Raw genomic sequence first — 57671 nt, forward strand, 5'->3', positions numbered from 1 at the left:
ATGGTGGTTATGTTATTGATGGTTTTTCTGGTGACTTTCGGGCTGTCGCGATTGCACAGCATCAACCAGCAGCTAGAACAGGTTGTTAATGAATATAATGTAAAAGCTGAACTGGCTTATAAAATGCAATTCATTGCCCGCGAAAGAATTATTTTGCTGCAGTCGATCGTTGCTACTGAAGATGTGTTTGATCGTGACATATTGATTCAGCGTTTCTATGCATTATCCCCGCGTTTTATGACGGTATTCAATGAAGAAGTCAATCAGGGGCTGGTTGGCAAGGAAAAGCTATTGGTAGAACAGCAGCGTAAGTTCATGGCGATTGCCACGTCGATACAGGACCAGGTGCTGCAATTGGTATTGGACGGCAAAAACAGTGACGCAGTCAATTTGCTGATAGATCAGGCTGTTCCCGCTCAGGACAAAACCTTGGGCGTGCTGGCACAGCTTATTGATTTGCAGTTTGATCGGACACACAGTGCTGCAGAGGTAGCCAGGCAGAATTATCAGCGTGCCGTTTACTCTATGGTGGTTAGTGGCATCGTTGCCTTCTTATTGAGTCTGCTGATTGCGTACTTTGTTAATCGGCGCATGTCCGGGCTGGTAGGTAATCTGAGGTTAAAAGAGCAGGAGGCGCGTGTCCTGCTGGATAATATTCCTGATCTGGTGTGGTTGAAAAACAGTCACTCACGTTATGTTTGGGCTAACCAAAAGTTCGAACAGGCTGCTGCATTGATGCCAGAACAGGTGGTTGGCTTACTGGATGATGATATATGGTTCGAGAGCGGAGCAGTCTGTCAAAATGATGATCGGCAAGCAATTGAAACTCGTTGCACTGTTCATCATGAAAAAACCTTGACAAATCGTTCAGGAGTATCTCGGCAATATGTCACTTCGCGCACGGCAATTTTTGATGAGACCGGGCAATGTACGGGCGTGCTTGGCGTCGCCCATGATGTGACTGAGCGCAACCGGATGGCTGAACAGATTCAGGCCGCGAACATTGAGTTGCAGTTCCAGAAAACGGCACTTGATCAGCACGCTATTGTCAGTATTGCGGATGTCAATGGTGTTATTACCTACGTCAATGACAAGTTCTGCGAAATCAGCAAATATGGGCGTGATGAGTTGCTGGGGCTGAACCATCGGGTGCTGAAGTCGGGTTGCCATCAACCGGAGTTTTATGCGGCGATGTGGAAAACTATCGCCAGTGGCAAGGTGTGGGAGGGCGAGGTTTGCAATTTGGCAAAAGATGGCAGTCTCTATTGGGTCAAGACAACGATAGTGCCTTTTGTGGATGCCAATGGTTTGCCGCAGCGTTATATCTCGATACGCACAGATATCACCCCGGCTAAAAGTGCAGAATTGTTATTGCAACGCAGCCATGAAGAGCTTGAGCAAATAGTCTACGAACGCACGCATGAGCTTGTGGTGGCTAAGCAAGCTCTGGAAGCTGATATTGAAGCTCGTCGGCAGATCGAAGATGCCTTAAATCAATTCAAAGCAACCCTTGATCAGACTCATGATTCCGTATTCATGTTTGCGCCGGATACGCTGCGATTTATTTATGTGAATCGGGGGGCAGCGAGTCAGGTTGGTTATTCTATTGAGGCGCTTTTGCAAATGACGCCGCTCGACCTTAAGTCCGAATTTACGCCAGAGGATTTTCGGGAAATTCTGCAGCCTTTGCTGTCTGGGCAGCAAAGCGCCATCACTTTTGAGACTACGCATCGGCACAAGGATGGCCACGAAATCCCGGTCGAGGTGTTACTGCAATATATTCATCCCAGCGGTGGAGAGGCCCGTTTTATCGCTGTAGTGCGTGATATTGCCGAGCGCAAACGGACAGAGGGTGAGTTGATCAGGCGTTATGAAGAAGTGGCCGCCCTTAATAGCCAGCTTCAGGAAACCCAAAGTCAGTTGCTGCAATCGGAAAAAATGGCTTCTATTGGTCAATTAGCGGCAGGTGTGGCGCATGAAATTAATAATCCTATTGGTTATGTGCATTCCAATCTAGGCACTTTGGAAAAGTATGTGAAGGATCTGTTTGGCATGGTTGAAGTGTACGAACACGCGGAGCCCATGATCGCCGATGTCGGGATATTGGCAGGGTTGCAGACTGCCAAGAAAAATTTTGATCTGGAGTTTTTGAAGGAGGATGTGTCTGCATTAATGAGTGAGTCCAGGGATGGTATAACCCGGGTCAAGAAGATTGTGCAGGATCTGAAAGATTTCTCCCATGTGGATACCGCAGAAGAGTGGCACTGGGCTGATTTGATAAAAGGAATAGATAGCACCTTGAATATCGTCAATAACGAGATCAAATACAAGGCGCAAGTTGTGAAAGAATATCAGGAGATACCTGATGTGGAGTGCCTTTCTTCACAGCTGAATCAGGTGTTCATGAATCTGCTTGTCAATGCGGTACATGCTATTGAGGAACGGGGTACTATCACGATACGGACGGGGCGGCAGGGTGATGATGAAGTATGGGTAGAAATTGCTGATACAGGTAAAGGCATTGCTCCTGAAAATCTTAAAAAAATATTCGACCCGTTTTTCACCACTAAACCGATAGGTAAGGGCACAGGTTTGGGTTTGTCGCTTTCCTATGGCATTATTCATAAACACCATGGCCGAATTGAAGTGCAAAGCGAAGTAGACAGAGGAACGACGTTTAGAGTATGTTTGCCAGTCAGGCATGTGCCATCAGAAGTGCAGGTGGATGCTTAACCGGTTCGCTGGATGTTGTTTATATTTCATTGGTATGTTGCTAAACAGGAGTCAGATTTTTATGCCGAACATGCCTGGTGATAATCCATTGATCATGACGATTGACGCAATCAGTGATTTCCATCAGGCGGTGCCCCTGCCGCCGGATGCAGATGAAGCGGCAATAGTGCTGGTGGAAAGCATTAACCGGTTGCTTGAACGCCTTGCTGCCAGGTTTGATGTGAGTAATCAGGAGGCGAATAGTCTGGCAGCAGGCAGTATCCGCATGGTGGTGATGGCGGATGTTCAGGAGCGTTTGAGTCAGGCTGACAAGCTGGTAAAAACATCAAGTGATATCAAGCGGTTTTTCGAGGATGTGCTGGTTGATTTGCAGGATGCTACAGGGGCACGTGTGGGGATTTATGTGTCGCTTGACGGAGCGGGTGTCCCGAGAAGCTTGGTAAGTCCGGGAGCAAATGAAGCGCTGTTAACTGAACTGAAACAATCGAGTGTGTTCCACGATATCTTGCGCGCTGCCTGTGCTGGCACCGGTGTCGTTAGTAACCAGGGGACGAGCGGCAGTATGCCAGCTATTCTGGCTAATCCTATGCTGGTAGCGCCGGTTTTCATACGCGGTAAGGCAGTTGGCGTATTCGTTATGCTGGGCAGGGAGGGGGAAGGTGTTTTTTCTCGCGATGACCTGACTATGCTTGAGCAATTGTTGCCCGATGTGACCCGCGTGCTGGAAAGGCTGGATCTGTTAAGAGCGCTGGAACAGAGTAACCGCTCATTGCATGCAGAACAATTGAAGCAGCAGGTGTTGATAGAGCAACTGGAAGCAGCGCAGAGTCAATTGATGCAGTCGGAGAAAATGGCGTCAGTCGGTCAGCTTGCGGCGGGTGTCGCGCATGAGATTAATAATCCTATCGGCTTTGTCTACTCCAATCTGGGGACGCTGGAAAAATATCTGGAAAATTTGTTTGAAATTGTTGATAACTATGAGTTAGCTGAAAGCGCAATTACTGATGGGGACGTACTGGCGCGTTTGCAGTTGGCCAAACAGAAACTCGATTTGCCGTTTTTAAAGGAAGACCTGCCCGCCTTGATGGGTGAATCAAAAGACGGTATCACCCGCGTTAAAAAAATAGTGCAGGACCTGAAAGACTTTTCCCATGTTGATGTGACTGAGGAGTGGGAGCTGGCAGACTTGCAGAGAGGCATCGATACTACGCTCAATATTGTCAGTAACGAGATTAAATATAAGGCGGAAGTGATCAAGGAGTATGGCAATATTCCAGAAGTGAAATGCCTGTCTTCGCAGCTTAATCAGGTATTTATGAATTTGCTGGTCAATGCGGCTCATGCTATTGAAGAGCGTGGCACGATTACTATTCGAACCGGGCAACAGGGGCAAGAGGTATGGGTCGAAGTAAGCGATACCGGAAAAGGGATCGCTCCGGAAAATCTGAAACGGATATTTGATCCTTTTTTCACTACCAAGCCGATAGGAAAAGGGACCGGGTTGGGGCTGTCAATGGCGTATGGAATTATGAAGAAACACCATGGCAGGATAGAAGTGCAAAGTGAAGTTGGTAAAGGCACGACATTCAGAGTGAGTTTGCCTGTTGAACAGTGATCCTCTCCAGGAGCATGGGTGTATCGTGTAGCAGCCAAATTGGGCGTGGGTGTTTTTGTGGAGGGTGTTGTTACCCCTGTAGGCTGAGCGTTGAATTATGGATGAAAAAATGAACGAAATGCAATCCGCAGCACTGCCGCAAGCCAAACCGGAAGAAATCATAACCCTGTTGTTTGTGGATGATGAGGCTAACATTCTTTCCGCCTTGAAACGGTTATTTCGACCATTCGGATACCGGATATTTACTGCCGAAGGTGGTGCTGCAGGACTGGAGATCATGGCGCGTGAAACCGTAGATCTGGTGATATCCGATATGCGTATGCCTGAAATGAATGGGGCGGAATTTCTTGAAAAAGTCAGGGACGGCTGGCCGGATACGGTACGGATACTATTGACCGGTTATGCTGAAATCGGTGCAACTATTGATGCCATTAATAAAGGGCGGATATATCGGTATATCTCCAAGCCCTGGGAAGATAATGATATTACCCTGACGGTGAGGCAGGCGTTGGAAACCAAGCTGCTTGAGCGGGAAAAAACCCGTCTGGAAGCGCTGACGCTCAAGCAGAATGAAGAATTAAAAAATCTCAATGCAACATTGGAAGACCGGGTCAAGGCGCGCACTGAAGAAGTCCGTCAGACTATGGGTTTTCTCGAAGTTTCGCATGAGAAGTTAAAAAAGAGTTTCATTACTTCTATCCGTGTATTCTCCAATTTGATTGAAATGCGTGAAGGCCGAATGGCCGGGCACTCGCGACGGGTTGCCGATCTTGCCAGGACGCTGGCCCAGCGTCTGGGTATGAAGGACGCTGAAGTGCAGGATGTTTTTTTAGCGGCGTTGTTGCACGATGTGGGCAAAATTGGATTGCCGGATCGTTTAATGGAGAAATCTTTTTCCAGCCTGACCAGTGAGGAGAGGACGGAAGTTGTAAAGCATCCAGCCAAGGGGGAAGCAGCGCTGATGGCGTTGGAACAGTTGCATGGTGCGGCGAAGTTTATTCGTGGGCACCATGAGCGGTTTGACGGCTTGGGGTATCCGGATAAATTGGCGGGGTTGGCTATTCCTCTAGGCGCCCGGATTCTTGCGGTTGCTAATGACTATGATGCGGTGCAGCTTGGTACCATAGTGAATAAGCGTTTGAATCAAAATGAAGCGCTGGCATATATTCAGGAAGGGCGCGGTAATCGTTATGATCCGACTGTGGTTGATGCGTTTCTTGGCAAGATGGCAAAACCCGTAGCTGAATCGGCAGAAACCAGGCCCGAAATCATGTTGAGCTCGGGGCAGCTGCAAGCAGGTATGAAGTTGTCCAGAGATATGATGGGTAATAACGGTAATTTGCTGCTCTCCAAGGATTATGTTCTGGATGCGCAGTTGATCGGTCAAATCAAGAATTTCGAGCGGCTTGAAAACCAATTATTTACGATTTGGATTTACGCAAAAAAAGGGGATTGATGTGAACCGTATCATGCTCGTGGATGATGAAAAAAACATATTAAACGCGTTACGTCGCGTATTGATGGGTGGTGTTGAAATAGAGGGCGAGTCAGTTGAGTTATCGGTTGAGATATTTGATTCGCCATCGGATGCATTGCGGCGAGCAGAAGTGGCTGCTTTTGATCTGGTGATTTCAGATTATCGTATGCCGGAAATGGGAGGCGTCGAATTTCTCAAGGCCTTCAGGAAAATCCAGCCCAATGCTGCCCGCATGGTGTTGAGTGGCTATGCTGATTTTGCGGGCTTAATGGAGGCTATCAATGAAGCTGAAATTTACCGTTTTATCAGCAAACCGTGGAACGACTATGATTTGAAGTTTGCTATTTCGCAGGCGCTTTCATTTAGAAAGCTGCTCATGGAAAATCAGCGGCTGGCGGATATTGTACGTATGCAGCAGGGGCAGTTATCCAAGCAGGAATTGGCATTGCGACGACTTGAAGAGGAGAGTCCCGGTATTACCAAAGTGAATTGGGGAGCGGATGGTTCGGTCATTATTGATGAAAATGATGTGTAGCGGTTTTGCCAGCGCTGTTGGTAACGTTCTGTATTTACGGGCTTAAATCTGCAGTGTGTGTCGTGCTTGATTTTGTGCTGACATTTGCGCTTGACAGGCGGGTTTTAGCTGGTACAATTCGGGCCTTCGACAAGACGCGCAGCGCTTAACAAGGCTAGTGGGTATGTGTGGAAATTAAACCAAATCAATTGGTTAGTGAGTTTGCTAACTGGTTAATAACTTGGGTCAGCAGATGCATAAAGTTGGCGTAATCATGATTTGGATCGGATTGCTGATGAGCATATTCGGTTTGATTTTTGGTTTTATTGATTTGGTTAAATATGGTGAGGCCAGTATCTGGATCGCTATTATTCCTGCAGGTTTTGCAGGTTTGTTGACTGGAGTTACCATTACCCAGTTTTCAAAGAAGTAAAAAGCTGTTATAATGCGCAGCTTGAGTTTTACCTCTGTCCCCATCGTCTAGAGGCCTAGGACACCGCCCTTTCACGGCGATAACACGAGTTCGAATCTCGTTGGGGACGCCAATCTTACGGGTTGCAGCGATGCAACCCGTTTATTTTCTAACCGTCAGGTTAGATTCAGGAGTGGTAGTTCAGTTGGTTAGAATACCGGCCTGTCACGCCGGGGGTCGCGGGTTCGAGTCCCGTCCACTCCGCCAACATACATGCATAATATTGCCAAATTATTAAATTTGGCAATATTCATGGCTAAGTAGCAAATATCTCACCCCTTCGTAATACCTTTCCTTTTAAATAGACTATATCCCGCGCTTGGCATTCGTACGTTTATTTTCTGCATTGCTCGCCTGCTGAATTGATTTTTGGATATACCCTGTTGCATAATTTTTGTTTACGTATATAATGCGAATCATTCTCAATTGCAAAATCAAACAGATTAGTGATGACATATCAAACTACACATGCGACAAGCAATACTGAAGTTCCTCATGTACGGCTGAATGATGGATCGCCTATACCCAGTGAGCGGTTATTCAGTAAGGGTGATGAGGTGTTAATTACACACAATGGCGAGCAATATCGTTTGCGCCGTACGCGCAATGGCAAATTGATATTGACGAAATGATTTGAGCTTTACAGATAGCCAGCCAGCTCATGTTTGAGCAAGCCAGCCAATAAATAACTTGACTACTTGATAGGGGCTGGATGATGTCGAAATTGAATAAAGTGATGATGTTGGGAACGGTGTTTATGGCAACTGCAGGCACGGCGCAAGCTGATGAAGCACTGTTCGGTTATCTGAGAGGTGCGGAAACCTTGCCTAAAGGTGCGAACGAGGTGGTACAGCATTTGACCCGACGCTGGGATAAAGGGATGGGTGAATACACTGCGTATGACAGCAAAACAGAATTGGAGCATGGTTTCACAGATCGTTTTACCGGTGCAGCCTATCTTCTTGGACAGGCTGTGAAATCGCAGGGTTTGCAGATTGATGGCTATATCCCGGCAGACATTAATACGGGTATGCAGTTATCGGGCGTTGAGTTGTCAGCCAAATATAACTTCCTCAGCCCGGCGAAAGATGATTTCGGTTTGGCTGCTTATGTGTCCGGTGCGTATAAACGACTGGATAGGACTTCCGGGCAGAAGAAGGATGCCTATCAGGTTGAAGCGTGGTTGCTGGCACAAAAAAACTTTCTCGATGATCAGCTGGTTTGGGTAGGTAACGTGGGGCTGGAGTCAACATACGCAGTACGCTTGCCGATAGCCGGGGCGAACTTGACGGAGGAGCAGTGGCCGACTACGCCAGAAATGGAGATAGGCATATTGGCGGGTACAGGGCTTTCCTATCGTGTCGCGCCAAACTGGTTTGTGGGCGCGGAGATGATGTATGACTCTGAATACGAAACCCAGGTAGGCCGCGAACGATGGTCAGTGCAGGCCGGCCCTAACGTGCATTATGGCGCGAAAGACTGGTGGTTTACCGCGACCTGGTTGCCGCAACTGGCGGGTGGCGGATTCGAGACTTATCCTGGGCAAACGGATACGAGTTTGCATTTGATAGAAAAAACCAAGCAGGAATTTCGGGTGAAAGTTGGATTCAATTTTTAAGGAATAGACATGAGCAATTATGACCGCTGGTTAATGGTGCCTGCATTGATTATCCCTGCTGTTGCTTCCGCGCCGGCATATGCAGTGCAGTACATGAATGTGGAACAGGCGCAGAAAGTGCTGTTTCCGGCTGCGGAAGGGTTTGAAGCCCGCACCATACAATTGACTGCTGAGCAGAAAAGCGCGATTGAGGCCAGCTCGGGTGTGCGCGTCCGGGTTGCTGAAATCAAAGCCTGGCGTGCGATCCAGGGCGGTAAGCCGAGCGGCTGGTTTTTGCTGGATGAGGTCTATGGCAAGCATGAGTTTATAACTTACGCCGTGGCGCTGGGTATGGATGGCGCGGTCAAGGGGGTAGAGATACTTGATTACCGTGAAACTCATGGCAGCGAAGTGAATAATGCGAAATGGCGTGCTCAGTTTACCGGCAAGAAAGCGGGCGATACCTTGAAGCTGGATGAGGATATCAAGAATATCAGTGGCGCGACGCTGTCGTGCAAGCATCTTACGGACGGCGTCAAGCGGCTGTTGGCGACTTACGCGACGGTACTTAAATGACTTTAGCCGGCAGCCAGCACTCAGCATCACCCGAGCTCGTGGAGTGCGTACGCGCACGCCCATTACTCGGCACGTTCGTAGAAATAGCTGCGCATGGTGAGAATGCCGATGCTGTGCAAATGGCTATTTCGGCTGCGTTTGCCGAGGTTGAGCGGGTGCATCAATTGATGAGTTACCAGTTGGCGGACTCGGATATTTCCCGTATCAATCGGGATGGCTTTGTAAGTCCGGTTGCCGTGGCGCCAGCCACATGGGCGGTGCTGGCAGCAGCGGAAAAATTCTCTGCTGCAAGTGATGGGTTGTTTGATATTACTGTGGCGCCAACATTGACCAAACTGGGATTTTTGCCACGTCACGCGGGATTTCCCCGTATTTCCGGACAGGGTAACTGGCAGCATGTGGCTTTGCTGCCGGATCATCAGGTTCAGCTTAAGCGCCGGTTACGCATAGATGTTTCCGGTATTGCTAAAGGTTATGCCGTGGATAGGGCAATCGCCGTGTTGCAGGCTGCGGGCATGGCCAGTGGTCGGGTTAATGCGGGTGGTGATTTGCGGGTGTTTGGCGAGCATGCGCAAATTGTCCATGTGCGTCATCCTGCCGTGCCTGAACAGATGCTGCCTATTGTTGAGCTGAAACAAGGTGCTGCAGCAACTTCGGCTGGCTACTACACTCAGCGCCGCTATCAGGGGCGCATGGTTACACCCTTGATTAATCCTCATACACGCAGCGCAGCCGGTGTGCAGCGTAGCGTTACCGTATTGGCGAATGACTGTATGACGGCGGATGCATTAACCAAGGTCGTTCATGCTGACCCTGAGCGCGCAGTGGCATTGCTGGGGCAGTTCGAGGCTCGCGCGGTGATGCTGGTGCCGGATGTTGCAACGGGCGGCTGTCGGGTATTTGATACCTCACGTCTTAATCCTGCCAGCTGGCAAACTCGGGTCATATCATGAAATATCAGCATTTACCGCTCCCTATACGCTTTGCCAAACCGCATAAATATGCCTTGTATGCTGTCGTTACGCTGCTTTGGCTATCGGGTCTGGCCTGGCTGGGTTTCCATTATTACCTGCGTGTGGCGGGTGATTTCGGTGATGCGCCTAATCCATTGGAAATCTGGTGGTTGCGCTTGCATGGCCTGATGGGATTTGCAGTACTGGTTGCTATCGGTTCGGTGCTGCCTATCCATGCCCGCCGGGCCTGGCATCTAAAAAAGAATCGCCTGACCGGTTTCGCCATGGAAGCGCTATTTCTGTGGCTGGCACTGACGGGGTATGCGCTGTATTACTTCAGCAGCGATGACAACGAAGCCTGGTTGCCGCTGCTGCACTGGATCGTTGGCCTGTTGCTGCCGCTGATGCTGATCGTGCACATCTGGCGGGGCCGGCGCCGCGCTGTCACTGTATTTAATCCGGTGGCACACACATCAGAGACGCCTTAAGCGCCAATAATGGCAACAAATGCCCCGTCTCACCCAATTTTTATAGATCAAGGGAAATTCCATGCAAGCCAATAAATTTAAACTCAGTGTGCTGACTGCACTGTTAACACTGTCTTTTAATGCGCATGCAGATGCGACGACAGCAACGCTGGAGCAAAAGCTGGAGCAGTTGCAGCAGGAAATGCAGGCATTGAAACAGCAGTTGGCTGAAGAGAAGGCTGCGCGCATGCAGCAAGTCGATACTGCTGTTAAGGCGGCGGTGGCTGACGCTGTGCCTGAAACCAGCAACGATACGAGTATCGGCGGCTATGGCGAAGTGGCTTATAGCAATTATAAAGACGGCTCGGTCAAGGATCAGATTGATCTTAATCGTTTTGTGCTGTTTTTTGGGCATCGTTTCAATGATCGTTTGCGCATGTATTCCGAATTCGAGATTGAGCACGCTATTGCCAGCGCAGGTGATAAGGGTGAAGCGGAGATTGAGCAGGCTTACATCGAATACAACCTGCTGCCCAAGGTTAATTTACGTGCCGGCTTGATGTTGATGCCGCTGGGTATCCTGAATGAAACCCACGAGCCACCCACCTATTACGGCGTATTCCGAAATGAAGTGGAAACGCGCATCATCCCTACGACCTGGCGCGAGGCAGGGCTAGGGCTGCAGGGCAAGTTGCTGGATAGTTCACTGGAATATAACGCGGGTATTTCCAGTGGTTTTGATGCCACTAAATATGCGGGTAATGCGGCGTATGGCATCAAGGACATGCATGGCGAAGCCAGTCAGGCAGCGGCAAATAATCTGGCGCTGTATGCCGGACTGAATTATCGTCAGCCAGGCTGGCTGCTGGGCGGTGGCGTGTTTACCGGCAACACTGCGCAGAATGGCGTGAGTGATATAACCAGTCCGGCTTTGCAAGGTAAAAATGCGCGATTGACGTTGTGGGATATTCACGGCAAATACAGCGTAGGCAATCTGGAGATGCAGGCCCTGTATGCGCGCGGTACTCTTGGTGATACCCAAGCCATTAATGATGCGGCTGTTATTGTGCCTGGTGATGGTAAAGATGCCGCGCCAAAGTCTTTTTACGGCTGGTATGGCCAACTGGCTTACCACGTATGGCGCAAAGACGAGATGCGGCTGACACCGTTTGTGCGTTATGAGCGATTTAACACTCAGGCTAGTGTTGATGCTGGATATACGGCCAATCCATTGAACGATGAGACAGTGACAACGCTGGGCGCCAATTTCAATCTCAGTCGTGAAGTGGTATTCAAGGCAGACTGGCAGAACTATAAAACGGATCCGTTGAAAGACCGCTTCAACCTTGGGGTGGGCTGGATGTTTTAGGCTTGATAACAGGCGCGTTTGTTCTTATTGGCGCGCCTGATTAAAGCTGTTGCTGTTGATTATATTTGTGTTTACTATACGCGAAGGTTTGTAAGATAAACTTTTACAGTGGGAGTGGACATGAACCGTATCCAGCAATTCAGCCTGATCAGTAGTCTTGTTGTCGCAATGCTGGCCTCACCGGCCTATGCGCAATGGAAGCTTGATAATAATGCTTCCAATTTGAACTTTATCAGCGTCAAGAAAGCCAATATCGCTGAAGTGCATCAATTCCAGAAGCTCAGCGGAGAAGTCAGCGATGCGGGGAATATTCATCTGGTGATCGATTTGTCCAGCGTGGAAACACAGATTCCGATTCGCAATGAACGGGTCAAGACCATGCTGTTTGAAATCGCGCAATTCCCAGTTGCCGAGTTTGACGGTCAAGTCGATTTAAGCAAAGTAAGCGCGCTCAAAGTCGGTGATTATCTGGATATGGCGGTGAATGGCAAGCTTGCCATGCATGGTAAAACGCAGGATGCCAAAGCGACATTGCGTATGGTTAGACTTAAGCATGACCGCTTGCAGGTGGTGACCAAATCGCCAATTATCATTAATGCGGATCAGTATGATCTGGCTGCCGGGATCGACAAGTTGCGGGAAATTGCAGGATTGTCCGAGATTTCTCTGGCTGTACCGGTCAACTTTACCCTGGTATTTCAGCATTAATGACAGGCTGGCAACTGCGGCAGTGCGGTTGCCAGTTTTTATCCTCTGCCGCAGCATGCAATTCCTGGCTTGGCAATATTTATCCTGCTTGGCGTTGGTGGTAAAAAATACTGGAAAATCAGTAAGATTTGTGCCTACATACGTTGCGAATATGCTCAGGTAGACTCTGCAGTTAATTCAAGTCAGATAATAAAAAGAGTCAAGCTGTCATTATGGGTATATCTCGGGAGTTTCGTTACTTAATTGCATTGTTGGCGTGTTCTGGCGCGCAATCTGTATGGGCAACCGATGTTCCCAGCGAACTGGATTATCTGCAAGAATTTCCTGTGGTGCTGAGTGCGTCACGCCTGTCGCAGCCGCTGAATGAAGCGCCGAATGCCATGACAGTGATCGACCGGGCGATGATCAAGGCGTCCGGTTTCCGCACCATACCGGATCTGTTCAGGTTGGTGCCCGGTATGTACGTCAGTGCGTTTACTGGTACCTCGCCGATAGTCTCTTATCACGGCACTACCGATGACTCGGCACGGCGTATGCAGGTGCAGGTGGATGGCCGTTCGGTATTCATGCCGCCGATAGGTGCTGTCGCCTGGGAGGACTTGCCTCTGCAGATTGATGACATCGAGCGGATTGAAGTCATACGTGGCCCCGCTGCTGCTTCATATGGTGGAAACTCCACGCAAGGTGTAATCAATATCATCACGCGTGATGCCGGTGCATTTGAAGGATTCAAAGCCAGTGTTACCAGAGGCAATGGCGGTATTGCCGATGCAAACGTCAGCATGGGTAAGCGTGGTGCCAATCTTGACTATCGTATGAGTGTCGGGTATCGCAGCGATCACGGTTATGATGCCAATCAGTACGATATCAATAACGATAGCCACAAGACGCGCATGTTCAATCTGCGTAGCAACTACCACCCTAATGGCGTGGATAGCTTTGATTTTCAGCTGGGTTATACCGAAGGTCCGCGAGGCGATGGTACTAACAATGGCAGCCCGAATACGCCGCACGATAAGCACAATCATGAAAATTTTGCGCAACTCACATGGTTGCGCAGCCTGGCGGGCGGGGATGAGCTGAAATTACAGTACTACCATATCTATCAGGATGTGCTGAATACGCTGGAACCGGCTGTCCCGCTCAGTGACAGCTACACCAATACGCGAGACGATCTGGAGCTGCAGCATACTATCCATACCTCGCTCACCAACCGGCTGGTGTGGGGGGCTTCGGTGCGTCGCGACTGGACGTTGGCACCCAGCCGGTTTCTTACTGAGCAGACCGTCAACTCGGCTACCCTGTTTGCGCATGATGAGTGGCGCATGACACCTAAATGGCTGCTGAATACCGGCGCTCTGCTGGAGAACAGCGGCCTTGGTCAGACCAATCTGTCGCCGCGCGTTGCATTGATTTATAAGCTGACAGCTAAACAGACATTTCGCATTGGTATCTCCAAAGCCTACCGTAACCCTTCAGTGTATGAAGAACGCGCCAACTATCATTTTCCACCGCCTGTCGATTACACTTTTTATCTGGCGCAGGGCGGGTTACGGCCGGAAAGGATTTTGTCGCGGGAAATCGGCTATCTGGGTGAGTTCCCGAAATATGGCACATCCGTGGATATCCGTGTTTATAAGGATCAGCTGCGTGACATTATTTACGAAACTGACCTCGAACCCAAAAATTTCGTGAATTTGTTCGATGCCGAACATCATGGTGTGGAAGTGACTACCAAGCATCAGTGGGGCGATCATAATCTGCTGACGTTCAACTATACGTTCCAGTTGATGAGCAGTGAGGTAAAATTACCCTATGCAAGTGCTTACAGCGGTACTATGCCTAAACATATGATTAGCGCGTTATATTCTAAAACATTTTCTAATGACGTCGCTCTTAGCCTCGGGTACTACCAGCAGGGCGCTATGTTGCCAATAGATCGCGGACCGAATGATCTGCAGGCCTTTACCCGGCGTGTGGATGTGAGGGTCGCCAAGCAATTCAAGCTGGATAATGCCGGTAACCGAGGTGAAGTCGCACTGGTTGTGCAGCATTTGTCGGGCACCCCTTATACGGATTACGTTGTTCAGAATCAATTCAACCGTCGTGTTTTCCTTACTGCCTCAGTTCAATATTAATCGCATGCGCGTATGGCGGAACGCGCTGCTGGCGTGCTTATGCCTGCTGCAATTCATGCCTGTGTCTGCGCTTGCAGAGAATCTGCGCGTATTGCTGGTGCTGAGTGATAACACCGCGCCGTACCAGTCTTTTTCCCGAACATTTTCCCAAAGCCTGCCTGCTGCGCTGCATGTGTCGGTGCTGGAACATGCGGAAGATTTTGCTGTCGGTACGCCGCAATCAGATTTGATCGTTACGGTAGGGACCAAAGCCACAGTGTGGGTGGCTGCAAAAACCAGCACGCCGATTCTGGCAACCATGCTACCCAGAAACAGTTACGAGGAGTTGCTCAGCAAGCACCGCCGGGCTAAAGGCATGTCGGCGATCTATCTGGATCAGCCCTGGGATCGTCAGGCGGATTTTCTGCATGCGGTGCTGCCAGATCGCAGCCGGATCGGTTTGCTGTATTCCCAAGGCACACATCTCGACCTGTCCGGATTGAGTAAGGAAATATCGCGGAATGGCAGCGTGTTGAATTTGCAGTTGCTGAATGCACCTGATGCCTTGTTTTCCAGTCTGGAAGCTTTGCTGGATAACAATGATGTGCTGTTTGCCATACCTGATAGTGTCATCTACAGCAGTAATAATATCCGCAATATTTTGCTTACTACATACCGGCATGGCGTGCCATTAATCGGGCTGTCTCAATCCTATGTCAATGCGGGCGCGCTGTGCGCGATTTTCTCGACACCGGAGCAGATTGCCACGCAAACCAGTGCGGCGGTTCTGACATTTGCCCAGACTCACCAGTTACCTGACGCGCAATATCCATCGTCGTTCACGATAGCCGTCAATCAGGAAGTAGCGCGAACTTTATCTGTACCGTTGCAGTCACCCGAGACGCTGCGCGCACAGATGGATAACGCAAAAAGGAAGATGCGATGATGCGCACGAGATATGGAATTCGCAAATACGTCGCCTGGCTGACGCTGGCGCCGTTGCTGATCATGGCAATCAGCATGGAGGTTTTTTTCCTGCAAGATCGTTTCAAGGACCTGAATCGGGATTTGCTGGTGCGCGGCAATCTGATTGCCCATCAGCTTGCTTCCAGCAGTGAATACGGGGTGTATTCCAATAACCAGTTATTCCTTAAAAATATTGCGCAGGGTGTGCTGATGCAGGCTGACGTGAGCGGCGTCATTATCCAAAATGCAGCAGGCGTACCCTTGGTTGAAGTGCATAACGTTACCGGGGGTAAGGAGCGTGATGCAGCGTTGCCGGAAAGAGGAGATGCAAACGAGATAGTACTGCCTTCGGCTGCAAGCGTGACGAAAATGAGTGCGCTGGTGAATTCGCAGTCACCCATTCATAACAGTAGCGACAGTCTGCTGATCTATCAGCCGATTAATTCGACTCAGGTTGCGCTTGACGAGCTTGAAGCCCGGCCTGCGGTAACCCAGCTGGGCGCCGTCATCGTTAAAATGGGCTGGGCACATACGCAGAAGTTGAAACAGCGTTTGTTGCTAGTCACGGTGTTGCCGACATTGTTGTTTCTGGTGATCACTTTCTATGCGGTTTATCGCGGCAGTCGTCGCATAACGTATCCGATAGGCAAGTTGAGTGATGCAGTGCATGCGATTGGCTCGGGTAATCTGGGTACGCGGGTTGTGGTCAGCAGCGATATCAGTGAATTGCATACCCTGGCGCAGGGCATTAATGATATGGCGGCACAATTGCAGCATGAGCGCGGGATATTGCAGCAGCGTATTGATGAAGCTACGCTGCAATTGCGCACCTTGGCGTTCTACGACACGCTGACCAAGCTACCAAACCGGCGCATGCTGGAAGATCGTCTGGCGCAGGCGATATCTGCCAGCAGTCGTACTGGGCGTTTTGGTGCGTTGATGTTCCTGGATCTGGATAATTTCAAGCCACTCAATGATAAATACGGGCATGCTGTTGGCGATTTATTACTGGTCGAAGCCGCGCAGCGTATCAGTAATTGCATGCGGGCGATGGACACGGTGGCCCGTTTCGGCGGTGATGAGTTCGTGGTGATGATCAGTGAGCTGGATGTGGATAAAACGGAATCCATCAAGCAGGTCGGAATCATCGCAGAAAAGATCCGCATGGCTTTAGGTGAAGCGTATGTGCTGCGCTACCAGACCGAAGGCAAAGCGGAGGCCGTCATCGAGCATCATTGCACATCCAGTATCGGCGTTGCGCTGTTCTTAAATGACGAGACCGGGCAGAACGATATACTTACCCGGGCAGACTTGGCCATGTATCAGGCAAAAGCTGAGGGCCGAAATCGTATTAGCTTTTATCAGGCACCGACTTAAGCAGTCGTTATTAACGGAGTCTGCTTCGTACCCGAGAAAGCGTCTTTCTCGTAGTCCAACAGTTTTTCTTCCAACCAGGCTTTTGGTAACGCCGGAGCATCAACCTGAATAACAGGGCCTTGATGTCGATGGTTGCTGCACGCGCCGCCTAACTGCCAGTTCTTGGCCTATCCCCGATTCACCGAGTAATACGACTGCAGCAGGGTAAAGGCACTACCCACTCAATCAGACCTGTATTTTGTTAAATGCTGCAAAACGGGCAACAAGTCTGCTGTTTGTGCTGGATTTAAGTGGGCAGGATTCACCTCATGGTCATAGGGGCGAGTATAGTGGTGAGACTTCTTAGGGCTGCGCCATCTGCTGCAACAGTAGCCTTGCCAGCATCTGGCTATGGTTCGGATTTGAAGTTCCGGAAAGGTTGGTCAACATGCGTACGATTTGGAACAATTCTTTAGGCAGAGAGCTACTGCTGATCCTGATTGTGAAAATAATCGCAATTTTTGCGATCTGGTGGGTGTTCTTTCGGCCCGTCGTCGCGCACCCGCCTTTGAACGCAGATCAAGTCAGTACTGCCCTGGTCAGCAAGCCGCCAACTGTCACTCAACCTGCTGTTACCCCACCCGCCCCTAGGAGTCATCAAGATGATTAGTACAGAGTTGGTCGATGCCTCACGACTACAGTTTGCAATCGTTGCGCTGTATCACTTTTTATTTGTACCGTTGACCCTGGGAATGACCTTTCTATTGGTAATCATGGAGTCCACTTACGTGATTACCGGCAAGCAGGTATATCAGGATATGACCAAATTCTGGGGTAAATTATTTGGTATCAATTTTGCGCTGGGGGTGACGACGGGGATCACCCTGGAGTTTCAGTTCGGCACCAACTGGGCGTATTACTCGCATTATGTCGGCGACATTTTCGGAGCGCCGCTGGCGATAGAGGGGCTGATGGCATTCTTCCTGGAGTCTACTTTCATCGGTTTGTTCTTTTTTGGCTGGGACAAGTTGTCCAAGCATAAACATTTGTTGGTGACCATGTTGATGGCGCTGGGGTCTAATTTATCAGCCTTGTGGATACTGGTGGCGAATGGCTGGATGAACAACCCTGTGGGTTCCGAGTTCTCGTTTATTACCATGCGTATGGAGATGACTGACTTCTGGGATGTGATCTTCAACCCGCAGGCGCAAGCCAAGTTCGTGCATACCGTCAGTGCCGGTTATGTGACGGCATCGGTATTTGTGCTGGGGATTTCCTCATGGTATCTGCTCAAAGGCCGTGACGTCGAATTTGCCAAGCGTTCTTTCCGTATTGCCGCGGCATTTGGTTTTGCATCTGCGTTGTCGGTTATCGTGCTGGGGGATGAATCCGGCTATACCGTGGGTGAAAACCAGCATACCAAGATGGCTGCGATCGAGGCGATGTGGCATACCGAGCCTGCACCCGCTTCGTTCAGTTTGGTTGCCGGCATCAATGAAAAACAGCAGAAAAATGACTGGGCAATCGAAATTCCCTATGTTATGGGCATTATTGGCACGCGTTCACTGACCAAAGAAATACCAGGTATCTATGAAATCAAGGCACGTAATCGTGAACGCATCATCAACGGTGCGCATGCAGTTACCGCATTAGCGGCGTTACGTAAGCATCCCACGGACGTCGCGTTGAAAGCGGAATTCGATAAATATAAAGCGGATCTGGGTTTTGGTTTGCTGTTGAAGAAATACATTGCAGATGTGAGTCAGGCCACGCCTGAAATGATACAGCAAGCCACCGACGATACCGTTCCGCGTGTTACTCCGATGTACTGGTCGTTCCGCGTCATGGTAGCAATTGGTGCCGGGCTGCTGGCGCTATTTGCAACAGCGCTGTATGTCTCGGTTACCGATACCTGCGGCAAGAAGAGATGGGTATTACGCTGGGCGCTATTTTTCATCCCCATGCCATGGATTGCCGCCGAGCTGGGCTGGTTTGTAGCTGAGTATGGCCGTCAGCCCTGGACGATATACGGTGTGCTGCCAACGCATCTGTCTGCATCGACGTTAACGGCGGGTAATGTGTATGGTTCTATCGCGGGTTTCGTATTTTTCTACACGGGCTTGCTGATTGTGGAACTGTACCTGATGGTGAAGTTCGCGCGTCAAGGGCCAAGTAGCCTGCATACCGGGCGTTATCAGGATGAGGTGAGTGGTGCTATTCCAGCACATGTATCAACTGACAAGGCTTAAGCGAATTGCGTCGCGTCATGGCCGTAATGCCGTGATGCGGTTCACCCTTGTTCCAAGGAGGAAATAATGTTTGATTATGAAACACTCAAAGTCATCTGGTGGCTGTTTGTCGGTGTGTTGCTACTGGGTTTCGCGATCATGGACGGGCACGACATGGGGGTGGGCACCCTGTTGCCATTTGTGGGTAAAAACGACGGGGAGCGCCGCGTCATTATTAGTACAGTAAGCGCACACTGGGAGGGTAATCAGGTCTGGTTTATTACGGCTGGAGGCGCTATTTTCGCTGCCTGGCCACTGGTTTATGCGACGGCGTTTTCCGGATTTTACTGGGCGATGCTGGCTGTGCTGTGGGCGTTATTTTTTCGTCCAGTCGGTTTTGATTACCGCTCCAAAATTGCCAATCCGACTTGGCGCAGCAGCTGGGACTGGGGTTTATTCATAGGCGGTGCTGTGCCGCCGCTGATATTCGGTGTGGCATTCGGAAATCTGTTACAAGGTGTGCCATTCCATTTCGATGATGATTTGCGCTCTTATTACACCGGTACTTTCTGGCAATTGCTTAACCCGTTTGCACTGCTGGCCGGTGTGGTCAGTACGGCGATGATTACGGCTCATGGTGCGAATTATCTGATGATACGTACTGAGGGTGATATCTACCGGCGTAGCCGGACTGCTGCACTCATTTTCGGTGTGCTGGCGCTGGTTGCTTTTGCGGTAGCTGGTGTCTGGGTAATGAACGGCATTGCCGGCTATATGATTACCAGCGGTAATCTGCCTAACGCCTTGCCTAATCCGCTGGATAAAACCGTGGTAATGCAGGCGGGTGCGTGGATGCATAATTACAGCGTGTATCCGCTGACCACGATAATACCGGTGACCGCTTTTGTGGGCGGGGCGTTGGCCATCGTGTTCGCGCTGCTGCACAAACCCACCATGGCATTCCTAGGTTCGTCGCTGAGTATGCTGGGTATTATTGGCACAGCAAGTGTGTCCATGTTCCCGTTCATTATGCCGTCATCAACTGATCCGCGTTCCAGCCTGACGGTATGGGACAGCGTTTCATCGCATATGACTCTGGAGCTGATGCTCTGGGCGACGGTGATTTTCCTGCCATTGATCGTTTTTTATACCAGCTGGGCGTATAAAGTGATGTCAGGTAAATTGAGCGTGGCTTATATCAATGGCAATGATCATTCCACTTACTAGGCAGGAGAATAAAATGTGGTATTTTGCTTGGATTTTAGGTCTGGCGATGGCAGTATTGCTGGCGATTGTGAATGCAGTGTATGGCGAAAACCATGAGCTGCTGGAAATTGAACCAGACGAACAGGAGAAATAATCGTGTATACGACCCTCGCCCGTGCCGGGTCGTTAGTCTTGGCCAGTATACTGGCCACGTTGATTACCTTTTACCCGCCTGCGCTGGCACAGTTGAGTCATGGCATGCTGACTGTGCTGATTTGGGGGGTGTGTGCAGGTTTCGTACATGGTATTGGTTTCGATCCTGAAGCCCGGTTCTGGCGGGTGGTGCTGGGTCCGGTTATCGCTTGGCCGCTGATGGCGCTGGCGCTGCTGCTGATTCTCAAACCGTATTTCGTAAGTGTTAATTGATCTGTAAATCGTGTTCGCACTCTTGAATGCGCAGAATTCGCCCTTATGTTAGAGGATCAGTCACGTGCATTCGAACTGCATTAAGTAGATGCATAAAGCGTGGTGGGCCGATGCGGTTATGATATGCATTTGTCGGATATAACGCAGTTGCCACGAGTTAATGTGGCTGTTTTTACTAATGAATATGTGGAAATGAGATCGCTCATGCAGCCTAATCCAGCCGTTACCCATTTTGAGCGTATAGGGGGTGCGGATACCATTCGTACGCTAGTACATCGTTTCTATGAAATTATGGATCAGTTACCGGAGGCGTACGGTATTCGTAAGCTTCATGCCGAGAGCTTACAGGGCTCTGAGGATAAACTGTTCAAGTTTTTGTGTGGCTGGATGGGTGGCCCGCAACTCTATATTCAGGAGTATGGGCACCCGATGTTACGCCGTCGCCACTTGCCTTTTCCGATCAGCGTGTCCGAGCGCGACCAATGGTTGCTGTGCATGGATACGGCTCTGAACGAAGTGGTGCAGGATGTCGCCCTGCGCCGCGAGCTTTCCAGTGCGTTTGCAAAAGTGGCAGACCATATGCGTAATCGCGCAGAAGGCAATGCTGCTTAATTTTTTAATTTATCAAGAAGGAATTTAAGATGACTATGACTCCCCAGCAACTTGTAGCAGAAGCTAAATCCCAGATCAAGGAAACGGATGTTGCCGGTGCAGCCCAGCAAATCGCAGCGGGTACCATTGTAATTGACGTGCGTGAGCCTGCTGAATTTGAAGCCGGTCGCCTGCCTGGCGCTGTCAGCATTCCTCGTGGCGTACTGGAATTCAAAACCCCGGAGCATCCTGCATTAGCGAATAAAGATGCGCAAATTTTACTGTATTGCAAAACTGGCGGCCGCTCTGCGCTGGCAACCCAAAGCCTGCAGCGCCTGGGTTATACCAACCTGGTTTCCCTGGCTGGCGGGTTTGAGGCCTGGGCGGGTAATGGTCAGCAGGTCGTAAAAGACACCACCAGTTTTGGTGGCTAGAGCACTTATCTTTCAGGTTTTATCAGGGCTTGCGGTTAATGGGTTATGTCCTAAAAATGCATGATTCATAACCGTAGTCGGTGGTGCTCTGGTATGCTTGTACCCCGTTAAAATTTGGGCATATTATGGAACACACCGACGTACTCATCATTGGCTCCGGCTTGGCTGCACTGACCACTGCGCTGCATTTGGCAGAAACAATGCAGATCACCATACTGACCAAGAAAACCCTGCAGGATTCAGCCAGCGCCTGGGCGCAAGGCGGGATCGCGGCGGTGCTGGCCGATGATGATACGGTAGAAGCGCATATTCAGGACACCCTGATTGCCGGCGCAGGGCTGTGCGATGAGGCCGCGGTGCGCTTTGTGGTGGAGCATGGGCGTGCTGCCGTGCAATGGCTGGTGGAAGTGGGGGTGCCGTTTACCGAGGATGCCGCCAGTGACACCGGTTTTCACCTTACCCGTGAAGGCGGGCATAGTACACGGCGCATCATTCATGCTGCCGATGCTACCGGGCGGGCAGTGCAGCGCACTCTGTGCCAGCAGATCCGTCAGCATCCCAATATCACGCTGCTCGAACATCATATTGCCATTGATCTGATTACCGGTGCCAAGCTGGGTCGTGATGATCAGCGCTGTTATGGCAGCTATGTACTCGATAGCCTGCATGGGCGAGTCAAAACCTTTGCCGCCAAACACACCGTGCTTGCCACGGGTGGTGCGGGCAAAGTCTATCTGTACACGACCAATCCCGATGTGGCTACCGGCGACGGTGTGGCGATGGCGTGGCGGGCAGGTTGCAGCGTAGCCAACATGGAGTTCATGCAATTCCACCCGACTTGTTTATACCATCCACGCGCCAAGTCGTTTCTGATTTCCGAAGCCGTGCGTGGCGAAGGTGGTTTGTTAAAACTGGCGGACGGCACGCGTTTCATGCCGGAACATGATGCCCGTGGCGAGCTCGCTCCACGCGATGTGGTGGCGCGAGCCATCGACTGGGAAATGAAAAAACGCGGGCTGGATTGTGTGTATCTGGATATCTCGCATCAGCCGGCCGAATTTATCACCAGCCATTTCCCTAATATTTATCAGCGTTGCCTGGAGCTGGGCATAGACATCACCCGCGAGCCTATCCCGGTGGTGCCTGCGGCCCATTACACGTGCGGCGGGGTAGTGACGGATCTGGCGGCGCGTACGGATATCGCCAATCTGTATGCTGTGGGCGAAGTTGCCCATACCGGACTGCATGGCGCTAACCGGCTGGCGAGCAACTCGTTACTGGAGTGTCTGGTATTTGGTCGCGCCGTTGCGCAAACCATACTGGCAACAGCGCCTGTGCAGGCGCCGGTGATTCCGGAGTGGGACGAAAGCCGGGTGACCGATGCGGATGAAGAAATCGTGCTGTCGCATAACTGGGATGAACTGCGCCGGTTTATGTGGGATTACGTCGGTATCGTACGTACAAATAAACGGCTGGAACGCGCCGCGCACAGAATTGCTCTGCTGACGGAAGAAATCAATGAGTATTATGCCAATTTCCGTGTCAGCAATGACTTGATCGAATTGCGTAATCTGGTGATGACTGCTGATTTGATCGTGCGTTGTGCGCAACAGCGGCATGAAAGTCGCGGGTTGCATACCAGCCGTGATTATCCCGAAACGTTAGCGGTAGCCGTCGATACGGTTATTCGTCCTGAATAAATCTCAAGCACGGTAAAACCCTACTGGTTCTTGTTCACCGGCCTGGCTGAATGCTTCCCGTCGATGCAGGCACTGCGGACAGTGCCCGCAGTGCAGCGGGTAACCGAGCAGGCAGCTATAGGTGTGCGCATAGTCCACACCGAGCGCTATGCCTTGCTGGATAATCTGTGCCTTGGAGGTGCTGGACAGCGGCGTGGCAATCTCGATATTGCCCAGCACATTGGCCATGGCCTGAAAGCTATCGATGAATGCGCTGGATGCGCTGGGATAGTACTGGGTATCTTCCAGATTTAATGCTAGCAGGATTCGTCCAGCACCAATTTGGGTGGCATAGCTAAGGCCCAGACTTAACGCGATCAGGTTGCGGTGCGGCAAAGGTACGTGCAATTTCTTGCTTTGCCCCTCACGGAAATCATGACCCGTTTGCGCCATATCCAGTTTTTTTAATGTCAGGCCGAGCAGTTTGCACTGATGTAATGCCGCACGATACTCCTCAGCACCAGCACGCTGGCCATAGTCAATAAACACTGGGAGCAGCTGGTTTTGCCTGGGTTGCATATGCAGCAATGTGGAGCTCTCGATACCCCCGCTTAATAAAATTACATCAGACATTGCGTGCTCACCGTTAGCTGGAATGTTGTCCGTTTGATTGGGCTACTACGGAGAGTGATGCAGGGCTAAGGTCACTCGCTCTGGCCCTGCGCCGTGATATCTTGTTTTCGTACATGCGGCGATCAGCTTGTATGAGCATGTCTGCCGGAGATATGCTTTCACCGGCATAAGCAACGCCAAAGCTGACGCCAGTGTTGTTGAAGCCCTGTTCGGGGAGCTGTTTTTCAATTTTTGCCAGCGCATTGCGTAATTCGGAGTCGTGGCGTTTTTCTGCCAGAATAGTGAACTCATCACCGCCAAGCCGATAAACTGAAATGCCGTCACCCACCAGTTTTTTTAATGCACTGGCGAATGCGCAGAGTAATTCATCACCACGGGTGTGGCCAAAGCGATCATTGATGATTTTCAGTCCATCCAGATCGATCAGGTAGAGCGCGCATTGATGCGGATCATCCAGCGATTTTGGGTAAGCGAAATCGTGTTTGAATTTCAAGTCGAAGGCGTGCCGGTTTTCAATGCCGGTCAAGTGGTCGGTGCTGGCCAGTGCGAGCATAGTGCTAAGCCGCTGTACCGCATCGTTTTTTTCATGGGCAAGTAATCTGATTTTGTCAGCCAGCGCAAAAGCCAGCAGAATCGCATCCAGAGTGCCACCGAGTAAAGTCAATAACTCGCTATTGCCGACAAAATCCGGCATCAACCCCAGATTGGCCGGCAAAATCATGGCGCCGGGGATCAGTAGTGCTATGAATGCCAGCACAAAGTAGCGCGCAGGGTGGAAACCACTGCGTAAACTGACTATGCCACAGGTGAAGGCAAGGATCAGCCATATACTGATTACGATGGTTGCCAGCATGTGTGCATAAGACAGCGCAAAGAAGCAGCTGGGTAGCAGTATCAGTGGCAGTATCAGATTGATGCGACTAATGCGTGCTAAGCGAGGAAAGCGCGATTTGAGTTGTAAAAACTCCATGTAGAACAGCGTGTTCAGTACCGGCAGCAGGAAAAATGGAATGTAGTGCACATGCAGGTTATGCCAGCCAAACAGTTCCGCCGGCAGCTGAAAGGTAAATGCCCAACCCAGAAAGTAGGTAAGCAGATAGATGGCATAGTAAAACAGGGCGCGGTCGCGGGTGATTTTGAATATGAACAAGTTATAGATTGCCAGAGCGATAAGGGCTCCGAAAGCGGCAAATATTTGCAGGTTTTCTGACAGCACCAGTTGGCGGTAGTCATGTTTTAGCGATATCTTTATGGCTGGCTGAGATGCGTAATAGGGGCTTTCCAGACGGATCAGTATTTTGTAGGTTGCGCCGGGCGCAAGCTGGATGTCCTTGCCGTAGTGCAGCATGTAGTCATGTTCAGCCCGATAGCCGGTCACAAATTGTTGTGTGATGCCATCGGCCGCATACACGCGGGCTGCTATTTTATTGATCAGGGTGTCGTCCGGATCCAGCACCCAGTTGGTAGTGCTGGTGCCGTTGCGTACTTCGGCATAAAACCAGTAACTGCCTCCAAACATGTTCACATGATTAACAGCCTGATGCTGCGAGAGCCAGTTTGGCAGCGCTTGCACTGACGCGGGGAAATGATCATCCGTAGCCAGATAGAGTTGGCCATGGTTGAAGAGGTTTTGCACGCCGGCCTGCTTAAGCGTCATCGCGCCAAATACACTCAGTGGCGCACTGAGTAGCAGTGCGATCACTATAAGCAAGCGGTATGGTTTCAGATAGTCCTGCATGTGCAATGTCTTGGACTCGGAACGAAACTGCCATTCTGAATCCGCTCGTTGACCCCCGGATGAGTGGTTATGTGCGTTGCTTGTATCGTGGTACTGCCAACTCGCTGTCGATTCGGGCTGGTGATATTAAGCAACAGGGCGCATTTTTCATTTTCCGTGCATTGTTACGGAATTAATCGAGTCGTTATTTTAGGCGTTTTATGTGCTCATTCTATGATGAAAATTGGCAACGTTTGCACTATCATACCGTGTTTATGTAACACTTAGAATAAGCTCGAGATTCGGGGTTTTTGGTTCAGAAATCAAAATGGACACGGCTTGCAGAGTATGAATCAATGCAAGCGTGTCCATTTGCTTTGGTGGGTACTGAATTTAGACTGTTGCGCTTATCCGGCTGATTTCGTCATCGCCAAACACGTCTTCAAAAGCAGTGTAGTAGCTGATAAACGCGAGTGGAATCATGACCAGGAATCCCAGCATCAGCGGCAGTGTGGCAAGGATGAATAACAGAAACATGGTCAGGCCGTAAACCAGGAAAGCCGAGACATTGTTCAGGCTGGCGGCAAGGCTGGTTTTCATTGCGTCAACCGGACGCATGTTGCCAAATACCACCAGAGCAGGCGCAAACCAGTAAGCCATCAATAGTGGAATGAGCAGGGTCATGCCGACCAGTACCGGTAACATGCTCATGCCAGCCATGCCGGTGGTGGCCACACTGTCTGCGCTAGGGTGGCCTTCGGTCATGGCGCGAATAAGCGGTTCGCCACCAATCACACCGACGATGGCGGCAATGATAAGCATGCCGGTCAGGTATATGCCACCAATCGTAACCAGTTGTGCGCCATGGCTTTTGAAGCCGGCGAACAGATGGGCGATTTCGAGTTCTTCGCCTTGTTGCTGGGCGCGGCAGCCCAGCATTAGCCCGGCAGTGAGGGCAGGGGCGATGAGTTGAAATAACAGGCTGCCCAGAAACGGGATCATGCCGAGCAGAGCGCCGAGCAGAATAACGGAGACGCTTAATGCTATCCAGATTAGCGGGCTTTGTTTGAACAAGCCGAATGCCTGTTTAATCCATAACCAGCCGTGACTGGCGGGTACGATGCGAGTTTTCATGATTTGTTTTCCTGGTTGACCCACATGCGTTGCAGGGCTGATTGCGCCTGAATGCGGCGTCGTAATATCTGTTCGAAATAGGCTGGATCCTTGGCATGGGTCATTTCGCCCTCACGCGGGAAATGCAGGTCATACAAGCGCGAGACCCAGAAGCGCAGGGCAGCTGCACGCAGGGTGATCGGCCATGCGCCGCGCTCTATCGGGGAGAGCGGACGCACGGCATGATAGGCCTGTAGTAGTGCGGTAGTGCAGGCCGGGTCGAGTTCGCCGTCGTCTGCAGTGCACCAGTCGTTCACAGTGATGGCCACGTCATACAGCCATGCATCGTGGCAGGCGAAATAGAAGTCGATGACCCCGGATAATGTGTCGCCTTCAAACAGCACGTTATCGCGGAACAGGTCGGCATGGATGACACCACGCGGCAGATCTTGCAGGCGATGCAGCGCCTGGAATTTGACCTCGGCCTGCAATAATTCTGCAGCATCGGCGCTCAGGAAAGGCAGCAGCTGCGGGCTGGTGGCTTTCCACCAGGCTGCGCCGCGCTGATTGTCGCGGTGTAGCGTGAAATCTTGTCCGGCCAGATGGATTTGTGCCAGTGCTGCGCCGACGGCTGCGCATTGTGCCGCATTAGGCTGCGTCAATGATGCGCCAGTGAGTCGGCTGACGATGCTGGCAGGTTTGCCATTGAGTTCGCTTAATAATTCGCCCTGATGGTTGGCAACCGGCTGCGGGCAAGATACGCCTTTGCTGGCCAGATGATCCATGAGCTGCAGGAAATACGGTAATTCGGCAGGGCTCAGTTTTTCGAACAGGGTCAGCACATATTGGCCCTGATCGGTGTTGAGGAAATAATTGGTATTTTCTATCCCCGAGGCAATGCCGCGCAAACTGTCGAGCTCGCCAATCGGGTATTGCTTAAGCCAGGTGGATGCTTCGGTTTCGGTGACGCTGGTAAATACGGACATAAGGCTGGGTATCGTTAGCAAGCGCGGCGGTCATCACCGCGCTGTTTATATTAAATTACCAGGAATGAATAACCCACATTGGCGGGCGTACCCCTGAATCCAGATTGTCCTGGCGGCTGAATTGCCCATCACCACGCGTGTCGACCAGGTAATAGGGTTTGCCTTTGGTTGGGGTGACTTTGATCATGTAAACCTTGCCATGAACACTGTACTCTTCAATTTTGGCATCGCCACGCGGCTTGATGGTGATTTGCGGTTCGCCGTCATCTGCTGCAACGCCAGGCGGCGGTGGGGCTTCCGGCAATGCCTGCAAATCTGCAGGACGCTCAGCAGCTGCGCTGATTAACGGCAGGCCTAGCACGAGAGCAGCAATAAGTTTACGCATGATGACCTCAACTGGTTTTGTAATCGTTCGATTTTAGCAGAGCCATTGCCGTTGCTGATGATAGTCTTACAAATAAAGTTGGATTTCGCGATCGTGAGCCGATGGTTCAAATCCCTGCTTCTCGTAATGATCAAAAATGGCGCTGACAACGTCTTCCGGGCTGTCGATAAGTTTGATCAGGTGCATGTCCTCGGGGCTTATCACCCCTTCGGTGACCAGTGTGTTTCTGAACCAGTCGACCAGGCCCATCCAGAAGGGTTTATGCACCAGTATGATAGGGATTTTGCGGGTCTTGCCGGTTTGTACCAGCGTGAGCGCTTCCATTAGCTCGTCGAGTGTGCCGAAACCGCCGGGCATGACCACGTAAGCTGAGGCGAACTTGACGAACATGACCTTGCGTACGAAGAAGTGGGAAAAGGTCTGGGAGATGTTCTGGTACGGATTATTGTGCTGTTCGTGCGGCAGCTGGATGTTCAGTCCGACGCTGGGCGAGGTGCCAAAAAATGCGCCTTTGTTGGCCGCTTCCATGATGCCGGGGCCGCCGCCGGAGATCACTGAAAATCCGGCATCGGACAGTTGGCGAGCGATGCGTTCGGTGAGCAGGTAATATGGATGGTCTTGCGGGGTGCGCGCGCTGCCGAATATGCTGACTGCCGGGCGAATTTCGCTCAAGCGTTCGGTGGCTGAGACAAATTCTGACATAATCTCGAACATGCGCCATGATTCGCGTGCATTGTAACTGGCGTGTGCAGCCAGTTCGGGATCGGCGAGGCGGGGTAATTTTTCTTTATGCATATTGAGGTAAGTTCGTGACTAAAAAGTTGCTGTTAGTAGATGGATCGTCTTATTTATACCGTGCGTTTCATGCCTTACCCGATATGCGTAATCCGGCCGGCGAGCCAACCAACGCGATTTACGGGGTGCTGAACATGCTGCGGCGTTTGCAAAAAGACATTGCTGCTGATTATAACGCCTGTGTGTTTGATGCAAAAGGAAAAACCTTTCGCGATGACTGGTATCCTGAGTATAAGGCGCATCGTCCATCCATGCCAGCGGATCTGGCGAGCCAGATTGCCCCGCTGCATGATGCGATACGGGCGATGGGCTGGCCGCTATTGATGGTGGATGGGGTGGAGGCCGACGATGTGATCGGTACGTTGGCCTGTCAGGCTGCCCAGCAGGGGGTGGAGACGGTGATCTCTACCGGCGACAAGGATATGGCGCAGCTGGTGGATAAACATATCAGCCTGATTAACACCATGTCGAATGAGGCATTGGATGAGGCTTCGGTGCTGACAAAATTTGGTGTGCCGCCTAACCGTATTGTGGATTATCTCAGCCTGATCGGTGATGCCGTGGACAATGTGCCTGGGGTGGAAAAAGTCGGCCCGAAAACAGCAGTGAAATGGCTGAGGCAATTCGATACGCTGGAGCAGTTGATGGCGCATGCGGACGAAATCAAAGGTGCAGTTGGCGATAATTTGCGCAAGGCGCTGGATTGGCTGCCGATGGCGCGCAAGCTCATTACTATCCGCACTGATGTGCCGCTGGAGCGGACAGTGGCGGATCTGGTTATGCTGCCGCAGGACAGACCGGCGCTCATGGAATTGTTCACCCATTACAATTTCAGAACCTGGCTGCGCGAGGTGTCCGAGGCGGCGCCTGTGGTCGCAGCAGAAGAGCATGCGCAAGGGCATTTATTTGCAGCGCCTGCGCAACCGGCACGGCAATACGAAACCCTGCTCACTGTGGCGCAACTGGATGCATGGCTGGTCAAGCTGGCAAGCGCAGAGCTGGTCAGTGTGGATACGGAAACCACCAGCCTCGATCCGCTGCAAGCGCAATTGGTAGGCGTGTCGCTGGCAATTGAACCACATCACGCTGCCTATTTGCCGCTGGCACATACCGGGCCGGATGTACCGCAGCAAATTGATTTTGCTACGGCGCTGGCGCGACTGAAGCCATGGCTGGAAGACGCTACTCGCGCCAAAGTCGGGCAGAATCTGAAATATGATATGCACGTGTTGGCGAATCACGGTATCCACCTTGCTGGCGTGGCGCACGATACCCTGTTGCAGGCTTACATCCTGGAATCGCATTTGCCGCGCAATATGGATAGCCTGGCACAGCGGCATCTGGGCGTGGATACCATCAGCTACGAACAAGTAGCGGGTAAGGGGGCGGCGCAAATCGGCTTTGATCAGGTCGAATTGAGCCGCGCAGCTGAGTACGCGGCGGAAGATGCGGATATTACCTTGCAATTGCATCAGACCTTGTACCCACGGATAAGCGTCAATGCGGGGCTGGCTCATGTCTATAATCAGATTGAAATCCCGCTGCTGCCGATTTTGTGGCAAATCGAGCGCAACGGGGTGTTGCTGGATAGCGATCTGCTGGCGCAGCAAAGCCATGAACTGGGTCTGACCATGTGCAATCTGGAGCAGCGTGCGTATGAGCAGGCCGGGCAGCCGTTTAATCTGAATTCGCCCAAGCAAATTCAGGCTATCCTGTTTGATCAGCTTAAACTGCCGGTGATCAAGAAAACACCGAGCGGCGTACCGTCTACCGACGAAGATGTGTTGTCGCAACTGGCGGCAGATTACCCGTTGCCGAAAATTTTGCTGGAATACCGTAGTTTGGCCAAGCTCAAGTCCACCTATACCGACAAATTGCCAAAAATGGTGAATAAGGCCACCGGACGCGTGCATACCAGCTATTCACAGGCGGTAGCGGTGACCGGGCGTTTATCCAGTGTTGAGCCTAATTTGCAGAATATACCGGTGCGTAGTGCAGAAGGCCGGCGCATCCGCGAGGCGTTTATCGCGGCACCCGGCTGTGTAATTGTGTCTGCTGACTATTCCCAGATTGAGTTGCGCATCATGGCGCACTTGTCGGGCGATGCAAGTCTGGTTAAAGCCTTTGCCGAAGATGCCGATATCCATAATGCGACAGCGGCGGAGATATTCAGTGTGCCACTCGCGGAGGTGAGCAGCGAGCAGCGGCGGGTGGCCAAAACCATCAATTTCGGCCTGATTTACGGCATGTCGGCGTTTGGTCTGGCCAGTCAGCTCGGGCTGGAGCGGTCGGCTGCGCAGGCTTATATTGACCGCTATTTTGTACGCTATCCCGGAGTGGCTGCCTATATGCAGCGCACGCGGGAAAGCGCCCGCAGCCAGGGGTATGTGGAGACAGTATTCGGCCGCCGTCTGTGGCTGCCGGAAATCAAGAGTGTCAACAAGCAGCGTCGTGATGGCGCTGAGCGCGCGGCCATCAATGCGCCCATGCAAGGTACGGCTGCAGACCTGATCAAGCTGGCGATGATCGCGGTGGCTGGCTGGTTGGCGCGTGAGCAATTGCAGACGCGCATCATTATGCAGGTGCATGATGAATTGGTGCTGGAAGTGCCGGAGTCGGAACTGAGTCTGGTGCAGGCGAATTTATCCAACCTGATGTGTCATGTGGCAGAATTGAACGTGCCGTTGAAAATAGGTTTGGGTATGGGCAAGAACTGGGAAGCTGCGCATTAATTAATGCATGCTGAGTAAGTTAATTTTTCGGGGGTAGTATGAAATTAAAGCAATTTGCGATTGTTCTGCTGGGCGCGGTATCGGTAGCGGGTTGCCAGACGGTGAATACGACGTCAGGTGGTCTGGTGGGTATCGACCGTCAGCAGCAGATGTCACCGCTGGTGTCGAGTGAGTCACTTACGCAGCAAGCAACTTTAACTTATAGCAAATTATTGGGTAAGGAGGCGGGGCAAGGCGCATTGAATCCGAATGCCGCTCAAACTGCGCGGGTGCGTGCTATTGCCAATCGCCTGATTCCGCAAACAGCGGTGTTTCGCCCGGATGCATTGCGCTGGAAATGGGAAGTCAATGTCATTCGCTCGCCTGAAGTAAATGCGTGGTGTATGCCTGGCGGAAAAATTGCCATTTACACGGGCATTATTGATAAATTGAAGCTGAGTGATGACGAAATCGCGGCGATTTTGGGGCATGAGATAGCGCATGCGTTGCGTGAACATGCTCGCGAGCAGGCATCCGAGCAAAGTCTGGTGCAACTGGGTATGCTGGGTGCGCAAATCGGGGGCGTAGGTGGCGGTACCGTAAATATGGCAGGGCAACTGTATAAGGTAGGCGTAGGTTTGCCACACAGCCGTGTCCATGAAACCGAGGCTGATCGCATGGGTGTGGAGCTGGCGGCGCGCGCTGGCTATGATCCGCGTGCGGCGATAGGCTTGTGGCAGAAAATGAGCCAGTTGGGTGGCAGTCCGCCTGAATTTCTCAGTACCCATCCGAGCGCGAGTACACGGATACAGGATCTGGAAGTGTATTCGGCGCGTGTGATGCCGCTATATCTGGCTGCGAAGAAGTAATTTTTTTGACCTAAAGCGTGTTTAGCATTAGTATTGAATGTTATTTGGATTAAATGGATTGGCAACTGCAATGGAAATAACTGGCGCTGAGATTACCGTACGTTGCCTGGCGGATGAGGGTGTCGAATTTGTGTTCGGCTACCCCGGCGGGGCGGTACTCAATATATACGACGCAATTTTCAAACAAGACCGCTTTAAGCACGTGCTGGTGCGTCATGAACAGGCGGCTGTGCATGCTGCTGACGGTTATGCCCGTTCGACTGGCAAGGTGGGCGTGGCGCTGGTAACTTCCGGCCCGGGCTTGACCAATGCCGTGACCGGCATCGCTACTGCGTATATGGATTCCATTCCTATGGTGGTGATCAGTGGCCAGGTGCCGACTGGCGCGATCGGTATGGATGCCTTTCAGGAAGTGGATACCGTCGGTATTACCCGGCCATGCGTGAAACATAACTTCCTGGTCAAGGATATCAAGGACCTGGCGGAAACCATCAAGAAGGCATTCTATATTGCCTCTACTGGTCGTCCTGGTCCTGTGCTGGTCGATATCCCCAAGGATATTACTGGGCAACCGTTCCCTTACCTGTATCCCGAATCCGTGACCATGCGTTCTTATACGCCAGTGGTTAAGGGTCACACCGGACAGATCAAAAAAGCAGCACAGATGCTGTTCGAAGCCAAACGCCCGATGATCTACAGTGGCGGTGGCGTAGTGCTGGGCAATGCGTCCAAACAGCTGGTTGAGTTGACCAAAATGCTGGGTTTCCCATGTACCAACACGTTGATGGGTTTAGGCGCGTATCCAGCAACTGACAAGCAGTTTGTCGGCATGCTGGGCATGCATGGTACCTATGAGGCCAACATGGCAATGCAGCACAGTGATGTGTTACTGGCTGTTGGTGCGCGCTTTGATGATCGCGTTATCGGTTCGCCTGATCACTTTGCGCGTGAAGCACGACGTATTATTCATATCGACATTGATCCATCTTCCATCTCCAAGCGGGTTAAAGTGGATGTGCCTATTGTGGGTGATGTAGCGGCAGTGCTGGACGAACTGATCAAGCTGATCAAAGCCAGTAAAGAGCGTCGCGATGAAGTTGCTCTGAGTGCATGGTGGTCGCAGATCGAAGAATGGCGTAGTAAGGATTGCCTGAAATTCGATCGCAGCAGCGATATTATCAAGCCGCAGTATGTGGTAGAAAAACTGTGGGAAGTTACCAAGGGCGATGCCTTTGTGACTACCGACGTGGGTCAGCATCAAATGTGGGCAGCGCAGTTTTATAAATTCGACCAGCCGCGCCGCTGGGTGACTTCCGGTGGTCTGGGAACGATGGGCTTCGGTTTGCCCGCGGCAATGGGCGTGCAATTAGCTCACCCAGATGCCAATGTTGCCTGTGTTACCGGTGAGTCGAGCATACAGATGTGCATACAGGAATTGTCTACCTGCCGCCAATATCATATTCCGCTGAAAATCGTGAATCTGAATAACCGCTACATGGGTATGGTGCGGCAGTGGCAAGAGTTCTTCTATGGCAATCGTTATGCCGAGTCTTACATGGACTCATTACCTGATTTCGTGAAGCTGGCGGAAGCTTATGGTCACGTGGGTATGAAAATAGAAAAGCCGGAAGATGTTGAACCGGCCTTGCGCGAAGCTTTTGCACTTAAGGATCGTCTGGTATTTATGGATTTCATTACCGATCAGACTGAAAACGTATTCCCTATGGTGCCGGGTGGCGCAGGTATTACTGAAATGATTTTGGCAGAGGAGCTGTGAACATGCGCCATATTATTTCTATCTTGATGGAAAACGAAGCGGGTGCTTTATCGCGCGTTGCAGGTTTGTTTTCGGCGCGCGGTTATAATATCGAATCATTGACCGTTGCACCGACGGAAGATGTCACCTTGTCACGCATGACTATCGTAACGCGTGGCTCGGAAGATGTGATTGAACAAATCGTCAAGCAGCTCAACAAGCTGATTGATGTGGTTAAAATTCTGGATTTGTCGGATGGCAGTCATATCGAACGCGAGCTGATGCTGGTTAAAGTGCGTGCGTTCGGTAAAGACCGTGAGGAAATGAAACGTATGGCGGATATTTTCCGTGGTCGTATCATAGACGTCACCGAAAAAACCTACACTATCGAATTAACCGGCCCAGGGACGAAATTGGATGCCTTTATCGAGGCAATTGATCCTGTGGCGATTTTGGAAACGGTTCGCACCGGCGCGTCCGGTATCGGACGCGGCGAGCGCATACTGAAAGTTTAAGACCATAGCGCGGCTAACGTGCGGGTCATATTTTATTTTTATTAAAAAGGAAGTTTTACATGAATGTTTATTACGACAAAGACGCTGACATCTCGCTGATTAAAGGCAAGACCGTTGCAATTATCGGTTATGGTTCACAAGGCCACGCCCATGCGAACAACCTTAAAGATTCCGGCGTGAATGTGATCGTTGGTTTGCGTAAAGACGGCTCATCATGGAGCAAAGCTGAAGCGGCTGGTTTGCAAGTGCAAGAAGTCGGCAGTGCAGTTAAAAATGCTGACCTGATCATGATTCTGGTTCCAGATGAAAGCCAGCCTGATGTTTACAACAATGAAATTGCACCTAACCTGAAAGCCGGCGCTACTTTGGCATTCGCGCATGGTTTTAACGTGCATTACGGTCAAATCACCCCGCGTAAAGATGTTGACGTGGTGATGATTGCACCTAAGGGCCCTGGCCATCTGGTGCGTTCTACCTACAAGCAGGGCGGCGGCGTTCCTTCCCTGATCGCAGTACATCAGGATAACTCCGGTAAGGCGCGCGATCTGGCATTGTCCTACGCAGCAGCTAACGGCGGCACCAAAGGTGGCGTGATTGAGACTTCATTCCGCGAAGAAACCGAAACCGACTTGTTTGGTGAGCAGGCTGTATTGTGCGGTGGTTGTGTGGAATTGGTTAAAGCCGGTTTCGAAACACTGACCGAAGCGGGTTATGCACCAGAAATGGCGTATTTCGAATGCCTGCATGAGCTTAAACTGATCGTTGATCTGATGTATGAAGGCGGTATTGCCAACATGAATTACTCGATCTCGAACAATGCTGAATACGGTGAGTATGTGACTGGCCCATCCGTGATTGGTGATCAGGCACGTGCTGCAATGAAGCAGGCGTTGGCTAACATCCAGAACGGTGAATATGCCAAGAGCTTCATTCTGGAAAATAAAGCAGGTGCTGCCGGTATGCATGCCAAGCGTCGCCAAAATGCAGAACATCCGATTGAAATCGTCGGTGAAAAACTGCGTGGCATGATGCCTTGGATCAAGCAGAACAAGTTAGTGGATCAAACCAAGAACTAATGAAAAAAACAAAACGAGGTCGCAGACCTCGTTTTGTTTTGTACTTGCCCAGCGCAAGGTAGTTGATACTGAACAGAATTCTATTAAATAATAAACTTCACTCACTGAATTTGTATAAGTAGTGATAATCTTGTCTCAGCCAAAATTCAATGTCAGATAAACCTATGCCAGATAATCATAGTTACAAACCGTTAATCGGTAATCAGTCGCGTAGCCGCGGGATATACCTGTTGCCGAATTTGTTTACTTCGGCAGCACTGTTTGCGGGATTTTATGCCATCGTGCAAGCCATGAATGGTCGTTTTGAGCTGGCAGCCGTGGCAATATTTGTCGCGATGGTGCTGGATGGTCTGGATGGACGTGTTGCGCGTTTGACGCATACGCAGAGCGCCTTCGGCGCTGAATATGATTCGCTGTCAGATATGGTGTCATTTGGCGTTGCCCCTGCGTTGATTGCCTATGTGTGGGCACTCAAAGGCATGGGTAAACTCGGCTGGATGGCGGCATTTGTCTATTGTGTCGGTGCGGCGTTACGCCTGGCGCGATTTAATACGCAGCTGGATGTGGCGGATAAGCGTTATTTCCAGGGTTTGCCCAGCCCTGCGGCGGCAGCATTGGTTGCCGGCCTGGTGTGGGTAATGAATGAATACGGCATCGCTGGTAATGATGTGAAGTGGCTGGCATTTGCGGTCACGTTGTTTGCCGGTCTGACCATGGTGAGTAATGTGCGTTACTACAGTGGCAAGGATATTAATTTGCGCCGTAGCGTACCATTTGTGGTGGTGTTTCTGATTGCGATGGGATTTGTGCTGGTTGCCTACAGTCCACCGGAAATGCTGTTTGGCGTGGTTACTTTGTACGCATTATCGGGCTATGTAACGAGTGCATGGTCTTGGATACGCAGAAGTAAAACCAAAGTCAAAGCGTAGATATTTCTGAATATCTGCTGTCAGTTGTGCATCGCACACTGAATTTCATCCTTACTGACCTTGACTCACGCGCCAGGCAAACACGTGTCTGGCAGCATAATAATCTTTGATTTAGCACGGAGTAAACCATGAGTAGCGACCATTTAATTATATTCGATACCACTTTGCGTGATGGTGAGCAAAGTCCCGGCGCGTCAATGACGCGTGAAGAGAAAGTTCGTATTGCGCGACAGCTGGAGCGTATGCGCGTCGATATTATTGAGGCAGGCTTCCCTGCGGCTTCCAACGGTGATTTTGAATCGGTCAAGGCAGTTGCCGAAGCGGTGAAAGACAGTACCGTGTGTGGTTTAGCACGTGCTCTGGAGCGGGATATCCAGCGCGCCGGTGAAGCGTTACGCGGTGCAAATTCATCGCGCATCCACACCTTTATTGCCACCAGTCCTATCCATATGGAAAAGAAACTGCGCATGTCGCCCGATCAGGTGATCGAGCAGGCAGTCAAGGCAGTAACCTGGGCGCGCAATTATACCGATAATGTGGAGTTTTCACCGGAAGATGCCGGACGTTCCGATCTGGACTTCTTATGCAGAGTGCTGGAAGCGGTGATAGATGCCGGCGCCACGACGTTGAACATTCCGGATACCGTGGGTTACAGTGTCCCCGGCCAGTTTGGTGATCTGATCCGTAATCTGCGCGAGCGTATTCCGAATTCGGACAAGGCCATATTCTCGGTGCATTGCCATAACGACCTGGGCCTGGCGGTAGCAAACTCCTTGTCTGCGGTGCTGAATGGTGCGCGTCAGGTGGAGTGCACCGTGAATGGTCTGGGTGAGCGTGCAGGAAATGCTGCGCTGGAAGAGATCGTGATGGCGGTGCGTACACGTTCGGATGTATTTCAATGCACGACGCGCATTGATACCACGCAGATCGTGCCAGCTTCGCGTCTGGTTGCGAGCATTACCGGATTTGCCGTACAGCCGAATAAAGCCATAGTCGGCGCTAATGCGTTTGCGCATGAGTCAGGCATTCATCAGGACGGCGTGCTCAAACATCGTGAGACGTATGAAATTATGCGTGCTGAAGATGTGGGCTGGAGCGCCAACAAGATGGTGCTGGGCAAGCATTCCGGGCGTAATGCATTCCGCAGTCGTCTGACTGAATTGGGTATCGATCTGGGTACGGAAGAAGCCGTGAATGCCGCATTTGCGCGTTTTAAGGATCTGGCAGATAAAAAACACGAGATTTTCGATGAAGACCTGCACGCACTGGTGAGTGAAGAAGCCGCAGCCAACGCGGTAGAGGCTTATAAACTGGTATCACTAAAGGTGTGTTCGGAAACGGGCGAGGTACCTTATGCCAGCGTAGTCATCAGCGCGCATGGCGAAGAAAAAACCGCCAGCTCTGCAGGTGGCGGCCCGGTCGATGCGACCTTTAAAGCCATAGAGCAGATTGTGAATAGCAGCGCTGAACTGCAATTATATTCCGTGAACAACATCACTACCGGAACGGATGCGCAGGGTGAAGTCACCGTGCGCTTGTCCAAAGCAGGCCGAATCGTCAATGGTCAGGGTGCAGATACCGATATCGTCGTGGCATCAGCCGAGGCGTATCTGGATGCATTGAATGGCTTATACAATAAATTAGAACGCGCACATCCGCAGATTTGAAAAGGGGTTAGCAGTGTCAGTACCGGGAGAGAGAAAATTACAAATTCTGCAAACATTGGCAGAAATGTTGCAAATGCCGGCAGCAGAGAAAATCACCACGGCAGCCTTGGCAGCACGGTTACAGGTTTCTGAAGCGGCGCTGTATAGGCATTTTGCCAGTAAGGCGCAGATGTTCGAGGGCTTGATCGAGTTTATCGAGCAATCCGTATTCGGCCTGATTAACAAGATTACCTCCAGCGAAGAAAGTGGCATGGCACAACTGGAAGCGATCGTTTCCGTGCTGCTTGGTTTCGCCGAGAGAAATCCCGGCATGACCCGTGTGCTGGTGGGTGATGCGCTGGTAAATGAGAATGACCGACTCCAGGCCCGTATTAATCAGTTGCATGACCGTATTGAAGCTACGTTGAGACAAAGTTTACGGATTGCGGCTACGCAAGGTGATACACAGGCCGATTCGGCAACTGCGGCCAACCTGTTGCTGTGTGTGGTCGTTGGGCGTTGGCAGCAGTTCGCCAAGAGCGGTTTCAAACGTACGCCTACTGCGGATTTTGCTATGCAGTGGGCTCTGCTGCGAAAAGGGATTTAATTCCTGCCGGCTGCACAGACAGCACATGCTGGATCTCGTTTGAGTTTAATGCTGCGCCATTGCATGTCCAGCGCATCCAGCAGTAGTAAGCGGCCATTCAGTGTGGTGCCTGCGCCGCTGATCAGTTTGAGCGCTTCGGCTGCCTGAGTCGCGCCGATGATGCCTACCAAGGGCGAAAATACACCGTTTTCTGCACATCTGACTTCATCGGCCTCTGTGCCTTCCGGGTACAGGCAGTGATAGCATGGGCTATCAGCCTGGCGTAAATCAAACACACTGACTTGACCATCAAAGCGTACCGCAGCACCCGACACCAGAGGCTTTTGAAATTGCACACAGGCACGGTTAATAGCGTGGCGCGTGGCGAAGTTGTCGCTGGCATCAATAATGACGTCATGCGTGGCGATTGCCTGATTCAGCGCGTCACCGGTCAGTCGTTGGGTAATGGTGTTGATACGTATCAGGGGATTGAGTGCGGCAAGCGTGGCAGCGGCTGAGGTGGCTTTGTTCTGGCCGATAGCATCGTTGCGATGTATGATTTGCCGTTGCAGGTTGCTGCTATCCACATGGTCATCGTCGCAGATGGTCAGATTGCCCACGCCACTTGCCGCCAGATACAGAGCGACAGGGGAGCCAAGCCCGCCCGCACCGATGATCAGGATGCGGGCGTCGAGGATGGCTTGCTGTCCTGCTATGCCAATGTCGTTAAGCAATACATGGCGACTGTAACGCAGCAGTTCAGCATCGTTCATGCGCTTACTTTTCAGCAGATTTGTTAAGTATGTTAATACCTTTTAACAAGCTCAACGCCTGATTGAGCTGGAAGTCATCTTTGGAGACGATTTCACCTGGTTCCAGTTTTTTCGGTTTGTCCGATTTGGCTGGCCTGTCCGGTCCGATAATTTTCGGTGGTTTGGCGTCGGTTTGATTGTCAGGTGCGTTCGGGTTGCTGAGATGGTTTTCCAAATCAGATTCACGTACACCAAAGCCATCTTCAGCTTCATTTCCTACTACTTTACCTTCTTCCACGATGATGTCGGGTGTAATGCCTTTGTTCTGAATTGAACGACCGTTAGGCGTGAAATAACGTGCTGTGGTTAGTTTGATGCCGGTGCCGTTGCCTAGAGGCAAGACCGTTTGCACTGAACCTTTGCCGAAGGATTGAGTGCCAAGAATGATGGCGCGCTTATGGTCTTGCAGTGCGCCTGCAACGATTTCTGATGCAGAAGCGGAGCCGCTGTTCACCAGCACGACCATCGGCATGGTTTTGACCCATGCAGGCAGATCTTTAATATAATCAGGCTGATTGCCACGCAGATAGAAATCAGGCGATGCGGTGAGTTTCATTTTGGAATCTTCCGCACGACCGTCGGTATATACAACGAGGCTGTCAGGCTTAAGGAAGGCTGCAGAAACGCCTACTGCACCATTGAGCAGGCCGCCCGGATCATTGCGCAAGTCCAGCACCATGCCTTTTAGCGGGCCTTTGTTATCTTTTTGCAGTGCATCGATAGCTTGTACCAGATTCTCGCCAGTATGCTCCTGGAACTGGGTGATGCGAATATAGCCGAAATTGGGTTCGACCAGTTTGTATTTCACGCTCTTGACTTTGATAATGGCGCGAATCAGGGTGACAGTAAAGGGTTTGTTCGCGCCTTTACGTGCAATGGTAAGGGTGATTGGGGTGTTAGGTTTGCCACGCATGCGTTTAACTGCATCGTTAATGGTCATGCCTTTGACCGGGGTGTCGTCGAGTTTGATAATCAGGTCGCCGCTCTTCAGCCCGGCTTTTTGCGCTGGGGTATCTTCGATAGGCGAGACCACTTTCACAAAGCCGTCTTCCATGCCGACTTCAATGCCCAGTCCGCCGAATTCACCCTGCGTGCCTACTTGCAGGTCTTTAAATGCATCCGCATCCATGTAGGCGGAATGTGGATCCAGCCCGGACAGCATGCCATTGATGGCCTGGTTAATGAGCTTTTTGTCTTCGACAGGCTCAACATAATCACTTTTTATTTTGCCGAATACTTCAGTGAATGCACGCAGTTCATCGAGCGGGAGTGGCTGGGCGGCTTCGCGGTCTGCTATGGCAGGAAGGTTAAGCGAAAGCGCTACGCCGATAACGATACCGGATCCGACTAAGCCAAATTTTTGTAGTTTGTTACCCATTACTGGCATCCTTGTTGTTTACCGCGCTATCCAGTTGCTAGGGTCAAATGCCTGACTCTGGTAGCGTAATTCGAAATATAAACCCGTCTCATTATTACCGCCGGTGTTACCTACGCTGGCGATGGTATCACCCGCTTTGACACTGCTGCCTACTTGTTTATACAGGGTTTCATTATTGCTGTACAGGCTCATATAACCACCGCCGTGGTCGATAATTATCAGGTTGCCAAAGCCGCGCAACCAATCAGCAAATACCACTTCACCGCCGGCAATGCTATGCACAGGTTGACCGGCAGGTGCCTTGATGAATAAGCCTTTCCATAATGTACCGCCCTGTTCACGTGGAGTGCCGAAGCGGTGGATTAGTTCCCCACGTGTAGGCAGAATCAGGTGGCCTTTGAGTTTTCCCAGTCCGCTGTCAGGCGTGACCGGTTGCGCAGGCGGTCTTGTGGTATTGGTTGGCTTGACTGGCTTGGCTGTGGCACGAGTCGAGGCTTCCTTTTTAGCGCGGAGTGCTGCGGCAGCCTCTTCCTTGGCTTTTCTTTTGGCGATTGCTCTGGCGATATCCTGCATCAATTTGGTAATGCGCTTTTCGTCCTGTTCAAGCGTGGCAATTTGTTGGCGTTGTTGCTGAATTTCTGAACCAAGCTGTTTTACCACTTGCTGTTTGATCTGGCGCTGCGCCTGCAAGGTCTGTTTCTGTTGCTGGTGTTGCTGGCGAATTTGGTCAAGGCGTGTTTGTTGCTGTTGCTGCGATACGGCGAGTTGATCAAGCTGGTTGAGATTATGCTGCAATTCGCTGATTAGCTGATTGCGTGCTTTGCTGATATAGCTGAAGTAGGTAAGGTTGCGTGTGATTTGATTGGGGTTTTCCCCATTCATTAATAACTTGGCCGTGTCTGACTGGCCGGAGAAATACTGCTGGCGTATCAGCGCCATTAATTCATTTTGTTGCCGTTCTATGGCTTTGTGCGCTGTTTGACTCTGGCTGTGCAATTCGGATAAAGCCAGCTCGGTTTCATTACGTTGCTGATCAAGCTCAAATAGTGCACGGTTGGCATCGCTGATAGCACGTTCGGACTTCTGGAGTGCATCAGCGGCGCGGTCGCGGTTGGTTTCGGCAGCATGATTCTGCTGTCGTAACTGTTCGATTTTGGAACGTATTGCAGCTAATTCGGATTCGTTTTGTGCAGCTATCGCATTCGCAGAGAATAGCTGCGAGGCGAATGCGATAGCGGCTATGAAAGAGCGTGGATTCACTCGAAATTAATCAGTGACTTGCCTGTCATGTTGGCAGGTTGCACCACTCCCATAATGTTGAGCATGGTCGGGCTGATGTCCTCCAAAGCACCTGTGTCGGCAAGGCTGGCCTGGCGTTGGCCAATATACAGCAGCGGTACCAGATTGGTCGTATGCGCGGTGTAAGCTTGCAGAGTGGTTTCATCAAGCATGAGCTCGGCGTTGCCGTGATCTGCGGTGATCAGAACTTCACCACCGGCTGCCAGCATCGCAGGTACAGCTCTTCCCAGGCAAATATCGAGCGCTTCGATGGCTTTGATTGCGGCTTCGAGATTGCCGGTATGGCCAACCATGTCGGCATTGGCGTAGTTGCAAATGATGGCGTCAAACTGATGACGTTCTATCGCTTCTACCAGTTTGTCGGTGAGCTCGAATGCACTCATTTCCGGTTTCATGTCGTAGGTGGCAACATCCGGTGATGGCACCATAATCCGTTCTTCGCCCTCGTATACGGTCTCTTCACCGCCATTGAAGAAGAAGGTGACGTGCGGATATTTTTCGGTTTCGGCAATACGCAACTGTTTTAATCCGAGTTGCGAGATGTACTCACCAAAACCGTTACGGATACGTTCCGGCGGGAACGCGACAGAGACGTTAAACTCGTCGCTGTATCCCGTCAGTGTGCAGAAATCCGCGAGCTTGGGTTGGTATTCACGTTCAAACTCGTTGAAATCCGGTTCAATGAAGGTGCGTGAAATTTGCCGTGCGCGATCTGAGCGGAAATTCATGAATACCATGCTGTCGCCATCTTCTACGCGTATCGGCTTGGCGCCGGGAGGTACAATGCTGGTTGCTTTCACGAACTCATCGGATTCGCCGCGAGCGTAAGCCATTTCAAGCCCGGTCATGGCATCCGGAGCAGTGAATTCGGCTTTACCCTGAGTGATGAGGTCATAGGCGGCTCTGACACGCTGCCAGCGGCTATCTCTGTCCATGGCATAGTAGCGGCCGATCATGGAGGCGATCTGCCCGGTTTGCAGTTCATCGATTTTGGCCTGCAGATTGGCGATGAACAGCTCTGCGCTTTTTGGTGCCGTGTCGCGCCCATCCAGGAATATATGCAGATAAACTTTCTTCAGCCCTTCATTAGCTGCCATGGCCAGCATGGCATGAATATGGCGCTCGTGGCTATGCACCCCGCCATCCGATAGCAAACCCAGAATGTGCAGTGCGCGATCATTCTGTTTGGCGACTTCTATCGTATGTTTGAGTGCCGGGTTGGCGAAAAATGAGGTGCCCTTGATGGCCAGATCGATTCGGGTGAACTCTTGGTACACCACGCGACCGGCGCCAATGTTCAGGTGCCCGACCTCGGAATTGCCCATCTGTCCGGAAGGTAGTCCGACCGCTGATTCAGAAGCCTGAATCAGTGTGTGCGGATAGTGTTTCCAGTATTTGTCCCAGTTGGGTTTGTTGGCTTGAGCAATGGCGTTGTCGGTGTTGCATTTGCGGCAACCGAAACCATCAAGAATGATCAATAATACTGGGGTCACGGAGGTATCTTTCTGTGTGCTGTGCGCGAATTTACTGTTGGATTATATTCTTGGTTGTCGCGGTGATTTTAGTATATTTTAGGCTGTGATGCATTATAATAATATTGTCATGTAATTATCCTGGTTAGCGATGTCAGAACCCACCCTCAATCTTGAACATGTTGATTTGATCGACAAAGACGAGCATATCGAGCAAGCCTCGCGTGCTATGAAAGCCATGTCGCATCCGCTACGGCTGAAAATTTTATGTGTATTGGGGGATAGAGAAGTTAGTGTGCAAGACATAGTTGATAATGTAGGTACTTCACAGAGTAATATCTCCCAGCATCTGGCCATTTTGCGCGATAAAGGTGTGTTGCGCACCCGTAAAGATGCTAATCGGGTTTATTATCGCGTAGGTGATACACGTACTCTGCGCCTGATCAGCTTGATGCGGGATGTTTTCTGCGGATTTACCTGAGTTTAATATGGATGGTAAGCGTGAACTAAACGCTTAAAAAAACCCAGGTAGAACCTGGGTTTTTTTATGGCTGCGTGATACTAAGCTTTGTTGACTTCCAGATTGCGTAAGCGGATATGCAGTTCACGCAACTGCTTTTCATCGACGTTGTTCGGGGCTTGCGTCATCAGATCATTGGCGCGCTGCGTTTTAGGAAAGGCAATCACATCGCGGATGGACTCTGCACCCGCCATCAGCGCGACCAGTCGATCCAGACCGAATGCCAGGCCGCCATGCGGTGGTGCGCCAAACTGCAATGCATCCAGCAGGAAACCGAATTTCTCGCGTGCCTGCTCTTCGCTGATACCCAAGGCGCGGAACACGATATCCTGGATGTGTTGCTGATGGATACGCACTGAGCCACCACCAACTTCCCAGCCATTCAGCACCATATCGTAGGCACGTGACAGCGCGGCGCCAGGATTGGTTTGGAGCAGGGTTTCATGGCCGATTTTAGGTGCAGTGAAGGGGTGGTGCAGCGCATCCCAGCGCTTTTCATCTTCGTTGTATTCGAACATCGGGAAGTCCACAACCCACAATGGACGCCATTCCTTGACGGCATGGCCATGGGCGTGACCGACTTTGGTACGCAAGGCACCCAGGGCGTCGTTGACGATTTTGGCTTTGTCCGCGCCAAAGAAAATCAGGTCGCCATTCTGTGCGCCGGTACGTTTGATAATCTCTGCTAACGCTGCTTCCGGCAGGAATTTAACAATAGGAGACTGCAAGCCTGGCTCAGTTACCTGGCTGGCGTCGTTGACCTTGATGTAGGCCAGACCCTTGGCGCCATAAATCTTGACGAAATCGGTGTAGTCGTCGATTTCCTTGCGCGACAGGCTGGCGCCGCCAGGGACGTTCATCGCTGCAACGCGCCCGCCATCCATGTCGGCTGCGCCACGGAATACCTTGAAATCAACTGTTTTCATCAAGTCGGTAAGCTCGATGATTTCCAGCGAGACGCGCATATCCGGCTTGTCGGAACCGTAGCGGTTCATAGCTTCGGAATAAGGCATGCGCGGGAATGGTGTTGGCAGTTCCACATCCATGACCTGTTTGAACATCTTGCGGATCATGTCTTCGACCAGATCCATGATCTGCTCTTCGGACATAAACGAGGTTTCGATATCGACCTGAGTGAATTCGGGCTGGCGATCAGCGCGCAAATCTTCGTCGCGGAAACATTTGGTAATCTGGAAGTAGCGATCGAAGCCGGATACCATCAACAACTGTTTGAACAGTTGTGGAGATTGTGGCAAAGCGTAGAACTGGCCAGCGTGTACCCGTGATGGCACCAGATAGTCACGCGCGCCTTCCGGGGTGGAACGGGTCAGCATCGGGGTTTCGATTTCCATGAAACCATGCGTATCCAGATAATCACGCAAGGTTTTGGACACGCGGTAACGCAGGCGCATATTGGCTTGCATGACCGGGCGGCGCAGATCCAGATAACGGTGGGTCAGGCGTACGTTTTCCGACAGGTTTTCATCGTCCAGCTGGAACGGCGGAGTGGCGGAAGCATTGAGCACCTCAATATCCAGTGCCAGAACTTCGATTTCGCCCGTCGCCAGATTGCTGTTGACGGTGCCTTCCGGCCGTGCACGAACCAGACCGGTAATTTTGAGAACAAATTCGCTGCGGATTTCTTCAGCGATTTTGAATGTGTCAGCACGGTCGGGGTCGCATACAACCTGGATCAAGCCTTCACGGTCGCGCAGGTCGATGAAAATAACTCCGCCGTGATCGCGGCGACGATGTGCCCAGCCAGTGATTGTAATAGTTTGATCTAGATGAGCACGATTAACCGTGCCGCAATAATGAGTACGCATGTTGGTATGAGGAGTAATAATAAGTATTAAAAATTAGCGGGAATGACGGGTTTTTCAGGTGAACTGACCACGCCCATGGAAACAATGTATTTTAACGCGGAATCGACGCTGATATCGAGTTCTATGATTTCACTGCGTTTGACGAAAAAATAAAAGCCATTTACCGGGCTGGGTGTTGTCGGGATGAATACAGCAACATGCTCGTCATCCAGATGCTGTTCAACTTCACCGGGCAGGTTGGTCTGAAATGCAATCGACCATGCTTGCGGGTGTGGATAGCGTACCAGCAGCACTTTGCGAAAAGCGTCGCCATTGCCGGAAAACAGGGAGTCGGAGACTTGCTTGACGCTATAGTAAATTGACTTGACGACAGGGATGCGTGATAACAGCGATTCCCAGAATTTAAGCAGACGCTGCCCCAGCATGTTTGCGGTAACCAGGCCGCTGAGCAAAATGACTGCAAAGGTCAGAATGACGCCTAATCCAGGGATTTTAACTCCTAGCCAGGCCTCCGGTCGCCAATGCATAGGCAATAGTAATAAGCTCTGATCCAGTGTGGAGATGATCAGATTGAGTGCCCAGATGGTAATGCCTAGCGGCACCCAGATTAACAGGCCGGTAATGAAGTAACGTTTCATGGGCACTCAGTTTGCATGTGGTTCAAACGCAGGCTGGGCAGGCGCCAGTGCCACAGGCGGGCGCGGCTTCCGGCTTGCTTTGGCTGCCGTTTTTAAAGTCAGTCACATAATAGCCGTTACCCTTGAGCTGAAAGCCGGCAGCGGTGATCTGTTTGCTGAAACTGTCTTTGCTGCATTGTGGGCAGACGCTTAACTCAGCATCGGCCATTTTTTGCATCACATCCTGCTCAAAACCGCAGGCAGCGCATTTATATGCATAAATTGCCATAGTGAACACTCCTGAAAAAAAGAATATAACGATATTGTACATTAAGCTATGCTAATTTTAGGCCATTTCATTGAATATCAAGAGCGAAATAGCCGGATGACGAAGCGCCAGGGGGCGGCCAGCATGTCTGTTACCGCGCGTATCAGCCAGCGCCGTGCATCGCGGTGCGACATGCGTGATGCGCGCAATGCCAGATAAAATGCCAGGGAGAAACTCACGGTGAGGTTAATGAAGCCAATTGCCAGCACACCTAATCCGCCCAGCAGGATTTTTAGCCAGGTGACTTTCCAGCTCAGGGCAAATAAGGCATAAGCGAAATTGGCTGCGCCAAACGCAATATGGCGAATGTCGAGCGGTAACCCGGAAAGATGGCCGAAGGCGGCTACCAGACCCAGATACAGACCAAAAAAGAAATTACCGGCGAGTGAACCCAGATGGTTTTCAATATAACGTGTAATCGCGCGCCAGAATCGTCCCCCCAGTATGCGTGCCGGCCAGCTTAGCAAAGCCAGGCGCTGCGGGATTCTTTCGTAAATGTTTTTATTGTCGTAATAACCGCTGACCACGCCGGATAGAAATAAACCCACAGCGGCAATTGCCGCGTATAGCCAATTCATGGGTGTGCTGAGCGAAACCTCGTCAAGCAAGCTGAGCGCTTTGGCGGGCGAAATCGGTTGCCAGTGCCAGAAATAGCCCGCCACGCTGATCAACGTAAGGGCGGTGATAAATGCAAAAATCAGATTGCCTAATATCGCCATTAACTGACTAAGGAAAACCTGACTGATAAAGGTTTGCAGTGCTTGAAACTGGCGTGTTTCCGAGCGTAATTGCGATAGCGTTTGTGCCATCCAGCTTGCGGTCATGGCAGGCTGTTTGGTGGCGATGGTCAGTCCCAGCATGTATATCAGCACGAAGCCGAAAGCATAGTTGAGGCTGACCAGCGCAGCTTCCTGTAACGGCAGGAAATGTGTCTGAGCAATCAGGATTTTAAGCATGGCCATGCCTGCGATGATCACCCCGGCACCGGATGCGGCACGGAACATGGCAAATAACGCGGATCGGTTTTCAGCGACGTAGTGCTCGCCCGTATGTCCGGCATGTTGCGTAATCTGGTACGCAAGTTGCTGGGTCGTGCTGCGTAACAACCTACGTACGCTGTAGCGTTCGCCTGTACTGCGGCTGATGCTGATAAATAGTTTGATAATCAGATCGAGCTTGGTCAGCCCGGCTGCGTTGAGTATGCGTAACAGCAAGTCCAGCCGGTTCAGTTGTTGTTGCAAGCGTACGCGCAAATGGGTGAGTTCTATGCTGGTGCCTTGTTGCGCAGTATGGCGTTCAATACGCGCCAGCACTTCATGACACTGGGCAATAAGCACCTGAGCATGCGCTATGTCTGGCGTGATGTCGGGGTTAAGTATCTGCTGTGCGATTTCTTCATGCTGGGCAAGAAATGGCGATGCGTGCTGGTGTAATTCCGGATTGATGCGTAATAATTCCGGCTCCAGGCCACCCGCTGCAACACGGTGCGACAGGCCATTGATGGCTTCGCGATACTCCATGTCTAAACCGGCAATGGCGGGATGGTCGGGAGTGCATTTGAGCGCAATGAGCAGGCGCCGCCATAAATCAGCATCCACGCCTCTGATCCAGTCGCTGTCGTTAGCAGTGAGTGCATTGTCCAGCCAGTCGCGTAACGAATCTGGCTGGGGTAATGCCGGTAATAGTTTGTAACGAATACGGCGTGACAGTTCATTGGCAAAACTATGAGTGGGCAGGATGCCGGCAGACATCAGTAATTCACCGATCTGTTTGTGGCCAAGCAAACCCAGTAAATGTTCACGTAAACCGTCTGCGTAATCTGGATGACGCTCAATTAGGCCCAATAAGTCGGCAAGATGACATGTGGCAACGTCAATATCCCCGCTGCGACGTGGTCTGAGCAGGAAAAATAAACGCCAGATTAGAGCGCCGTCTGTATCGGCAGGCTCACTGGCCATGCGTTTAAGTGCACGTTCTAGGAATTCAGGGGTGTAATCCATGAGATAATTACCAATCGAAAGACTTGGAGAAGATGAGGCAATTGATTGTAACACCGGCTATTGCTGGTTAACCAATTGCAAGCAGCGTTGAGGCTTTCGTGATGAATGCTGGTCAGCATGGTGTCAGTTGGGCAATGGCATTATCAAGCTGTGATATTTTAATTTGTGAAGGAAAAAGATGACTAGGATACGACTGCCATTATTGTTGCTTACCTGTTTGGCATTAGCATCTTGTGGGCACAGTGAAGTTGATACCCATCAAGGGCAGCCTGTCACCAAGCGCAAGCTGGTATTCAAGGAAATACTGCGTACTTTTGAACCTATGGGATTGATGGTGCGTGGACGCGACCCGTATGACAAGGCAGAGTTGCTGAAGCATGCCGTTGCACTGCAAACGCTCAGTACACAACCCTGGCAATATTTCACGCCGGACAGTAATTATTCGCCTACGCGTGCCAAACCGGATGTATGGGGCAAACCCGTGGAATTCAAACAGGCGCAACAGAAATTTATCGCTGCAACGACGAAGCTGGCGGACTCAGCCAAAACGGGTGATCTGGATGTGATACGTCATGACTTCGGCGCTGTAGAAGATAGTTGTAAGGCTTGCCATCAACAGTTCCGCGGCATCCCCCATTAGGAACCCTGGGTGCTCGATTTTGTCCTGTCTACCCTTGCCTTCTTTGCCGCTGCGTTCTGGATCAGGCGTTATCTGGATGAGCAGGGCATCAATCACGGCATGACCAGGAATACACTGATCTTCGTGCTGGCGACGGTCGTGTCGCTGGCAGTATCGGCTATCGTTGATCAGTTTGAAGACAAGCCGCCAGCAGACCAGCATGGTGAGGTCAGCCAGTTGCTTAAGCAGTTGGCGCAATAATTCCGTTCAATAGTTTTTGTCGGCCGGATTTTTTACGGTAATCAATGGGATTTCAACAGCATCGCTCTGACTGGCCAGCCAAATCTGGCCTTCCTGCAGGGTAAAGGTCAACTGCATATTGCGTTCAGCCAGCTTGGCCATAGCGCGGCTGGTTTCTACCGGGATGTTGTACACGCCCAGATTGTTGATCTTCCCCAGTTTGCTGCTCGCCTGATCCCACCACATATCGGCAGTGCGCCCGCCATAATTGTAGATATACACGTGGTTGGCGCGGCCACAGGCCTTGCGTACCATTTTCTCATCCGGCAGCCCTACATCGATCCAGGTTTCTATCGCTCCGGTTAAATCCTTGTGCCACAGATCGGGTTCGTCATCGTTGCTGATGCCGTTGGCAAAGTTCAGTGCGTCGTTGGCATGCAGTGCAAAAGCCAGTAAGCGCACCATCATCCGGTCGTCGGTTTCCGAGGGGTGGCGGGCAATGGTCAGCGTGTGATCCTGGTAATAATGCTGATCCATGTTGGCAATTTGCAGCTCGGCTTTGAAAATGGTGGATTTAAGTGCCATGAGGGTTAACTGTAGATGACCAGCGCCGCAACACCGGTGGCGATCACGACCAGTATGGCCAGGGCGCGCCAGTTGCTGACAAAGTGCAGGTTCGCGCTAGGAACAGTATTGGGCAGGGATTTATAACCGGTGATCATGGTGACGATCAGGTTGTTGTGTTTGAAAAACCGGTAAAACAGCACAGCGGCAATATGGAGCCCGACTATGGTCAACAGCACATTAAATGCGGCACCATGAATTTCACTGATGGTGCTGCTTATGTCCTGTCCCACCCAATGTACCAGCGGCCCACCGATCAACAATTCATCATTGTAAGAAAATAAACCAGTCAAGGCCTGAAATGCCAGCAGTGCGAGCATGGTAATGACTGCCCAGCCACCCAGCGGGTTATGGCCCAGGTAATGGCTGGGACGTGGTTTCAGCAGGGTCGTGGCGTAAGCAAGGGTAGGTCGCAGTCCGGTGACGAACTGGGTAAAACGCGCAGTGCCACTGCCAGAAAATCCCCACACTACGCGGAACAGTACCAGCGTAAGCATGACATAGCCGGCATACAGGTGAACTTGCATTGCGTCATCGAACAGTTCGACGCTTGCCCAGGAAACGGCAAAACAGATTACCAGACTCCAGTGAAATAAGCGTACAGGTAAATCCCATACTTTGATGGATTGATTAATGGTGTTCATGGGTAAGCGATAACCTGAATAAGCAAGATGTGTAATTATAATGCAACAAAGTCAGCTGACTGCATTGATAGTGAATTTATAACCGACTTGTTTCCAGGCGCGGCTTTCATCAGACAATGCAGTGGTGGTCAGCGGGTTGGCAGCCAGCCAGTCTTCGCTCAGTTGCAGTTGTGCAGCGTTCGGCCCGAATGACAGGGTGAATTGCCCCAGATCAATGGGGCTGCGGCTACGACAGAACAGTACGGCAAGGCGCAGGATAAATACCATAGGCTGCAGTGTGGCCGGAATCTGGGTGGTGTCGCCGAGCTTATCCAGTCCGCCGCGCTGAGTGCGCACCAGCAAGGCGATGCGCGCCTGATCTTTTTGCGAAAATCCGGGCATGTCGGCATGTGCCAGGATGTAGGCGCCATGTTTGTGATAGCCGGAGTGGGCGATGGAAATGCCTATCTCGTGCAATTGCGCAGCCCACAGCAGGTAGGGTTTGAGTTCATGCGCGGCGGAAAGCTCGTGTTCGATCTGTTTGAATAGCTGGGTAGCAATGTCAGCGACACGCCGCGCCTGTTTGTGATCCACATGATAGCGGCGCATGAATTGACTCACCGTGGCAGCACGCATGTCGCGATGATGGAAGCGCCCGAGCAAATCGTACAGTACCCCTTCCCGCAATGCGCCGTCGGTAATGGTCATTTTTTCAATGCCAAATTCGGCAAAAATCCCGCTCATGACTGCAACGCCGCCTGCGAATACCGGTTTGCGGTCGGCTTTCATGCCGGGCAGGTCGAGCTTGCCCTGGTTGCCGATCATGATCATGTGTTCGCGCAAGAGTTCGAGACCTTCACGGGTGATGCCCTGGTCAGCCCAGCCATTCAGCACCAGTACGTCGCTGATGACCCGTGCTGTGCCGCTGGAGCCAACGGCTTCCTGCCATTTGCCGGCATAGCTGGTGGCGATGGTCTGTGCTTCGGCACGCGCCACCAGGATGGCTTGGGCCAGATTGGTTTTGTTGATTTGCCCGTCTGCAAAAAATCGCTGGGTAAAGCTGACGCAACCCAGATGCAGGCTTTCCATCAATTGCGGGGTCATGCCTTCACCGATGACGCACTCGGTGGAGCCGCCACCGATGTCGATGATAAGGCGTGGGTGTTCGGCTGCGGGCAGGCTGTGGGCAACACCGATATAGACCAGCCGTGCTTCTTCACGACCGGCAATGATTTCTATCGGATAGCCCAGTATGGCCTCAGCCTGCTGCAGAAATTCTGCGCTGTTTTCCGCGACGCGCAGTGCGCTGGTGCCGACACAGCGCACTGCGCCCTGCGGCAAGCCACGCAGGCGTTCGCTAAAGCGGTTGAGGCAGGCCAGACCACGTTCCTGTGAAGCACGATCCAGTTTTTTATCGTCACCGATCCCGGCAGTCAGACGTACCGGTTCCTTGAGGGTATCCAGCGGATAGATCTGGTCGTCGACAACACGGGCGACCTGGAGTTTAAAACTGTTGGAACCGAGATCCACAGCTGCGAGTGTGGTGTATTCATTCATAACAATTAGCCGAAAAAGAAGTAAGTCACGGCGATAGCGGCGATCAGACCGCCCAGATCAGCGATCAGGCCGCAGGTGACTGCATGGCGTACGCGCTGGATACCGACTGCGCCAAAATACACGGCGAGGACATAAAATGTGGTTTCCGTGCTGCCCTGGATCACGGCAGCGAGTCGACCGGCGAATGAGTCGGCGCCAAAGGTGTGCATGGTGTCTATCATCATGGCACGCGAGCCGCTGCCGGAGAGCGGTTTCATTAATGCGGTAGGCAATGCATCGACAAAACGGGTGTCCCAGCCGAGCAGGATGACAATATGACGTATGCCGTTCATGGCCAGGTCTAACGCACCGCTGGCCCGAAACACAGCAATCGCGACCAGCATGGCGACAAGATAGGGAATGATGGTGATGGCGGTGTGAAAACCTTCTTTTGCGCCTTCGATAAAAGCCTCGTAGGCGTTAATTTTTTTAATGGCCGCTGCGCCGATGAAGGCGGTAATCAGCCCGAACAGCAGGAAATTGCTGACCAGCCCTGATTGTCGCACCATTTCGCTGGCAGGTAATTGCGCAAAATAGGCAACCAGCCCGAATACCAGAGCGCTAATGGCTGCCAGATAACTCAGCACTACTTTATCCAGTAAATTGATGCGCTGAAAAAATGCGGTGGCCAGCAAGCCCGCCATGGTCGAGCAGTAAGTGGCGATGAGGATGGGGATAAAGACATCCGTTGGGTCATGCGCACCGGCCTGGGCGCGATAGGTGAAGATGGTAACAGGCAGTAGCGTGACCGATGAGGCGTTGATAACCAGAAACAGTATCTGTGCGTTGGAGGCAGTGGTTTTGTCGGGATTGAGTGTTTGCAGTTCCTGCATGGCCTTGATGCCGATAGGCGTGGCGGCATTATCCAGTCCCAGCATGTTGGCAGCCATGTTCATGGTGATGGCGCCGAGCGCGGGATGATTGGCCGGTACGTCAGGAAACAGGCGGCGGAACAGCGGGTTCATCAGCCAGGTCAGGCCTTGCAGGAAACCGGCGCGTTCGCCGATACGCATGATACCCAGCCACAAAGCCATAATACCCACCAGACCAAGCGCAATCTCGAACGCAGATTTGGCCGCGCCGAAGGTCGCCTGCATGATCAGGCTGTAGCTGTCAGCGTGGCCGAGTACCAGCCAGTTATAGCTGGCAAAGCCAAAAGCAATAAGGAAAAAACTGACCCAGATAAAATTCAGCATGCTTGGCGTTAGCCGGCCTGTTTGGCGAGTGCCATCAGTAGCAATAACAGCAGCCAGATGGTAAGTGCGCGCCAGTTAAGGCTGATGGCGCTATTGATGTAGCTGCTATCCACTTCATCACCCAGCCCCAGTTCTGGTCGCCAGGTCTCACCTTGCACCAGTTTAAGCGGCATGCCTAATTTTATCCCCAAGGCACCCGCTGCGCTGGCGAGCAGCACGCCCTGATTGTGATCAGCCCAGTCTGCCGCCTGGCTGCGCCAGCAATACAGGGCGTCTTCAAAATTACCGGCAATGGCAAAGCTTAATGCGGTTATGCGCGTCGGCAGCCAATCCAGAATATGTAACATGCGTTGTGCAAAGTGAGCAAATTCGCCGAGTGTGGCGATGTGCCATTGTTCGGCGATGATGTTGGTTAAGCGATACAGCACAGCGCCGACCGGGCCTAGTGGCGCGAGCAGGACAAACCAGAAAATCACGCCAAATAAATGGCGCAGCGCATCGCTGAACAGCGACTCCATGCCCGAACGTAACAGGGCATCGGTTGTCGCCGGCACATTGTCGCTACCGCGCCATTGTGCGTATAAACCTTGTGCACGGGGTACATCGTTTTCGGCAAGAGCGCGATTGACGGATGCGGCAGCAAGGGTGCAGGTTTTAAAGCGTATGCTTAAATAAAGCACGGCGATGTTCCAGAACCAGGCCAGCCATAAGCTGATGGAAGCCAGCGTGAAATAGATCAGGCTGACGATAATCACTGGCGGCAGGATGGCAACTGACCAGGCGATAATGCCATGCTGGGTTGTGCCGGCATTGAAATGGTGGGCCAGATGCTGCAGCGGGCGCGTGAGTTTAGCTGACCATGGTTGTGCCAGTGGCCGGAAGTGTTCCAGTAAGAGAGCGGCTAGTATGGCAAAAAATGTCATCGCCTCAACCTGTATTAGTTAGGGGTATCCACTGTCAACACACCCATTTGATTAATGGTGGAACCAGCGGTGTAGATTTCTACCGATGGCATTTGTATATCTTTACCCTTGGGTTTCAGGTAATCATGCAGGCCTTGATAGGCCATGCCCGGAGCCAGTAACATACTGGCCTGTACCTCGGCGCGCAGTACCTGCCGGGCAGGCAGGTCATCGGTCTTGATCGGTTCCTTGACCTGGGCGGTGGGCGCTACCAGGTAACCGATGCGTGCGTGCTGGTCATGTTTTTTGGTGGTGCGCGGGTCGGCATAGAGGATGGTAATCGACTTGCCTGGTTCCACCTTCTGAGCGCGTAATGCGGCAAACACCTTTTGCTGGACATCGGACAGATTGCCGTAATCACCATAATATTCAGTATAGGCGTAGTGCAATGGCTCGCTTTGCACTTCTTGCACATTGGCGTGATTAAAACCACCCCACCACCAGAATGTCAGTAGTATGGGTAATACAAATGCAAAAACAAACGCCAGCCAGTTTTTCTTGATCAAGGTAAATTCCCGGTAAATAAGCAAATTAATACGGTGGGAAGATACCATACCAAGGTAAGGCTTGTCGCGGTTACAATGTCAAAACAAACAATAAACGGAGGTTGATGATGTTGGCAAAATTATTCGTAGTAATGTGTGTTTTCTGGTCTGGCTGGGTGCAGGCGGCTGAATATGCGGCCGTGAGTGTGCCTATGGTGCCGATTAAGGTGGGCAAGCATAGCTACTATGTGCAAGGCATGGCCGGTGCGGCTTCTTCGGAAAATCAGGGCTATATGTCGAACGCAGGATTCGTGGTGACCAAAGATTCGGTACTGGTATTCGATACGCTGGGTACGCCATCGCTGGCTGCCGAGCTGGTTAAACAGATACGCAAAATTACACCGTTACCTATCAAACGGGTGATCATCAGTCATTTTCATGCGGACCATTACTATGGCCTGCAGGTGTTCAAGGAACTGGGTGCCGAGTCCTGGGCGCATAAGAACGGCCAGGGTGCGGTGGATTCCGACGCTGCGGCAGAGCGTCTGGCGCAACGTCGCGAGACTTTGTTCCCATGGGTGGATGAAAATACCAGGCTGTTACCGGCTGACAAATGGCTGGATGGTGATACCGATTTTGAAATGGGCGGCCTGCATTTTCAGTTGCGTTTTGTTGGCCCTGCCCACTCAGCGGAAGATATGGCGATGCTGGTCAAGGAAGATGGCGTGCTTTATACCGGTGATCTGGTGTTCCGCGGGCGGGTACCGTTTGTCGGCGATGCTGACAGCAAAGCCTGGCTGGCAGATTTGCAAAAGCTGGTTGCGCTCAAGCCGCGGGTGATGGTGGCCGGGCATGGTGCAGCTTCGGTAAAACCCCAGGCGGATTTGAAATTTACCCGTGATTACCTGACGTTTTTGCGCAAAACCATGGGCCAGGCTGTGGCAGATCTGGTGCCGTTCGATGAGGCCTATGCGCATACCGACTGGAGCAAGTATGCCAAATTGCCGGCATTTGAACAGGCTAATCGTCCAAATGCCTACAACACCTATTTGTTGATGGAAAAAGAGTCACTCGCGCAATGAAACGTATTGGTTTGATTGTGCTGACGTGCCTGGCTTTACAGGGCTGGGCGGGTGAGCTGGAAGTGATACAGCTGCAAAACCGCAGTGTCGAGGAGGTATTGCCGGTCTTGCAGCCGTTGCTGGAACCGGGCGCGACGCTGACTGGTATGAACGATCAGCTGATATTGCGTGCCTCGGATCGCAATCGTGCCGAGATCAGGAAAGTGCTGGCCAGGATAGACACCGCGCCGCGCCAGCTGGTGATTTACGTACGCCAGAATATGGCGCAAGACAGCCTGCAGCGCGGTATTGGCGCAAGTGGCACGGTGGCGCTGGGTAACGGCGTGCAGATCAGTCAGCCCGGTAGTGCGTCGCGCCCGAAAGTGTCGCCATCCACCTCAGTGCATATCAATGTGGAAGATAGCCAGCGCCGTAGTCAGGATGCAGCAGATCAGATGGTGCGGGTGATGGATGGCGGCAGTGCCTATATCAGCGCCGGGGTGTCGGTGCCTATCCCGTTGCGCAGTGTGTATCTTAGTCCGACCGGCGCTGTGATTAGCGAATCGACGGTGTATCAGGATCTGGCCTCCGGGTTTTACGCGACGCCCCGGTTGATAGGCGGTCGTGTCAGTATTGACATCAGCCCGCAGCAGAATACGCCTATGCAGGGCATGTATGGCGCACAAGCAGTGCAGCGCCTGTACACCACCGTGCAAACCCGGCTCGGCGAGTGGGTGCAGATTGGCGGTGCGGATAGCACTGCAAGCGGGCAGAATCGCCAGTTATTCGGTGGTAATAATCAAACCAGTAGC

The 57671-nt window shown here is 51.6% G+C and carries 56 protein-coding genes and 2 tRNA genes (1 of these 58 only partly in view); 38 read left to right on the plus strand and 20 right to left on the minus strand.

Going from position 1 to position 57671, the window contains the following annotated elements; translation table 11 throughout:
- The 25 genes from EJE49_RS10355 to nadB all read left to right on the plus strand — a co-directional run.
- Positions 1-2733 (plus strand): PAS domain S-box protein (locus EJE49_RS10355; protein WP_124950512.1); only part of this gene is annotated, 2733 nt, incomplete at its 5' end.
- 61 nt (positions 2734-2794) lie between these two features.
- Positions 2795-4348 carry an ATP-binding protein gene (locus tag EJE49_RS10360; RefSeq protein ID WP_223246917.1) on the plus strand — a complete coding sequence of 518 codons (1554 nt, stop codon included), beginning with the start codon at positions 2795-2797 and terminating at the stop codon, positions 4346-4348.
- Positions 4349-4457: 109 nt separating this feature from the next.
- The gene (nosR, locus tag EJE49_RS10365) at positions 4458-5804 is read left to right on the plus strand and encodes a response regulator c-di-GMP phosphodiesterase, NosR family (RefSeq protein WP_124950514.1); all 1347 of its coding nucleotides are present in this window, start codon (positions 4458-4460) and stop codon (positions 5802-5804) included.
- Between the two features lies 1 nt (position 5805).
- The gene (locus EJE49_RS10370; protein WP_124950516.1) at positions 5806-6360 is read left to right on the plus strand and encodes a response regulator; all 555 of its coding nucleotides are present in this window, start codon (positions 5806-5808) and stop codon (positions 6358-6360) included.
- A gap of 232 nt (positions 6361-6592) precedes the next feature.
- Positions 6593-6772: a hypothetical protein gene (locus EJE49_RS10375; protein WP_124950876.1), complete on the plus strand. Its 180-nt coding sequence runs from the start codon at positions 6593-6595 to the stop codon at positions 6770-6772.
- Positions 6773-6808: 36 nt separating this feature from the next.
- Positions 6809-6884: transfer RNA gene (locus tag EJE49_RS10380), tRNA-Glu, on the plus strand.
- 57 nt (positions 6885-6941) lie between these two features.
- Positions 6942-7018 (plus strand) — tRNA-Asp (locus tag EJE49_RS10385).
- Positions 7019-7260: 242 nt separating this feature from the next.
- Positions 7261-7443 (plus strand): hemin uptake protein HemP, encoded by a 183-nt coding sequence (gene hemP / locus EJE49_RS14380; RefSeq protein ID WP_124950518.1) that lies wholly within the window; start codon positions 7261-7263, stop codon positions 7441-7443.
- Positions 7444-7523: 80 nt separating this feature from the next.
- Complete coding sequence (locus EJE49_RS10395) at positions 7524-8429, plus strand: DUF6662 family protein (RefSeq protein ID WP_223246918.1); 906 nt, start codon at positions 7524-7526, stop codon at positions 8427-8429.
- Between the two features lie 9 nt (positions 8430-8438).
- Positions 8439-8984, plus strand: coding sequence for an FMN-binding protein (locus EJE49_RS10400; protein ID WP_124950520.1), 546 nt, complete (start codon positions 8439-8441; stop codon positions 8982-8984).
- Positions 8981-9937 (plus strand): FAD:protein FMN transferase, encoded by a 957-nt coding sequence (locus EJE49_RS10405; protein ID WP_124950522.1) that lies wholly within the window; start codon positions 8981-8983, stop codon positions 9935-9937. Before EJE49_RS10400 ends, EJE49_RS10405 begins: the two co-directional genes overlap by 4 nt.
- Entirely contained in the window at positions 9934-10425 is a 492-nt protein-coding gene (locus EJE49_RS10410) for a hypothetical protein (RefSeq protein ID WP_124950524.1), read from the plus strand. Before EJE49_RS10405 ends, EJE49_RS10410 begins: the two co-directional genes overlap by 4 nt.
- Before the next feature lie 61 nt (positions 10426-10486).
- Positions 10487-11773 carry a putative porin gene (locus EJE49_RS10415; protein ID WP_124950526.1) on the plus strand — a complete coding sequence of 429 codons (1287 nt, stop codon included), beginning with the start codon at positions 10487-10489 and terminating at the stop codon, positions 11771-11773.
- A 120-nt stretch (positions 11774-11893) separates the two neighbouring features.
- The gene (locus tag EJE49_RS10420) at positions 11894-12481 is read left to right on the plus strand and encodes a YceI family protein (RefSeq protein ID WP_124950528.1); all 588 of its coding nucleotides are present in this window, start codon (positions 11894-11896) and stop codon (positions 12479-12481) included.
- Between the two features lie 212 nt (positions 12482-12693).
- Complete coding sequence (locus EJE49_RS10425) at positions 12694-14619, plus strand: TonB-dependent receptor plug domain-containing protein (protein WP_124950530.1); 1926 nt, start codon at positions 12694-12696, stop codon at positions 14617-14619.
- A gap of 4 nt (positions 14620-14623) precedes the next feature.
- A complete protein-coding gene (locus tag EJE49_RS10430) occupies positions 14624-15544 on the plus strand; it encodes an ABC transporter substrate-binding protein (RefSeq protein ID WP_189941843.1) in 921 nt (306 codons plus the stop codon).
- A complete protein-coding gene (locus EJE49_RS10435) occupies positions 15541-16941 on the plus strand; it encodes a diguanylate cyclase domain-containing protein (RefSeq protein ID WP_124950534.1) in 1401 nt (466 codons plus the stop codon). Before EJE49_RS10430 ends, EJE49_RS10435 begins: the two co-directional genes overlap by 4 nt.
- 427 nt (positions 16942-17368) lie before the next feature.
- A complete protein-coding gene (gene cydP, locus EJE49_RS14440) occupies positions 17369-17590 on the plus strand; it encodes a cytochrome oxidase putative small subunit CydP (protein WP_370685824.1) in 222 nt (73 codons plus the stop codon).
- Positions 17583-19169: a cytochrome ubiquinol oxidase subunit I gene (locus EJE49_RS10440; RefSeq protein ID WP_124950536.1), complete on the plus strand. Its 1587-nt coding sequence runs from the start codon at positions 17583-17585 to the stop codon at positions 19167-19169. Before cydP ends, EJE49_RS10440 begins: the two co-directional genes overlap by 8 nt.
- A 66-nt stretch (positions 19170-19235) precedes the next feature.
- Complete coding sequence (cydB, locus tag EJE49_RS10445) at positions 19236-20375, plus strand: cytochrome d ubiquinol oxidase subunit II (RefSeq protein WP_189941845.1); 1140 nt, start codon at positions 19236-19238, stop codon at positions 20373-20375.
- A gap of 13 nt (positions 20376-20388) precedes the next feature.
- A complete protein-coding gene (gene cydX / locus EJE49_RS10450) occupies positions 20389-20508 on the plus strand; it encodes a cytochrome bd-I oxidase subunit CydX (protein ID WP_124950540.1) in 120 nt (39 codons plus the stop codon).
- A gap of 2 nt (positions 20509-20510) precedes the next feature.
- Positions 20511-20780: a cyd operon YbgE family protein gene (locus EJE49_RS10455; protein WP_223246919.1), complete on the plus strand. Its 270-nt coding sequence runs from the start codon at positions 20511-20513 to the stop codon at positions 20778-20780.
- A gap of 204 nt (positions 20781-20984) precedes the next feature.
- Positions 20985-21392, plus strand: a complete 408-nt coding sequence (locus EJE49_RS10460) for a group II truncated hemoglobin (RefSeq protein WP_124950544.1) — start codon at positions 20985-20987, stop codon at positions 21390-21392.
- A gap of 29 nt (positions 21393-21421) precedes the next feature.
- A complete protein-coding gene (locus tag EJE49_RS10465) occupies positions 21422-21805 on the plus strand; it encodes a rhodanese-like domain-containing protein (RefSeq protein WP_124950546.1) in 384 nt (127 codons plus the stop codon).
- Positions 21806-21930: 125 nt separating this feature from the next.
- Positions 21931-23505 (plus strand): L-aspartate oxidase, encoded by a 1575-nt coding sequence (nadB, locus tag EJE49_RS10470; protein WP_189941847.1) that lies wholly within the window; start codon positions 21931-21933, stop codon positions 23503-23505.
- Positions 23506-23508: 3 nt separating this feature from the next.
- Here the strand turns inward: nadB and EJE49_RS10475 are convergent, their stop codons facing one another.
- The 6 genes from EJE49_RS10475 to EJE49_RS10500 all read right to left on the minus strand — a co-directional run bounded on the left by EJE49_RS10475 (position 23509) and on the right by EJE49_RS10500 (position 29113).
- Positions 23509-24117, minus strand: coding sequence for a 7-cyano-7-deazaguanine synthase (locus EJE49_RS10475; RefSeq protein WP_124950548.1), 609 nt, complete (start codon positions 24115-24117; stop codon positions 23509-23511).
- 13 nt (positions 24118-24130) lie between these two features.
- Positions 24131-25855 carry a GGDEF domain-containing protein gene (locus tag EJE49_RS10480; protein ID WP_124950550.1) on the minus strand — a complete coding sequence of 575 codons (1725 nt, stop codon included), beginning with the start codon at positions 25853-25855 and terminating at the stop codon, positions 24131-24133.
- Positions 25856-26227: 372 nt separating this feature from the next.
- Positions 26228-26968: a BPSS1780 family membrane protein gene (locus EJE49_RS10485; protein ID WP_124950552.1), complete on the minus strand. Its 741-nt coding sequence runs from the start codon at positions 26966-26968 to the stop codon at positions 26228-26230.
- Positions 26965-27933 (minus strand): homoserine kinase, encoded by a 969-nt coding sequence (locus tag EJE49_RS10490; RefSeq protein ID WP_124950554.1) that lies wholly within the window; start codon positions 27931-27933, stop codon positions 26965-26967. Before EJE49_RS10490 ends, EJE49_RS10485 begins: the two co-directional genes overlap by 4 nt.
- Before the next feature lie 55 nt (positions 27934-27988).
- A complete protein-coding gene (locus EJE49_RS10495; RefSeq protein ID WP_124950555.1) occupies positions 27989-28318 on the minus strand; it encodes a DUF2782 domain-containing protein in 330 nt (109 codons plus the stop codon).
- A 66-nt stretch (positions 28319-28384) separates the two neighbouring features.
- Positions 28385-29113 (minus strand): LOG family protein, encoded by a 729-nt coding sequence (locus EJE49_RS10500; protein WP_124950557.1) that lies wholly within the window; start codon positions 29111-29113, stop codon positions 28385-28387.
- A 14-nt stretch (positions 29114-29127) separates the two neighbouring features.
- Between EJE49_RS10500 and polA the strand changes: the two genes are divergently transcribed.
- From polA to slmA, 8 genes are all read left to right on the plus strand, one after another.
- On the plus strand, positions 29128-31845 hold the full coding sequence (gene polA / locus EJE49_RS10505; protein ID WP_124950559.1) for a DNA polymerase I: 2718 nt from the start codon (positions 29128-29130) through the stop codon (positions 31843-31845).
- Between the two features lie 38 nt (positions 31846-31883).
- Complete coding sequence (locus tag EJE49_RS10510) at positions 31884-32693, plus strand: M48 family metallopeptidase (protein ID WP_124950561.1); 810 nt, start codon at positions 31884-31886, stop codon at positions 32691-32693.
- Between the two features lie 70 nt (positions 32694-32763).
- Positions 32764-34470, plus strand: a complete 1707-nt coding sequence (locus EJE49_RS10515; RefSeq protein ID WP_189941849.1) for an acetolactate synthase 3 catalytic subunit — start codon at positions 32764-32766, stop codon at positions 34468-34470.
- A gap of 2 nt (positions 34471-34472) precedes the next feature.
- A complete protein-coding gene (ilvN, locus tag EJE49_RS10520) occupies positions 34473-34964 on the plus strand; it encodes an acetolactate synthase small subunit (RefSeq protein WP_087447583.1) in 492 nt (163 codons plus the stop codon).
- A gap of 59 nt (positions 34965-35023) precedes the next feature.
- Entirely contained in the window at positions 35024-36040 is a 1017-nt protein-coding gene (gene ilvC, locus EJE49_RS10525; RefSeq protein WP_124950565.1) for a ketol-acid reductoisomerase, read from the plus strand.
- Between the two features lie 149 nt (positions 36041-36189).
- Positions 36190-36969 carry a CDP-diacylglycerol--serine O-phosphatidyltransferase gene (gene pssA / locus EJE49_RS10530; protein WP_370685825.1) on the plus strand — a complete coding sequence of 260 codons (780 nt, stop codon included), beginning with the start codon at positions 36190-36192 and terminating at the stop codon, positions 36967-36969.
- Between the two features lie 128 nt (positions 36970-37097).
- Complete coding sequence (locus EJE49_RS10535) at positions 37098-38636, plus strand: 2-isopropylmalate synthase (protein ID WP_124950569.1); 1539 nt, start codon at positions 37098-37100, stop codon at positions 38634-38636.
- A 13-nt stretch (positions 38637-38649) separates the two neighbouring features.
- Entirely contained in the window at positions 38650-39222 is a 573-nt protein-coding gene (gene slmA / locus EJE49_RS10540; protein ID WP_223246920.1) for a nucleoid occlusion factor SlmA, read from the plus strand.
- Here slmA and EJE49_RS10545 read toward each other — a convergent pair.
- The 4 genes from EJE49_RS10545 to gpmI are packed head-to-tail and all read right to left on the minus strand — an operon-like array spanning position 39219 to position 44183.
- On the minus strand, positions 39219-39974 hold the full coding sequence (locus EJE49_RS10545) for a HesA/MoeB/ThiF family protein (RefSeq protein ID WP_124950571.1): 756 nt from the start codon (positions 39972-39974) through the stop codon (positions 39219-39221). The genes slmA and EJE49_RS10545 overlap by 4 nt on opposite strands.
- 4 nt (positions 39975-39978) lie before the next feature.
- Positions 39979-41391: a S41 family peptidase gene (locus EJE49_RS10550; RefSeq protein WP_124950573.1), complete on the minus strand. Its 1413-nt coding sequence runs from the start codon at positions 41389-41391 to the stop codon at positions 39979-39981.
- An 18-nt stretch (positions 41392-41409) separates the two neighbouring features.
- Complete coding sequence (locus tag EJE49_RS10555) at positions 41410-42651, minus strand: murein hydrolase activator EnvC family protein (RefSeq protein WP_124950575.1); 1242 nt, start codon at positions 42649-42651, stop codon at positions 41410-41412.
- Positions 42648-44183 (minus strand): 2,3-bisphosphoglycerate-independent phosphoglycerate mutase, encoded by a 1536-nt coding sequence (gene gpmI / locus EJE49_RS10560; RefSeq protein WP_124950577.1) that lies wholly within the window; start codon positions 44181-44183, stop codon positions 42648-42650. The genes EJE49_RS10555 and gpmI overlap by 4 nt, the downstream gene beginning before the upstream one ends.
- Positions 44184-44313: 130 nt before the next feature.
- On the opposite strand from gpmI, the gene EJE49_RS10565 reads away from it, so the two are divergent.
- Positions 44314-44643 carry an ArsR/SmtB family transcription factor gene (locus EJE49_RS10565; RefSeq protein ID WP_124950579.1) on the plus strand — a complete coding sequence of 110 codons (330 nt, stop codon included), beginning with the start codon at positions 44314-44316 and terminating at the stop codon, positions 44641-44643.
- Between the two features lie 80 nt (positions 44644-44723).
- Here the strand turns inward: EJE49_RS10565 and aspS are convergent, their stop codons facing one another.
- From aspS to EJE49_RS10585, 4 genes are all read right to left on the minus strand, one after another.
- Entirely contained in the window at positions 44724-46508 is a 1785-nt protein-coding gene (gene aspS, locus EJE49_RS10570) for an aspartate--tRNA ligase (RefSeq protein ID WP_124950581.1), read from the minus strand.
- A gap of 26 nt (positions 46509-46534) precedes the next feature.
- Positions 46535-47146 carry a DUF502 domain-containing protein gene (locus EJE49_RS10575; protein ID WP_124950583.1) on the minus strand — a complete coding sequence of 204 codons (612 nt, stop codon included), beginning with the start codon at positions 47144-47146 and terminating at the stop codon, positions 46535-46537.
- Positions 47147-47168: 22 nt separating this feature from the next.
- Entirely contained in the window at positions 47169-47414 is a 246-nt protein-coding gene (locus EJE49_RS10580; RefSeq protein ID WP_124950585.1) for an FmdB family zinc ribbon protein, read from the minus strand.
- 77 nt (positions 47415-47491) lie between these two features.
- Positions 47492-49453, minus strand: a complete 1962-nt coding sequence (locus EJE49_RS10585; RefSeq protein WP_124950587.1) for a site-specific recombinase — start codon at positions 49451-49453, stop codon at positions 47492-47494.
- A 178-nt stretch (positions 49454-49631) separates the two neighbouring features.
- On the opposite strand from EJE49_RS10585, the gene EJE49_RS10590 reads away from it, so the two are divergent.
- Together EJE49_RS10590 and EJE49_RS10595 are read left to right on the plus strand one after the other, a co-directional pair.
- A complete protein-coding gene (locus EJE49_RS10590; protein WP_124950589.1) occupies positions 49632-50093 on the plus strand; it encodes a c-type cytochrome in 462 nt (153 codons plus the stop codon).
- A 9-nt stretch (positions 50094-50102) separates the two neighbouring features.
- Entirely contained in the window at positions 50103-50333 is a 231-nt protein-coding gene (locus EJE49_RS10595) for a hypothetical protein (RefSeq protein WP_124950591.1), read from the plus strand.
- Positions 50334-50339: 6 nt separating this feature from the next.
- On the opposite strand, the gene EJE49_RS10600 is transcribed toward EJE49_RS10595, so the two are convergent.
- From EJE49_RS10600 to EJE49_RS10625, 6 genes are read right to left on the minus strand one after another with little or no spacing between them, the layout of a single operon-like run.
- Positions 50340-50897 (minus strand): YaeQ family protein, encoded by a 558-nt coding sequence (locus EJE49_RS10600; protein ID WP_124950593.1) that lies wholly within the window; start codon positions 50895-50897, stop codon positions 50340-50342.
- Positions 50898-50902: 5 nt separating this feature from the next.
- A complete protein-coding gene (locus EJE49_RS10605) occupies positions 50903-51580 on the minus strand; it encodes a cytochrome b/b6 domain-containing protein (protein ID WP_124950595.1) in 678 nt (225 codons plus the stop codon).
- A 51-nt stretch (positions 51581-51631) separates the two neighbouring features.
- Positions 51632-53116 carry an exopolyphosphatase gene (ppx, locus tag EJE49_RS10610; RefSeq protein ID WP_124950597.1) on the minus strand — a complete coding sequence of 495 codons (1485 nt, stop codon included), beginning with the start codon at positions 53114-53116 and terminating at the stop codon, positions 51632-51634.
- 5 nt (positions 53117-53121) lie between these two features.
- Positions 53122-54351, minus strand: coding sequence for a spore maturation protein (locus tag EJE49_RS10615; RefSeq protein ID WP_124950599.1), 1230 nt, complete (start codon positions 54349-54351; stop codon positions 53122-53124).
- An 8-nt stretch (positions 54352-54359) separates the two neighbouring features.
- Positions 54360-55274 (minus strand): CobD/CbiB family protein, encoded by a 915-nt coding sequence (locus EJE49_RS10620; RefSeq protein ID WP_124950601.1) that lies wholly within the window; start codon positions 55272-55274, stop codon positions 54360-54362.
- 14 nt (positions 55275-55288) lie between these two features.
- Complete coding sequence (locus EJE49_RS10625) at positions 55289-55819, minus strand: GyrI-like domain-containing protein (RefSeq protein ID WP_124950603.1); 531 nt, start codon at positions 55817-55819, stop codon at positions 55289-55291.
- A gap of 104 nt (positions 55820-55923) precedes the next feature.
- On the opposite strand from EJE49_RS10625, the gene EJE49_RS10630 reads away from it, so the two are divergent.
- Complete coding sequence (locus EJE49_RS10630; protein WP_223246921.1) at positions 55924-56880, plus strand: MBL fold metallo-hydrolase; 957 nt, start codon at positions 55924-55926, stop codon at positions 56878-56880.
- Positions 56877-57671, plus strand: the 5' portion of a protein-coding gene (locus EJE49_RS10635) for a secretin N-terminal domain-containing protein (RefSeq protein WP_124950605.1). Its footprint extends 39 nt past the window's final position; only the first 795 of its 834 coding nucleotides appear in the window; the start codon lies at positions 56877-56879; the stop codon falls past the right edge of the window. Before EJE49_RS10630 ends, EJE49_RS10635 begins: the two co-directional genes overlap by 4 nt.

This window comes from Sulfuriferula thiophila, assembly GCF_003864975.1.
Taxonomy (GTDB): domain Bacteria; phylum Pseudomonadota; class Gammaproteobacteria; order Burkholderiales; family Sulfuriferulaceae; genus Sulfuriferula; species Sulfuriferula thiophila.

Bases quoted from the DNA above. Each gene is read 5' to 3' on its own strand.
- EJE49_RS10360 (WP_223246917.1), top strand. From the start codon at position 2,795: ATGCCGAACATGCCTGGTGATAATCCATTGATCATGACGATTGACGCA.
- nosR (WP_124950514.1), top strand. From the start codon at position 4,458: ATGAACGAAATGCAATCCGCAGCACTGCCGCAAGCCAAACCGGAAGAA.
- EJE49_RS10375 (WP_124950876.1), top strand. From the start codon at position 6,593: ATGCATAAAGTTGGCGTAATCATGATTTGGATCGGATTGCTGATGAGC.
- hemP (WP_124950518.1), top strand. From the start codon at position 7,261: ATGACATATCAAACTACACATGCGACAAGCAATACTGAAGTTCCTCAT.
- EJE49_RS10395 (WP_223246918.1), top strand. From the start codon at position 7,524: ATGATGTCGAAATTGAATAAAGTGATGATGTTGGGAACGGTGTTTATG.
- EJE49_RS10400 (WP_124950520.1), top strand. From the start codon at position 8,439: ATGAGCAATTATGACCGCTGGTTAATGGTGCCTGCATTGATTATCCCT.
- EJE49_RS10405 (WP_124950522.1), top strand. From the start codon at position 8,981: ATGACTTTAGCCGGCAGCCAGCACTCAGCATCACCCGAGCTCGTGGAG.
- EJE49_RS10410 (WP_124950524.1), top strand. From the start codon at position 9,934: ATGAAATATCAGCATTTACCGCTCCCTATACGCTTTGCCAAACCGCAT.
- EJE49_RS10415 (WP_124950526.1), top strand. From the start codon at position 10,487: ATGCAAGCCAATAAATTTAAACTCAGTGTGCTGACTGCACTGTTAACA.
- EJE49_RS10420 (WP_124950528.1), top strand. From the start codon at position 11,894: ATGAACCGTATCCAGCAATTCAGCCTGATCAGTAGTCTTGTTGTCGCA.
- EJE49_RS10425 (WP_124950530.1), top strand. From the start codon at position 12,694: ATGGGTATATCTCGGGAGTTTCGTTACTTAATTGCATTGTTGGCGTGT.
- EJE49_RS10430 (WP_189941843.1), top strand. From the start codon at position 14,624: ATGCGCGTATGGCGGAACGCGCTGCTGGCGTGCTTATGCCTGCTGCAA.
- EJE49_RS10435 (WP_124950534.1), top strand. From the start codon at position 15,541: ATGATGCGCACGAGATATGGAATTCGCAAATACGTCGCCTGGCTGACG.
- cydP (WP_370685824.1), top strand. From the start codon at position 17,369: ATGCGTACGATTTGGAACAATTCTTTAGGCAGAGAGCTACTGCTGATC.
- EJE49_RS10440 (WP_124950536.1), top strand. From the start codon at position 17,583: ATGATTAGTACAGAGTTGGTCGATGCCTCACGACTACAGTTTGCAATC.
- cydB (WP_189941845.1), top strand. From the start codon at position 19,236: ATGTTTGATTATGAAACACTCAAAGTCATCTGGTGGCTGTTTGTCGGT.
- cydX (WP_124950540.1), top strand. From the start codon at position 20,389: ATGTGGTATTTTGCTTGGATTTTAGGTCTGGCGATGGCAGTATTGCTG.
- EJE49_RS10460 (WP_124950544.1), top strand. From the start codon at position 20,985: ATGCAGCCTAATCCAGCCGTTACCCATTTTGAGCGTATAGGGGGTGCG.
- EJE49_RS10465 (WP_124950546.1), top strand. From the start codon at position 21,422: ATGACTATGACTCCCCAGCAACTTGTAGCAGAAGCTAAATCCCAGATC.
- nadB (WP_189941847.1), top strand. From the start codon at position 21,931: ATGGAACACACCGACGTACTCATCATTGGCTCCGGCTTGGCTGCACTG.
- EJE49_RS10475 (WP_124950548.1), bottom strand. From the start codon at position 24,117: ATGTCTGATGTAATTTTATTAAGCGGGGGTATCGAGAGCTCCACATTG.
- EJE49_RS10480 (WP_124950550.1), bottom strand. From the start codon at position 25,855: ATGCAGGACTATCTGAAACCATACCGCTTGCTTATAGTGATCGCACTG.
- EJE49_RS10485 (WP_124950552.1), bottom strand. From the start codon at position 26,968: ATGAAAACTCGCATCGTACCCGCCAGTCACGGCTGGTTATGGATTAAA.
- EJE49_RS10490 (WP_124950554.1), bottom strand. From the start codon at position 27,933: ATGTCCGTATTTACCAGCGTCACCGAAACCGAAGCATCCACCTGGCTT.
- EJE49_RS10495 (WP_124950555.1), bottom strand. From the start codon at position 28,318: ATGCGTAAACTTATTGCTGCTCTCGTGCTAGGCCTGCCGTTAATCAGC.
- EJE49_RS10500 (WP_124950557.1), bottom strand. From the start codon at position 29,113: ATGCATAAAGAAAAATTACCCCGCCTCGCCGATCCCGAACTGGCTGCA.
- EJE49_RS10510 (WP_124950561.1), top strand. From the start codon at position 31,884: ATGAAATTAAAGCAATTTGCGATTGTTCTGCTGGGCGCGGTATCGGTA.
- EJE49_RS10515 (WP_189941849.1), top strand. From the start codon at position 32,764: ATGGAAATAACTGGCGCTGAGATTACCGTACGTTGCCTGGCGGATGAG.
- ilvN (WP_087447583.1), top strand. From the start codon at position 34,473: ATGCGCCATATTATTTCTATCTTGATGGAAAACGAAGCGGGTGCTTTA.
- ilvC (WP_124950565.1), top strand. From the start codon at position 35,024: ATGAATGTTTATTACGACAAAGACGCTGACATCTCGCTGATTAAAGGC.
- pssA (WP_370685825.1), top strand. From the start codon at position 36,190: ATGTCAGATAAACCTATGCCAGATAATCATAGTTACAAACCGTTAATC.
- EJE49_RS10535 (WP_124950569.1), top strand. From the start codon at position 37,098: ATGAGTAGCGACCATTTAATTATATTCGATACCACTTTGCGTGATGGT.
- EJE49_RS10545 (WP_124950571.1), bottom strand. From the start codon at position 39,974: ATGAACGATGCTGAACTGCTGCGTTACAGTCGCCATGTATTGCTTAAC.
- EJE49_RS10550 (WP_124950573.1), bottom strand. From the start codon at position 41,391: ATGGGTAACAAACTACAAAAATTTGGCTTAGTCGGATCCGGTATCGTT.
- EJE49_RS10565 (WP_124950579.1), top strand. From the start codon at position 44,314: ATGTCAGAACCCACCCTCAATCTTGAACATGTTGATTTGATCGACAAA.
- aspS (WP_124950581.1), bottom strand. From the start codon at position 46,508: ATGCGTACTCATTATTGCGGCACGGTTAATCGTGCTCATCTAGATCAA.
- EJE49_RS10575 (WP_124950583.1), bottom strand. From the start codon at position 47,146: ATGAAACGTTACTTCATTACCGGCCTGTTAATCTGGGTGCCGCTAGGC.
- EJE49_RS10580 (WP_124950585.1), bottom strand. From the start codon at position 47,414: ATGGCAATTTATGCATATAAATGCGCTGCCTGCGGTTTTGAGCAGGAT.
- EJE49_RS10585 (WP_124950587.1), bottom strand. From the start codon at position 49,453: ATGGATTACACCCCTGAATTCCTAGAACGTGCACTTAAACGCATGGCC.
- EJE49_RS10590 (WP_124950589.1), top strand. From the start codon at position 49,632: ATGACTAGGATACGACTGCCATTATTGTTGCTTACCTGTTTGGCATTA.
- EJE49_RS10600 (WP_124950593.1), bottom strand. From the start codon at position 50,897: ATGGCACTTAAATCCACCATTTTCAAAGCCGAGCTGCAAATTGCCAAC.
- EJE49_RS10605 (WP_124950595.1), bottom strand. From the start codon at position 51,580: ATGAACACCATTAATCAATCCATCAAAGTATGGGATTTACCTGTACGC.
- ppx (WP_124950597.1), bottom strand. From the start codon at position 53,116: ATGAATGAATACACCACACTCGCAGCTGTGGATCTCGGTTCCAACAGT.
- EJE49_RS10615 (WP_124950599.1), bottom strand. From the start codon at position 54,351: ATGCTGAATTTTATCTGGGTCAGTTTTTTCCTTATTGCTTTTGGCTTT.
- EJE49_RS10620 (WP_124950601.1), bottom strand. From the start codon at position 55,274: ATGACATTTTTTGCCATACTAGCCGCTCTCTTACTGGAACACTTCCGG.
- EJE49_RS10630 (WP_223246921.1), top strand. From the start codon at position 55,924: ATGATGTTGGCAAAATTATTCGTAGTAATGTGTGTTTTCTGGTCTGGC.